Source organism: Thalassotalea sp. Y01 (assembly GCF_012932945.1).
In the GTDB taxonomy this organism is placed as follows: domain Bacteria; phylum Pseudomonadota; class Gammaproteobacteria; order Enterobacterales; family Alteromonadaceae; genus Thalassotalea_A.
The window spans coordinates 1-57,671 of the sequence record NZ_JABBXG010000014.1; the positions used below are offsets into that span (position 1 = coordinate 1).

The 57,671-nt window shown below is 43.5% G+C and carries 49 protein-coding genes; 20 read left to right on the plus strand and 29 right to left on the minus strand.

What is annotated here, in order from left to right; translation table 11 throughout:
- Positions 1–106 precede the first annotated feature (106 nt).
- Positions 107–493: a VOC family protein gene (locus tag HII16_RS15840; protein ID WP_169129203.1), complete on the minus strand. Its 387-nt coding sequence runs from the start codon at positions 491–493 to the stop codon at positions 107–109.
- Positions 494–609: 116 nt separating this feature from the next.
- Entirely contained in the window at positions 610–1,155 is a 546-nt protein-coding gene (locus HII16_RS15845; protein WP_169131701.1) for a hypothetical protein, read from the minus strand.
- Positions 1,156–1,390: 235 nt separating this feature from the next.
- Here HII16_RS15845 and HII16_RS15850 point away from each other — a divergent pair, with 235 nt between their 5' ends.
- A complete protein-coding gene (locus tag HII16_RS15850; protein WP_169131703.1) occupies positions 1,391–2,356 on the plus strand; it encodes an integron integrase in 966 nt (321 codons plus the stop codon).
- A 1-nt stretch (position 2,357) separates the two neighbouring features.
- On the opposite strand, the gene HII16_RS15855 is transcribed toward HII16_RS15850, so the two are convergent.
- From HII16_RS15855 to HII16_RS15865, 3 genes are all read right to left on the minus strand, one after another.
- Positions 2,358–2,804 (minus strand): YaiI/YqxD family protein, encoded by a 447-nt coding sequence (locus HII16_RS15855; protein ID WP_169131705.1) that lies wholly within the window; start codon positions 2,802–2,804, stop codon positions 2,358–2,360.
- 50 nt (positions 2,805–2,854) lie between these two features.
- Positions 2,855–4,213: a bifunctional UDP-N-acetylglucosamine diphosphorylase/glucosamine-1-phosphate N-acetyltransferase GlmU gene (gene glmU, locus HII16_RS15860; RefSeq protein WP_169131707.1), complete on the minus strand. Its 1,359-nt coding sequence runs from the start codon at positions 4,211–4,213 to the stop codon at positions 2,855–2,857.
- A 63-nt stretch (positions 4,214–4,276) separates the two neighbouring features.
- A complete protein-coding gene (locus HII16_RS15865; RefSeq protein ID WP_169131709.1) occupies positions 4,277–5,125 on the minus strand; it encodes a choice-of-anchor H family protein in 849 nt (282 codons plus the stop codon).
- Between the two features lie 264 nt (positions 5,126–5,389).
- On the opposite strand from HII16_RS15865, the gene HII16_RS15870 reads away from it, so the two are divergent.
- The 7 genes from HII16_RS15870 (at position 5,390) to HII16_RS15900 (ending at position 17,857) form a co-directional block, all read left to right on the plus strand.
- Positions 5,390–5,671 (plus strand): PepSY domain-containing protein, encoded by a 282-nt coding sequence (locus HII16_RS15870; RefSeq protein WP_135438654.1) that lies wholly within the window; start codon positions 5,390–5,392, stop codon positions 5,669–5,671.
- A gap of 3 nt (positions 5,672–5,674) precedes the next feature.
- Positions 5,675–6,376 (plus strand): response regulator transcription factor, encoded by a 702-nt coding sequence (locus HII16_RS15875; protein WP_169131711.1) that lies wholly within the window; start codon positions 5,675–5,677, stop codon positions 6,374–6,376.
- The gene (locus tag HII16_RS15880) at positions 6,369–7,697 is read left to right on the plus strand and encodes a sensor histidine kinase (RefSeq protein WP_169131713.1); all 1,329 of its coding nucleotides are present in this window, start codon (positions 6,369–6,371) and stop codon (positions 7,695–7,697) included. Before HII16_RS15875 ends, HII16_RS15880 begins: the two co-directional genes overlap by 8 nt.
- Before the next feature lie 183 nt (positions 7,698–7,880).
- The gene (locus HII16_RS15885) at positions 7,881–9,530 is read left to right on the plus strand and encodes a DUF3300 domain-containing protein (protein ID WP_169131715.1); all 1,650 of its coding nucleotides are present in this window, start codon (positions 7,881–7,883) and stop codon (positions 9,528–9,530) included.
- Positions 9,531–9,907: 377 nt separating this feature from the next.
- Positions 9,908–12,781 carry a TonB-dependent receptor gene (locus HII16_RS15890; RefSeq protein WP_169131717.1) on the plus strand — a complete coding sequence of 958 codons (2,874 nt, stop codon included), beginning with the start codon at positions 9,908–9,910 and terminating at the stop codon, positions 12,779–12,781.
- 45 nt (positions 12,782–12,826) lie between these two features.
- A complete protein-coding gene (gene pulA / locus HII16_RS15895) occupies positions 12,827–17,149 on the plus strand; it encodes a pullulanase-type alpha-1,6-glucosidase (protein ID WP_169131719.1) in 4,323 nt (1,440 codons plus the stop codon).
- Positions 17,150–17,461: 312 nt separating this feature from the next.
- Positions 17,462–17,857: a 2Fe-2S iron-sulfur cluster-binding protein gene (locus HII16_RS15900; RefSeq protein WP_169131721.1), complete on the plus strand. Its 396-nt coding sequence runs from the start codon at positions 17,462–17,464 to the stop codon at positions 17,855–17,857.
- Between the two features lie 96 nt (positions 17,858–17,953).
- On the opposite strand, the gene HII16_RS15905 is transcribed toward HII16_RS15900, so the two are convergent.
- From HII16_RS15905 to rpmH, 19 genes are all read right to left on the minus strand, one after another.
- A complete protein-coding gene (locus HII16_RS15905; protein WP_135438661.1) occupies positions 17,954–18,379 on the minus strand; it encodes a F0F1 ATP synthase subunit epsilon in 426 nt (141 codons plus the stop codon).
- A gap of 30 nt (positions 18,380–18,409) precedes the next feature.
- Positions 18,410–19,795 carry a F0F1 ATP synthase subunit beta gene (gene atpD, locus HII16_RS15910; protein WP_169131723.1) on the minus strand — a complete coding sequence of 462 codons (1,386 nt, stop codon included), beginning with the start codon at positions 19,793–19,795 and terminating at the stop codon, positions 18,410–18,412.
- 34 nt (positions 19,796–19,829) lie between these two features.
- Positions 19,830–20,690 (minus strand): F0F1 ATP synthase subunit gamma, encoded by an 861-nt coding sequence (gene atpG / locus HII16_RS15915; protein ID WP_135438663.1) that lies wholly within the window; start codon positions 20,688–20,690, stop codon positions 19,830–19,832.
- 25 nt (positions 20,691–20,715) lie between these two features.
- Complete coding sequence (gene atpA / locus HII16_RS15920) at positions 20,716–22,257, minus strand: F0F1 ATP synthase subunit alpha (protein ID WP_169131725.1); 1,542 nt, start codon at positions 22,255–22,257, stop codon at positions 20,716–20,718.
- A gap of 14 nt (positions 22,258–22,271) precedes the next feature.
- Positions 22,272–22,805 (minus strand): F0F1 ATP synthase subunit delta, encoded by a 534-nt coding sequence (atpH, locus tag HII16_RS15925; RefSeq protein ID WP_169131727.1) that lies wholly within the window; start codon positions 22,803–22,805, stop codon positions 22,272–22,274.
- 14 nt (positions 22,806–22,819) lie between these two features.
- Complete coding sequence (gene atpF / locus HII16_RS15930; RefSeq protein ID WP_135438666.1) at positions 22,820–23,290, minus strand: F0F1 ATP synthase subunit B; 471 nt, start codon at positions 23,288–23,290, stop codon at positions 22,820–22,822.
- 48 nt (positions 23,291–23,338) lie between these two features.
- Positions 23,339–23,560: a F0F1 ATP synthase subunit C gene (atpE, locus tag HII16_RS15935; RefSeq protein WP_135438667.1), complete on the minus strand. Its 222-nt coding sequence runs from the start codon at positions 23,558–23,560 to the stop codon at positions 23,339–23,341.
- Between the two features lie 294 nt (positions 23,561–23,854).
- On the minus strand, positions 23,855–24,682 hold the full coding sequence (atpB, locus tag HII16_RS15940) for a F0F1 ATP synthase subunit A (RefSeq protein ID WP_169131729.1): 828 nt from the start codon (positions 24,680–24,682) through the stop codon (positions 23,855–23,857).
- A gap of 12 nt (positions 24,683–24,694) precedes the next feature.
- Entirely contained in the window at positions 24,695–25,093 is a 399-nt protein-coding gene (locus HII16_RS15945; RefSeq protein ID WP_169131731.1) for an ATP synthase subunit I, read from the minus strand.
- A 205-nt stretch (positions 25,094–25,298) separates the two neighbouring features.
- Positions 25,299–26,183 carry a ParB/RepB/Spo0J family partition protein gene (locus HII16_RS15950; RefSeq protein ID WP_169131733.1) on the minus strand — a complete coding sequence of 295 codons (885 nt, stop codon included), beginning with the start codon at positions 26,181–26,183 and terminating at the stop codon, positions 25,299–25,301.
- Between the two features lie 18 nt (positions 26,184–26,201).
- A complete protein-coding gene (locus tag HII16_RS15955; protein WP_169131735.1) occupies positions 26,202–26,984 on the minus strand; it encodes a ParA family protein in 783 nt (260 codons plus the stop codon).
- A gap of 116 nt (positions 26,985–27,100) precedes the next feature.
- On the minus strand, positions 27,101–27,724 hold the full coding sequence (gene rsmG, locus HII16_RS15960; protein WP_169131738.1) for a 16S rRNA (guanine(527)-N(7))-methyltransferase RsmG: 624 nt from the start codon (positions 27,722–27,724) through the stop codon (positions 27,101–27,103).
- A gap of 203 nt (positions 27,725–27,927) precedes the next feature.
- The gene (gene mnmG, locus HII16_RS15965; protein WP_169131740.1) at positions 27,928–29,817 is read right to left on the minus strand and encodes a tRNA uridine-5-carboxymethylaminomethyl(34) synthesis enzyme MnmG; all 1,890 of its coding nucleotides are present in this window, start codon (positions 29,815–29,817) and stop codon (positions 27,928–27,930) included.
- A gap of 405 nt (positions 29,818–30,222) precedes the next feature.
- The gene (locus HII16_RS15970; RefSeq protein ID WP_169131742.1) at positions 30,223–30,666 is read right to left on the minus strand and encodes a flavodoxin domain-containing protein; all 444 of its coding nucleotides are present in this window, start codon (positions 30,664–30,666) and stop codon (positions 30,223–30,225) included.
- Positions 30,667–30,874: 208 nt separating this feature from the next.
- A complete protein-coding gene (gene mnmE, locus HII16_RS15975; RefSeq protein ID WP_211183541.1) occupies positions 30,875–32,254 on the minus strand; it encodes a tRNA uridine-5-carboxymethylaminomethyl(34) synthesis GTPase MnmE in 1,380 nt (459 codons plus the stop codon).
- 218 nt (positions 32,255–32,472) lie between these two features.
- Positions 32,473–34,140: a membrane protein insertase YidC gene (gene yidC / locus HII16_RS15980; RefSeq protein WP_135438676.1), complete on the minus strand. Its 1,668-nt coding sequence runs from the start codon at positions 34,138–34,140 to the stop codon at positions 32,473–32,475.
- Positions 34,141–34,146: 6 nt separating this feature from the next.
- On the minus strand, positions 34,147–34,395 hold the full coding sequence (gene yidD / locus HII16_RS15985; protein ID WP_135438677.1) for a membrane protein insertion efficiency factor YidD: 249 nt from the start codon (positions 34,393–34,395) through the stop codon (positions 34,147–34,149).
- Entirely contained in the window at positions 34,356–34,718 is a 363-nt protein-coding gene (gene rnpA / locus HII16_RS15990) for a ribonuclease P protein component (protein ID WP_135438678.1), read from the minus strand. The genes yidD and rnpA overlap by 40 nt, the downstream gene beginning before the upstream one ends.
- 33 nt (positions 34,719–34,751) lie before the next feature.
- A complete protein-coding gene (rpmH, locus tag HII16_RS15995) occupies positions 34,752–34,886 on the minus strand; it encodes a 50S ribosomal protein L34 (protein WP_135438679.1) in 135 nt (44 codons plus the stop codon).
- A gap of 664 nt (positions 34,887–35,550) precedes the next feature.
- On the opposite strand from rpmH, the gene dnaA reads away from it, so the two are divergent.
- The 6 genes from dnaA to glyS all read left to right on the plus strand — a co-directional run bounded on the left by dnaA (position 35,551) and on the right by glyS (position 44,825).
- Positions 35,551–36,918: a chromosomal replication initiator protein DnaA gene (gene dnaA, locus HII16_RS16000; protein WP_135438680.1), complete on the plus strand. Its 1,368-nt coding sequence runs from the start codon at positions 35,551–35,553 to the stop codon at positions 36,916–36,918.
- Positions 36,919–36,933: 15 nt separating this feature from the next.
- Positions 36,934–38,037, plus strand: a complete 1,104-nt coding sequence (dnaN, locus tag HII16_RS16005) for a DNA polymerase III subunit beta (protein ID WP_169131744.1) — start codon at positions 36,934–36,936, stop codon at positions 38,035–38,037.
- A 6-nt stretch (positions 38,038–38,043) separates the two neighbouring features.
- Positions 38,044–39,144, plus strand: coding sequence for a DNA replication/repair protein RecF (gene recF, locus HII16_RS16010; RefSeq protein ID WP_169131746.1), 1,101 nt, complete (start codon positions 38,044–38,046; stop codon positions 39,142–39,144).
- Positions 39,137–41,575: a DNA topoisomerase (ATP-hydrolyzing) subunit B gene (gene gyrB, locus HII16_RS16015; RefSeq protein WP_169131748.1), complete on the plus strand. Its 2,439-nt coding sequence runs from the start codon at positions 39,137–39,139 to the stop codon at positions 41,573–41,575. Before recF ends, gyrB begins: the two co-directional genes overlap by 8 nt.
- 259 nt (positions 41,576–41,834) lie before the next feature.
- Positions 41,835–42,758 carry a glycine--tRNA ligase subunit alpha gene (glyQ, locus tag HII16_RS16020; RefSeq protein WP_169131750.1) on the plus strand — a complete coding sequence of 308 codons (924 nt, stop codon included), beginning with the start codon at positions 41,835–41,837 and terminating at the stop codon, positions 42,756–42,758.
- Positions 42,759–44,825: a glycine--tRNA ligase subunit beta gene (glyS, locus tag HII16_RS16025; protein WP_169131752.1), complete on the plus strand. Its 2,067-nt coding sequence runs from the start codon at positions 42,759–42,761 to the stop codon at positions 44,823–44,825.
- A gap of 167 nt (positions 44,826–44,992) precedes the next feature.
- On the opposite strand, the gene tusA is transcribed toward glyS, so the two are convergent.
- Positions 44,993–45,238 (minus strand): sulfurtransferase TusA, encoded by a 246-nt coding sequence (gene tusA / locus HII16_RS16030; RefSeq protein ID WP_135438686.1) that lies wholly within the window; start codon positions 45,236–45,238, stop codon positions 44,993–44,995.
- A 111-nt stretch (positions 45,239–45,349) separates the two neighbouring features.
- On the opposite strand from tusA, the gene HII16_RS16035 reads away from it, so the two are divergent.
- The 4 genes from HII16_RS16035 to HII16_RS16050 all read left to right on the plus strand — a co-directional run bounded on the left by HII16_RS16035 (position 45,350) and on the right by HII16_RS16050 (position 50,821).
- Positions 45,350–47,266, plus strand: a complete 1,917-nt coding sequence (locus HII16_RS16035) for a transglycosylase SLT domain-containing protein (RefSeq protein ID WP_169131754.1) — start codon at positions 45,350–45,352, stop codon at positions 47,264–47,266.
- Between the two features lie 54 nt (positions 47,267–47,320).
- Positions 47,321–48,640, plus strand: a complete 1,320-nt coding sequence (pepQ, locus tag HII16_RS16040) for a Xaa-Pro dipeptidase (protein ID WP_169131756.1) — start codon at positions 47,321–47,323, stop codon at positions 48,638–48,640.
- A 7-nt stretch (positions 48,641–48,647) separates the two neighbouring features.
- The gene (locus tag HII16_RS16045; RefSeq protein ID WP_169131758.1) at positions 48,648–49,289 is read left to right on the plus strand and encodes a YigZ family protein; all 642 of its coding nucleotides are present in this window, start codon (positions 48,648–48,650) and stop codon (positions 49,287–49,289) included.
- A gap of 80 nt (positions 49,290–49,369) precedes the next feature.
- Positions 49,370–50,821, plus strand: coding sequence for a TrkH family potassium uptake protein (locus HII16_RS16050; RefSeq protein WP_169131760.1), 1,452 nt, complete (start codon positions 49,370–49,372; stop codon positions 50,819–50,821).
- A 72-nt stretch (positions 50,822–50,893) separates the two neighbouring features.
- Here HII16_RS16050 and trkA read toward each other — a convergent pair whose 3' ends face one another.
- Genes trkA through def form a run of 4 tightly spaced genes read right to left on the minus strand, consistent with a single transcriptional unit; the run spans position 50,894 to position 55,111 of the window.
- Positions 50,894–52,276, minus strand: a complete 1,383-nt coding sequence (trkA, locus tag HII16_RS16055; protein WP_169131762.1) for a Trk system potassium transporter TrkA — start codon at positions 52,274–52,276, stop codon at positions 50,894–50,896.
- Between the two features lie 35 nt (positions 52,277–52,311).
- Positions 52,312–53,604, minus strand: coding sequence for a 16S rRNA (cytosine(967)-C(5))-methyltransferase RsmB (gene rsmB / locus HII16_RS16060; protein WP_169131764.1), 1,293 nt, complete (start codon positions 53,602–53,604; stop codon positions 52,312–52,314).
- On the minus strand, positions 53,597–54,571 hold the full coding sequence (gene fmt / locus HII16_RS16065; RefSeq protein WP_169131766.1) for a methionyl-tRNA formyltransferase: 975 nt from the start codon (positions 54,569–54,571) through the stop codon (positions 53,597–53,599). The genes rsmB and fmt overlap by 8 nt, the downstream gene beginning before the upstream one ends.
- A 27-nt stretch (positions 54,572–54,598) precedes the next feature.
- Positions 54,599–55,111 carry a peptide deformylase gene (gene def / locus HII16_RS16070; RefSeq protein WP_169131768.1) on the minus strand — a complete coding sequence of 171 codons (513 nt, stop codon included), beginning with the start codon at positions 55,109–55,111 and terminating at the stop codon, positions 54,599–54,601.
- 157 nt (positions 55,112–55,268) lie between these two features.
- Between def and HII16_RS16075 the strand changes: the two genes are divergently transcribed.
- Entirely contained in the window at positions 55,269–56,366 is a 1,098-nt protein-coding gene (locus HII16_RS16075) for a LysM domain-containing protein (RefSeq protein WP_169131770.1), read from the plus strand.
- Between the two features lie 147 nt (positions 56,367–56,513).
- On the plus strand, positions 56,514–57,653 hold the full coding sequence (dprA, locus tag HII16_RS16080) for a DNA-processing protein DprA (protein WP_169131772.1): 1,140 nt from the start codon (positions 56,514–56,516) through the stop codon (positions 57,651–57,653).
- Positions 57,654–57,671 lie beyond the last annotated feature (18 nt).

Here is a 57,671-nt window from a genome sequence, read left to right on the forward strand (position 1 = left end):
TAACGCTTTGCTAAGCGGCAATTAAATAATTGGCTAAAATTAGCGAGGAACGAGCAAAAGCCAACTGTTTTTTGTCCGTTTGAGCAACTTGTTAAGTTGCGCACCCCTAATCTACTACAGCCATTCCTGGCGTGTAATATGTAATTTCAAAACGAATACCGTCAGGATCTTTCATAAACAAAGCGACTGCATCTCCCCTATGTTGTGTTTCAGGAACCAAAAAACCAGACTCTTTCATCTGTTTTTGTACATCAATTACAAATTCAGGTGAAGGCGCGCAGAAACCTATATGGTTCATGCCTGCTCCATACCTTTCATATTCACTTGTACCAGCTTTAGCTTGGTCAAATTGAAAGAAAAAACCTTCCCCATCTGTCCACACATAATCCCGTAACTTTTCAAATCCTATTAAAGATAATAATTTATCGTAATACGGCATACTTTCTTCTAATGATGTAACCAAAAAAGTTAAATGATCAATCTTAAGCGGCATATTATCTCCATAGCAACTTAACGTCCTAATAATGGGCAAAAAATTGTTGGCTAAAATGTTGAGGAACGAAAACAGCCAACTGTTTTTTGTCCTTATTTATTAGCTTGTTAGGCATACTATGCACCATGATACGACATGATTGCTACTAAATTTGTTGGTTTGGAAGTGTTGATTGTTAAAACCCATTGCTCCAGAAAAACACTGCCTTGATACAAGGTATAAGAAGTAGTTGTTAGACTGCCTGATTTTGAAACCAACTCTTTTTTATAAGTAAACCCGCTGCCAACAGGAGGAAGCCATGACTCCATGCTTGCCTGAATTGTATCGGGTTCACCTTGATGTACGTAAACGGAACAAAGATTGTTTTCTAGTAGAGCTAAGCCAAAATGTCCTTCATCATTTTCTAGGAGCCAAGCTTTGCCACTATTGCCTTTTAAATAATTTTGTGCAATTTCAGTTGGAGCTACGTTAAACCCTTTTCTTTGAGCTGACTCTTCAAGTGCAGATAAGCTATGACGACCAACAACACATGTTCCCATAAACAATTGAATAGGTGTTGCGCCACGTAACGATTTTCCTTCATCTTCAACTTTTGGAGTTGTTTTACAGCCACCAATTGAGATGATTAGAATTGCAATAATGTATGATTTAACTCGATTCATTTCCGTATGCCTAACAGTTTATTAGATGGCAAAATTCCATGTTTGCACGGGGGATAATTCCATCTATGTTTTAAAAGTAACACTTTACCTTTAATACTGCCTTTGTTTCAACATGTTAGGAGGGCGATTTCTTTCACCTTGGTGAAAGGTGGAAATTTTCCATGTTTCACGCATTTGTCGTTTTTTTCTAGTTGTCGCTATACTTTTAATTAAATTTATTAATCAGGTATCAAGGATGAAATCTGCTTTCTTAAAGCAAGTGTCTCGCCATATGTGGGCACGTCGCTATTCAAAAAAAACCATTGAAGCTTATCTGTATTGGATCCGTGGCTTTATTATTTTTCATGGTATGCAACACCCACGCGATCTGCATGACGTTGAAGTTGAACGGTTCTTGTCTTATTTGTCAAACACCCGCCATGTGGCACCACGCACGCAAGCAATCGCCCTTAATGCTTTGGTGTATTTGTATAAGGAAATCGTCGAAAAACCGTTAACATTAGACTTAAATTTTAATCGTTCCAGCAATCAATCAAAATTACCTACGGTATTAACAAGGCAAGAAGTCGTGGCGTTTTTTCGGGCGCTTTCACCACGCTATAGTCTGCATTGCCAGTTATTGTATGGCAGTGGCTTGCGGCTAATGGAGTTGGTTCGACTCAGAGTTCAAGACATCGACTTTGATTACTATTCGGTACAGGTATGGAATGGTAAAGGCGGTAAACATCGCCGAGTAACCCTTGCTAAAGAGTTGGTACGGCCACTAAAACAACAAATTGAAGCGGTGCGATTGAAGTTTAATTTGGACCAAAACAATATCGGCTTTGCTGGTGTCTGGTTGCCGCATGCCTTAGCACGCAAGTACCCAAAGGCAGCCAAAGAGTTTCGCTGGCAGTTTTTATTTCCGTCAACTAGGTTGAGCACCGATCCTGAACAAGGGGTTTTGCGCCGTCATCATATCGATGCCAGCGGTATTCAAAAGGCGGTTAAGGCAGCGGCCAGCAATGCCGCATTGGAGAAAATGTTGACATGTCATACTCTTCGCCACTCGTTTGCCACCCATTTATTAGAACGTGGAGCAGACATCCGTACGGTGCAAGAGCAACTCGGTCACAGCGATGTGCGAACCACACAGATATATACCCATGTCATCGATAGAGGCGCCAGGGGTGTGTTGAGCCCGTTATCGGATTTACTTTAAATTAGCATTGTCGCTGCAAATAGCGATCGAGATGATCGGCAAAGGCCTTTTTGTCACTGGCATTTAGCGGCGGTGGTCCTGAAGTTTGCACACCACTGGCACGCATGGTGTCCAAAAAGTCGCGAATATTAAGACGCGATTTGATGTTGGCCTTGGTAAATAATTCGCCTCGAGGGCTAAGGACGTTAGCTCCTTTATCGATCACTTCATCGGCCAGCGGGATGTCACTGGTGATCACCAAATCATTGGCTTGTACCCGTTTAACAATTTCGTCATCAGCGACATCAAAGCCAGCACTGACCTGCACGCTGGAGATGTATTTTGATGGTGGTGTTTTCAAATAATGATTGGCCAACAAAGTCAGCTGTATTTGTCGTCGGTCAGCGGCGCGAAATAATATCTCTTTAATCGCTACCGGGCAGGCATCAGCATCAACCCAAATCGCCATATCTGGCTCCTTAAAAAAGACCAGCAATTGCCGGTCTTTATACGCTATTACTATTTTTTAGTCGGGCGTGGCCAACTTTGAATATTACGCTGCTTGGCACGGGCAACAGCCAAGGCATCATCTTCAACGTCTTTGGCAATGGTCGAACCGGCGCCAGTGGTTGCCATTTCACCTATGGTTACTGGCGCCACAAGTGACGCATTTGAACCAATAAAGGCACCATCTTTAATGATGGTTTTTGATTTATTTACGCCATCGTAATTACAGGTGATGGTACCGGCACCAATATTGACATTTTTACCAACCTCGGTATCACCAAGATAGGTTAGGTGACCGGCTTTCGAGCCTCCGCCCATGATGGTTTTCTTCATTTCAACAAAATTGCCAACATGAGAGTCAGGCTTCATTTCGCTACCTGGGCGAATGCGTGCAAATGGCCCCACTGAACAGCCTTCACCAATAACCGCATTCTCGACAATGGTGTTTGGTTTGATCACCGCACCTTGTTTAATATGAGCGTTAATGATGATGCTATTAGCACCAATTTTTACATTGTCAGCTAGGGTAACATTGCCTTCGAAGATACAGTTTACATCGATATCGACTTCGGTGCCGACACTCAAGGTACCACGCACATCAATGCGGCTTGGGTCGCGCAAACTGGCACCGGCTATCATCAACGCTTCGGCCTGACGGGCTTGATAGGCACGCTCTAAATTCGCCAATTGCACACGGTTATTAGCACCTTCTACCTCAATTTCAGTGTCTGGGTGCGCCGTTGCAATGCTTTTGCCTTCAGAATGCGCCATGGCAATGATGTCGGTTAGGTAGTATTCACCCTGGGCGTTGTCGTTCGACAAATTACCTAACCAGCGTTTTAAGTCGCCGCCATTAGCAAGCAAGATACCAGTGTTACATTCATCAATAAGTAATTGCTCAGGGTTAGCGTCTTTTTGTTCAACAATGCCAACCACCTCGCCATTTAGGCGAACAATACGACCATAGCCGGTTGGGTTGTTAAGCTTAACGGTCAATAGCCCCATGCCATCATCTGGTTTCGCAGCAATCAATTTCTCTAAGGTAGAGACCTTAGTTAATGGTACGTCACCGTACAATACCAAAACGTCTTCGTCGTCTTTAACAAATGGTGATGCCATATCAACCGCATGACCGGTTCCAAGCTGATCAGCTTGTTCAACAAAGGTCAAATCATCGCCATTCACTTGCGCTTTTAACACCTCACCGCCAAAACCATATACAAGGTAAATATTATCGGCGTTTACCGCTCGGGCTGAGTCAATAACGTGCTCGACCATGGATTGATGCGCTACTTTGTGCAGCACTTTTGGAAGTGAAGAGCGCATGCGGGTACCTTTACCCGCAGCAAGGATAACGACTGAAAGTGACATTGATTGATCCGTTTATTGTTATATCTGTTTCTTATTTTACTCTGAGGTTGCGTCAAATTCTAATTAATTGTTATTACCGCGACTAATTAGTAGAGAAAACAACGATAACAGCACCATTATGCCCATACTGCCACCGTCATCATGATGGTCGTGATGATGATCATGGTAGTCGTCATATTCATCGTATTCGTAACTTTCTAATGGTAAGGCATACAGGCTGTCGCTATCGTCACTGCTGTAGCTCGCCACTAAATAACCATGTTCACTGTCATACAACTCAATTAAGATATCGTAATAATCTGGGTAATAGCCTTCATCAAGTTCGGTATACACTTCGTAGGCATCTTCGCTATCGCTGCCAATAATAATAAAGTCATCGGTGGTGTAATAATGCTCCCATGGTCCATTACTTTCACGAATAAACATCACCGCATATACGCCTACCGCCATATTTTCAGGGCCCGAGGTAAGGTCAGCATCAAAGATCACCGAAAAGCTTTGGTAGTAGCCATCGTAGTCATAGTCATCAAATAACTCACTATAGGCATCGTAAATGGTAAAGCTGTTGTAATGGTTTACTTGGCTGCTGCGAATCACCACCTTGTTGCTATCAACCAGGTTACCGCTTTGGCTGTCGCTATTAAGCGCTGCCGGTTGACGCATCAATGGGGCGGGTAGGTTTTGCCTATTCTTTTTCGCCTTGATCAGCGTTTTACGCACCTCGGCATTCATGGTATTGGCAAATCCAGACACCGAATGTTGCTGCGCAGGCTTAGTGTGTTCGGTTTCGTTGGCCACCGCTTTATTGACCACCAGCAGCACATTGATGGCGACTAACAACATCATCAGCTTAAGTAGGGTGAAAAAGAACGTTTCCGTGACATTCAAATTTTTTGGTGTTTTAAAAAGCATATCAGCCTCTTTTTTGTTTTCCGGGGTTTTAAGTTCATTAAACACACTTGTCACTTAACCGAATCTGAACACAAAACTGACATTTTATTCAGCTAACGTTCAGCTTTATTGGCCTAGGCTAAGCTCATTTAATGCCGGTCATAAAAGGCTTTTGAATCCAAAGGTTTATTTAAGTCCTTGCATCTTTTACACTTGAAACCAATGGTCAGTGAAATCACCACTGAGCAAACAAGTGAACCACGAAGATTGAAAAGGTGTAGATTGATGAAATTTTTGCTGTTGAGTTTGGTGTTGTTGGCGGTTAATGCCATGGCGATCACGCCAGCGGCTGCCAAGAACAAAAACGCTCATCATTTTGTTTTGGTTAACAACAATAAAGTGACGTCAAAACAGCAAGCCGCCAACATGGTGAAAAAACGCTATGGTGGCAAAGTACTGGGCGTGCAAAGCGTCAAGGGCAGAGCCTACCGAGTTAAATTACTCACCAATGACGGTCATGTAATTTACGTTACGGTGGATGCCAAAACCGGAAAAATCTCAAGGTGATCAATGCGTTTACTGTTAGTTGAAGACGATCAACAATTACAACAACAATTAGCGGAACATTTGCAAGGCGCAGGCTTTAGTGTTGATGTTGCCGACGATGGTAAAGTGGGCTTATTTCAAGCCTGTGAATACCCTTATGATGCTGCCATTATTGATGTTGGTTTACCGTTTATTGACGGTATCACGCTGATTCAAACCTTGCGTAAGCAACAAATTAACTTTCCTATATTAATACTTACCGCCCGAGATCATTGGCAAGACCGTGTTGCCGGCTTAGATGCGGGCGCCGATGACTATCTTGCTAAACCGTTTGTGTTAGAAGAGTTATTGGCCAGGTTAAATGCACTGATTCGTCGCAGTGTTGGTCAAGCCAGTCCGGTCATCAATAATGGTCCGTTGGCGATCAACACCAAATCACAACAAGTTAGCGTTAATCAAGACACGGTTAATTTAAGTAGCAGCGAATATCGTTTACTTGAGTATTTGTTTCTGCACATTGGTGAGGTGAGCTCCAAAGCCGAACTGACCGAACATATATACAACGAAGACTTTGATCTGGATTCCAACGTCATCGAGGTGTTTATTCGCCGCTTGCGTAAAAAGCTCGACCCAGATAACCAATATGGCTTTATCGAAACCATGCGTGGTCAAGGATATAAGTTGGTTAACCTAGATACTAACGACAGCAAGGGCAGCAATGGCTAACGCTAGCAGCTATTTTGCCTCGTTATCGTCGCGCATCTTATTATCAGCGGTATTGCTGGTTTTGGTGATGGTGCCAAGTTTGGCGCTATTGCTCAACAGTGTGGTCGAACAACAACTGCAACAAGCCAGTGACGATGAGATGGTGGCTTTAAACTATGGCATTCTCGCCGTCGCTGAAGTCGATAATCAACAACTGTTTATGCCCGACCAACTGCCGGATCCAAACTTTAATTTGGCCGACTCCGGCCAATACGCGGTGATAAGCCAAGGTCAGAATATTTTATGGCAATCGCAATCGATGTTAGCAGGCGATATGCCCAGCGCATTGCCAACGCCGCCATTAGGCAACTCTGAATTTAGCCAATTGATGTTTAAAGACAGCAACTATCGCAGTCACAGTTTTACCGTCAGTTTTGTCAGTGATGAGCAAGAATTTCAATTAACCGTGCATATCTTTAAAGACCTAACGCCATTGCAGCAACGCTTAGCGGTGTTTCAGCAAAAGCTGTTTTTATGGGGCACGGTGACCTTAGCGGTATTGTTACTGCTGCAATTTGTTTATTTAAAATGGACTCTATCGCCGGTGCGCCGTTTGCGACGCGAAGTGATCAAAGTTGAAAAAGGTGAGCAAAATCAATTGAATGGTGACTATCCAACCGAGTTACAGCAAGTCGCCGAACAGCTTAATGGCTTGATTAAAAGCTTACACCATCAGCAAAAGCGCTTTGCTAATGCATTATCCGATCTGGCCCATAGCTTAAAAACCCCATTGGCGGTATTGGCCACCAACGACAAACTTGATGCCAGTGTCAATCGGCAGTTATCGTCGATGGCAGATATTATCGAACATCAGTTAAAACGTGCGCAAAGTAGCGGCCAAATTGGTTGGCACGTTAGTGTCAATATCAGTGAAACCGTTGAAAAGCTGGTGCGTACTATGAATAAAATCTACGCCGATAAAGAGCTGCAAATTGAACAACACCTAGACAGCAACGCCAGCTTTAAAGGTGATCAACGTGATCTTATGGAAATGCTGGGCAATTTACTGGATAACGCCTGCAAAGCCGCCAATAAAAACGTGCGCATTTCGCTAAGCCAAGGCTCAGGCACAATCATCGCCTTTGAAGATGATGGCGTAGGTATTGCCCCTGAACAACAGCAGGCGATATTAAAACGTGGTGTTAGAGCCGACAGTTATGACAGCGGTCATGGTATTGGCCTTGCCATTGTTCGCGATCTTATCGACAGCTATGGTGGCACACTGCACATCAGCGATAGCGAACAACTTGCCGGCGCCAAATTTGAGATACATCTGCCATAAACAGCTCGTCCGGTAAATCGATATTATCAACAGTCATCCCTCTGCCAATATTGGCATTTATTGTTAAAAATCCTCTATTTAGTCGCGAAACTGAACGTTTTTAGCCTGCTTTGTTCAGATTACGTTCAGCTTGCTGTTTTTATAATGACTATCAAATATCAAAAATAGCCGAGGCGAACGACAATGAAACGTTTACTCAACTCATATTTGCCCATACTATTTCTTAGCCTGATTGTGATGGCCAGCCCATTGCGTGCGATTGAGCAAAGTGCAGACTATAAACCGTACACCGGTGCTGAGCTGGAACAAATGCTAGCACCTATCGCATTGTATCCAGATTCGGTATTAACCCATATTCTGGTGGCCTCGACGTATCCTATCGAAGTGATTCAAGCCGAACGTTATGTCAGAGAAAACCCCAATGCCAGTCAACAACAATTGATTGAGCAGGGCGAGAAAATGCAATGGGATCCAAGCGTCATTGCGTTAATGCCATTTGCTGACATTTTAAAGAAAATGAGCGAAGAGCTAACCTGGACCGAGCAATTAGGTAATGCCTTTTTAGCCTCGGAAGAACAAGTGTTGGCGGCGGTACAGCGGTTACGCAAAAAAGCCCTTAATGCCGGTACTTTTGATGACATGGAAAACATGCAAATCAGCCAAGAGCAACAAAACATTGTTATTCAACCGGTGCAAAAAGAAATCGTCTATGTGCCTTATTATGATACCCGGGTGGTTTACGGCCATTGGTACTGGCCTGATTACCCACCGGTTTATTGGTCACATCATGCACGTCATTACGTGCATCACTACACACCATTTTACTATTACCCAGCGGTACATATTTCAGATGGTTGGTTTATTTTCGGCTTTAGCTGGAACTATCATCACGTGGTGGTACACAATCATCATCACCATTCTTATTACTATCGCCACTATCACAAAAGCCATCATGGTAAAGGTCACCATAACAAGCACAAGTCTAGCTCCAGCCATGGCAAATACGCCAAAGGCCATAACAAGCACAAGTCCAGCTCGAGCCATGGCAATTACGCGAAAGGCCATAATAAACACAGTAGTAGTCAAGGTAATTACGCTAAAAGCAATGGAGGTTATAAAGGCACCAGCAACGGCAAAGGGGATTATCAACGCTGGCAGCATAACAGTAAAAATCGCCGCGGTGTTGCCTATCAAAATCAGCGGGTTGCAACCAAGTATGGGGTAAAACGTCCAGGCAAAGCCGAGCTTAAAAATCAGTTGCATGTAGCCAACGGTGAACGTTATCGCGGTGTCTCAAATAACGCCAATGCGACAAAAAACATTGCAACCAATAACGTGAAAAATGGAACTAATAAGGGTAAACGCAATCCTAGCAAAGAGTACCAACAATTTTATGACAAGGTTCGAAAAGACCGAGCAACGCAGCAAGTCAGGACCAAACAAAGTCAACGCCATAAGCTTGATCAGCAAAGCAAAGGGTTAAATAGCAATCGAGATCACAATACGGTTTATGGCAAAGCCAGTGGCAATAAATCAACAACTTATAACAACAGATTGACGAATTCCCACCGACAGTCCGGGGAAAGACAAAGCGATAAAGCGCGCGGTGGGATTCGTCCTCCTAACACCAGCAACAACTACACCAACAATAAAGCCAAGCTGAATAACAAAGGCAGTGTTTATACCTCACAGCAAAAACGCAGTATTGCTCGCAATGAGCATGCTGCCCCTAAAACGGGCAAAAGCTACAGCAGTAAAAAAAGCAGCAGTCGCAGTTTTAAATCATCGGCGCCAAAACGCTCGGCACCTAAGTCATCGAACAAACGCCGTTAAGGCAACAAATTGCAACCCGCCATTTTTACTGTTTTGCATACGTATTCATAAACAGCAAAAATGGCGAGCATTGCAGCCAATGCCGATATTTTCAAAACTCGCCGCCAAGCCAGACAGCCCATTTTTGTTGCCCTACCATTCATATTTAAAACAAAACCTCGTAAATTCGTAAAACATAGCAGCAATTTTGCATACTTTTGCCGCATATAGGTTATTTATGAATACGTATGCATTGACTATTTATTACCCCCTTGAGTTTTTATATTAACAAAATCTCAACATCCGTTTGTTATGGGTGATGAGCCTATAAAACACAAAAAAACGGCATGGAAGCGCCTAAAAAAATAACTAAACGGACAATTTCTTGGGGATAGAATATGTTTAAGCTAAACAGAGTCTCGCGCGCGCTTTTCGCCAGCGGTTTGTTAGCTTGTTCTGGGCAATTACTTGCCGAACAAGCACAACCGACGGAAGAAGAAAATCAGCAAGACGAGATAGAAGTGATCGAAGTCACCGGCTTCAAAAGTTCACTTATCAAATCAATCAATCAAAAACGCTTTGCCGATACCGTGTCAGAACAAATTTCTGCCGATGACCTAGGTGGTTTACCTGATGTGTCTATGGCCGATGCATTAACCCGTTTACCGGGTGTTGCAGCCGTTCGTACTGGTGGTCAGGCTGCAGAAATTAATATTCGTGGTTTGGGTGGCGGATTCGTATCATCAACCTTAAATGGCCGTGAGCAGGTATCTACCTCTGGCAGCCGTTCTATCGAATTTGACCAATACCCGTCAGAGCTTATCTCACAAGCGGCGGTCTATAAATCATCGAAAGCCTCGCTTATTGAAGGTGGTGTAGCTGGTACGGTTGAGCTAAAAACCGCCAGCCCATTATCAAATGAAAAAGATCATACCTTTAACGTTAACGCACGTGGTATGTACAACGACCGTGCCAATGAAGTCGAAGATGCCGAAGAATACGGTCATCGTTTCAGCTTCTCTTATCAGGGTAAATTTGCTGATGACACCTTGGGTCTATCCCTTGGTTACGCCCGCTTATTCCAACCAAGTGTAGCAACTCAGTTTATTGGTTTTGCTTACAGTGCCGATCGAGATGTCGATTATGTTGCAGGCGACATGGAAGGCCCAGATGATGCGCCAGAAAACGAATACCTAAGTGAAGGTTTCGAACTGCAACACTTAGGTGGTGAAGAAACCCGTGACGGTTATGTTGGTGCGATTGAATGGCAACCAAATGATACCTTTACCTTACGCGCGGATGCGTTTATTTCGAAGTTCGATTCTGAGTCTTTTGCCCGTGGTTACCGTGTTAAATTTGATGGCGAGACCGCCAGCATTGCTAATCCGAATATTTACGACAACTTAATGATCGGTGGCACCTTTAACCGCAAAAGCAAAGCCAATGACACCCGTGTTGAAATCGTCAACGATGACAACCAAGACTTTGATGAAGTACAAAGCTACGGTGTGAATATGGCATGGCAGCTAACCGATAACTTTAGCGCCAGCCTAGACGTGAGCTACTCTTATGCCGAAAGCGAATTTAGAAACGGCTTGTTGTGGGCATTGGTTGCCGAAGACGCAAACGCCGAAACACCATTGCTTGATCCAAATGTGTCGATCTCTTATATGCTAAATGGCAGTGACTTACCCGATGTCGGTTTCAGTCAAGCTGAAGCGTTTACCGACATCAATCGTGTTATGGTCAGCAAGTATGGTATCTACCCATATGAAAACGAAGATGAGCTAGACGCCTACCGCCTTGATTTTGAATACACCTTGGATAATGACTACATTGCCTCGGTTGAATTTGGCGTGCGTTATTCCGATCGCGAATACAGCTCAGATCGCAGCGTATTTGAATACGGTGCCGATAATAACTTTTCAAGCAACGAGCCACCACTGCGTTTAACCGAAGATATGGTTGATGTTGTTGACTGGCAAGGTGAGTTTTCGTATTTCCCAAGCTATTTGGCTATTGATTTAGATAAAGCACTTAACGCTTGGTTTGGTAATGACATTCCACAACCTGTGCAAACCTGGGGTACCAACTCAGCTGGCGAGATTGATAACTCAAGCTCGTGGTCGGTATTGCAAAGTGGTGAAGTGTACGAAGAAATCTTTGCCGCTTATGTGATGTTAAATCTTGATATGGAAATGTTTAATATTCCGGTAACCGGTAATATTGGTATCCGTATGGTTGATACCGACCAAAGTGCGACCGCACTTGAAAACGTCGGTGGCGCACTTGAAGGTGGCGCACAAAACATTATGGATGAAGTGGGCTTGGTTAACTCTAACTATGCCTCTAAAGTAGTTGGCATCGACTATACCGATTACCTACCATCATTAAACCTTAACTTCCAAATCACTGACGATTCACAAATCCGTTTTGCAGCGGCAAAAGTAATGTCGCGCGCGCCAATTAACCGATTGGCGTCAGATCGCAGCACCAACATCAGTGACCAAGGTGAGATTTCTGGGTCAAGTAACAACAGCCCATATTTGAAGCCGTTTTATGCCGATCAGTACGATATCTCTTACGAGAAATACTTTACTGATACTGATGGTGCCTTAGCCATTGCCTTGTTTTACAAAGACATTGAATCGTTTGTGCAAAACATCGGTATTCCCGATTATAACTTTAAAGAAAATGGCTTTTACGTTCCCGATACCATCGAGAATGAAACCACCGGAGAAGTATCAGAAGTTGACCCTGTAGGTATTTATACCACCGCAGTTAACAATGACGAAGGTGGTGACATCAAAGGTATCGAGATTGCCTACACCCAAGTGTTGAGCTTCTTACCGGATTTTTGGTCAGGTTTAGGCTTTAACATCAGTTATTCCCACACCGAAAGCTCGGTTGAACTACAAACCGACTTATCTGGTGGTTCCATGGACCAGTCCTTACCTGGCTTGTCTGAAAACCTGTTTACTTCGACCGTGTTTTACGAATACGAAGGTTTCGAAACACGCCTTAGCGTGCGTTATCGTGACGAATTTGTATCAGAGCAGTGGGGTGTAAATGAGCAAACCGCGAACTTTGATGAAGAAACCGTGATCGATTATCAGGCGTCATACAACATCAACGATAACTTCGGTGTGTTATTCCAGGTAAATAACCTGACTGACGAACCAACGCAAAGTTATTTCGGTAACAGAAAGTTCTCAGGTACGACACAGTACTTTGGTCGCCAATTTTACTTGGGGGGTACTTACTCGTTCTAAACCACGAGTACTTGCCAAGTAATAATGGAAAAAGGAATAAATATAATGAAAACGACAACTTATTCAGCAAAATTGCTTTTTGTCGCCTTACTGTCACTGTTTCTTAGCGCCTGTGATGTCGACAGCGAAGTAGATTCTGGTGAAGTTTTACTGACCTGTGATGTACCTCAGGTACCTAACGCAGATTACAGCGCTTGTGTTGATCCAGAGCCGATTCAGTGTCCGGCACCAACGGTACCGGATGCGCTAAACGAAGAATGTGTTGTGGGTGTTGACCCTGACGCGCCATTGCCAGTGTACTTCCCAGCGGAAAACGAAGCGATTATTTACTATAACCGCAGTGCGTTGGGCGCGACCAATGAAGCGGGTGACCCATCTTATGATGGCTACCGTCTGCACACTTGGAACAGTGATTTTTGTGACGCATACGCGCCACCACACGACACCAGTGACTGGGCAAACGGTCATCAAATTAGCGGAATCGATCCAACTTACGGTGCTTATTGGGTATTAAACCTTAAAGATGGTTACAGCGATTGCGGTAACTTCATCATCCACGTTGGTACCGACGATGCGGGTAAAGCGATGGGGAGTGGCGATTTCCAAATGCCATTACATCAAGATGACGAAACCTATACTCGCATGAACTTTACCTTTGATGGTGTGCCGTCGGTATTTGAATACCCTGTGGTTAGCCTAGGTAAGCAACCGGTGAAAGCGAAAGACTTTGCCGCGCATTGGTTAGATGCCAATACCCTGGTTTGGAATATCGACAACCCATTAGCCGATACAATTACCAGTGTTAAATTGCATCATTCAGCCAATGCTGGCATCGAAGCCGATGAAAACGACATGTTTAATGGTGAAACCATTGAGCTAAGCGCTATTGCATTAGATGATGATCAACGTGCTATATCACCACGTGTTGCTGATTGGTCAGCGTATATGGGTGACTGGAGCGTTGCCGATGCAAAACAAGTGGTTAAAGGCCAATTAGTTGTGGTTGGTTACGACGCCGATGGTGCGACAGTTGCTGCCAGTAACGTGCAAGCTGATAAAGTATTAGATGCGCTATATACCGCTGCTGAAAACGACGCTGATGAAGCGATGTTAGGTGCGTATTACAGCGATGGCATGATTAACGTCGCGCTTTGGGCACCAACCGCACAGCAGGTTACGTTGAAGGTGTTTGACGCCGCCAAAATGGAAATCGGCAGCTACCCGATGAGCGAGAACACTGACTCAGGTGTTTGGTCGTACAGTGCTGACATGGCACACGATAGAGCCTTTTATCAGTTTGAAGTGATGGTTTATCATCCGCAAAATCAACAAATAGAAACTTTATTGGTGACCGACCCGTATTCAGTGGGCTTATCGACCAATGGCGATTACTCGCAATTTGTTAATCTAGCCGATGCCGATTTAATGCCTGAAGGCTGGAACGAACACCTCATTCCGGAAGTGGTTGATGCCGAAGATGCGGTAATCTATGAAGCGCATATCCGTGACTTTAGCGCCATGGATGAAACCGTATCAACCGAAAACCGCGGTAAATACCTGGCCTTTACAGAGTCAGAGTCTGCGCCAGTTATGCACTTAAAATCGCTTGCTGACAGTGGCTTAACCCACTTACATTTATTGCCAGCAAACGATATTGCCTCAATCAATGAAGACAGCGACAGCATAGTTAATATCAACGATACCGTTGGTAAACTATGTGAGATGAAATCAGACGCTCCGGTTTGTGGTGTTGAAGATGACAACGCCACGCTGTTATCTGTATTGCAAGGTTACAGTCCGTACACTAACGACGCGGCGAAGCTAATCGACATATTACGTGAGTTCGATAGTTTTAACTGGGGCTACGATCCAAAGCATTTTAATGTACCTGATGGTGTATACGCCAGCGACAGCGATGGTGCAGCACGTATTTTAGAAATGCGTTCGATGATCAAATCGGTACACGATTTGGGATTACGTGTGGTGCTAGATGTGGTCTATAACCACACCAACTCAGCCGGTCTGTGGGACAACTCAGTATTAGATAAGATCGTCCCGGGTTATTATCACAGCCGTGATTTGATGTCCGGTGCAGTTGTGCAATCAACCTGTTGTAACGATACCGCGCTTGAACATCGCATGATGGACAAGTTGATGGTCGACTCACTATTGGTGTGGACCGAGCATTATAAATATGACGGTTTCCGTTTTGACATCATGAGCCATGGTTCAAAACAACAAATGCTTAGCGCCCGTGACGCGGTTCGCGCCATTGACGCCGACAACTATTTCTATGGTGAAGGCTGGCAAAAAGACGATCGTGGTTTTCAGCAAGCTGAGCAATTTGCCATGGCTGGCACCGAAATTTCGACCTTTAACGATCGTATCCGTGAAGGTATCCGTACCGGTGAGATTTTCTCTAACAAAGCAGGCGAAGATGGCCCATTCATCAAGCAAGACATCGTTAAGCTTGGTATGGCCGGTTCACTTGCCGACTATGTATTGAAAAGCTACAACGGTGTTGATGCAACAGGCAGTGCTTATAGCCCATCGATGTATGCCTTAGATCCAGCCGATGTGGTCAACTACATCTCAAAACACGATAACGAATCGTTGTGGGATCAATTGCAATTTGTGTTGCCATTCACCATGAGCATGGACGAACGTGTGCGAGCGCAAAATGTATCGCAATCGATAGTTATGTTGTCGCAAGGTGTACCATTCTTACAAATGGGCGGCGACATGTTGCGCTCTAAATCACTAGATCGTAATACCTACGATGCCGGTGATTGGTATAACCGCGTTGACTTTTCAATGACCAGCAATAACTTCAATATGGGTTTACCTCTTGATAAAGGTGGTCGTGATGACGATACATTAGTCGCGTTGGCGGCAAACCCTATGGCGCACGTTGGCTATGATGAAATCAGCTTTGCCAGCAATGTGTTTCAAGAGTTTTTGCAAATTCGTCAATCGTCTAAGCTGTTCCGTTTAACCAGCGCTGAAGACATTGTTAACCGTGTTGGTTTTCACAATATCGGTAAGCGTCAAACCCAAGGTTTGATTGTCATGAGTATTGATGACGGTACCGGTTTAGCCGATATCGATGCCATGCATGACGCCATTGTTGTTGTGGTTAACACCTCAGATATGGAGCTATCACACACGGTTAGCACCGCATCTGGCTTTAGTTTGCACCCTGTGCAACAAGCATCAGTTGATGCCACAGTGGCCAGCGCCAGCTTTAGTGAAGGAGAAGGTGAAGGTACCTTTACTGTTCCAGCATTGAGCACAGCGGTATTTGTTAAAGCGCAAGGCGAAGCACAAGGTGCGGGTCTATCAGCATTTGCAACAGCAGGTGCGCCAGATGTCGTGCCATTTGGTGATACTACGGTATTACTGCGCGGTGACATGAATGGCTGGGGTGAAAGCGATGCCCTTAACTACGTAGGTAATGGTGTTTATCAAGTAAGCGTTGATTTAGCCGCTGGTGAGTACTACTTCAAGATAGCCTCGGCTGACTGGTCAACAGTAAACATGGGTGCTAACGCCGGCGAAGGTGAAGTACTAATTGACGTAGATGAAGCCTTAGTACAAGGCAGCAACGATAACTTCGTTATCAACATCAGCGAAGAGTCGACCTACATCTTCGAAGTTGACGCTAGCAACCTTAACGCACCAATTCTTAATGTGCGCCATGAAAACCCATTCCACGGCACCACAGTGTTTGTGCGTGGCGACATGAACGGCTGGAGCGAAGACAACCCACTAGTTTACATTGGCGATGGTAAGTTTGCCGCCACCATTACCGTGAGTGTAGGTACTCTTAACTTCAAGATTGCCTCAGGTGATTGGTCAACGGTTAACATGGGCGCGCCTTTTGATGATACTGAAGTGCTTGAGCGTGAAGAGCAATTACTTGTACCAGGCTCTAACGACAACCTTAATATGACCTTCGCTGAAGGCGATTACACCTTTATCTTTGATGCCTCGAATACTGCTGAGCCAACGCTTACGGTATACAGCGCCAAGATGTTTGGTGACACCACGGTATTTATTCGTGGTGGCATGAACGGTTGGGGTGAAACCGATGCGTTAACCTATCAAGGTGATAGCGTCTACAGTGCCACCATTGCATTGGATGCGACAAGCTACGAGTTTAAAGTTGCTTCAGCTGACTGGTCAACGGTAAACCTTGGTGCAACCTCTGGTGATGACGCTGAAGTGATGGTAGCAGTCGATGAAGCCTTGGTTCAAGACTCGCAGTCTAACTTCACCATTAACGTTGAAGAAGCCGGTGACTACCTGTTCACAGTAACAGGTCCAGACCCACTAAATTCAACCTTAACGGTTACCAAAGTAATGTAACTCTTTTTCAAGGGGTCAGACCCCTTGAAAATACGTTCTCCCTGTTAAAGCGCCTTATTCCCTGGAATAAAGCGCTTTTTTTTGCACAGGGACGTGTTAATCCTCCTGAGCCATGGATAGTAGATAGGGAGGGTTTTGTACAAGGATGTTCTTATACTCGGAAGGCAAGGACAGCTTGAGAAGGTGTATGGTTACTAGATGTATTTATCCATACAAGCCATTGATGATGGATAGAAAAGGAATGACTGAATGGAATACAATGCCGTTATTCAGGGTTCAAGTGATCTGACCCCTTGAAAAAGGTTAAGCGATGTGCTGTTTTTAACCAGTTTAGCGCAGGGTAATTACTTATACTGGGGCAAAGTCAGTGATAAGGACCAATTAATGGGCCAAGTAACCTATATAGAGCCGTGCGGTACCGTGCACGAAGTCAATGTTGAAAATGGCAAGAGCCTACTTGATGCTGCGTTTGATAATGAAATTTACGCGATGCCGGGTGTCTGTGGCGGTGATGCGGCGTGCGCTACCTGTCATTGTGTGGTTGAGCAAGAGTGGTTCGATAAACTTGATGAAATGAGCGAAGATGAATACTACATGCTGCAATCGCAAGCTGAAGAAGAGGTCACCGCAACGTCTCGCCTTGCCTGCCAAATAAAGATGCGTGATGAACTCGACGGCATTATCTTAATGATTGCGGCGGGGAATTAAAACGAGTTTGCACTCGCGATAAGTTTTTCTCATTGTAATTAACCATAAATAATAAAAAAGGCGCCTATTGGCGCCTTTTTTCAATGAAGTAATTACTTACTTCCTATGTTTGTTCGCTTCCTGGATAACACGTAATTGCGCTACCGCTCTGGCTAGCTCTGCAGCAACTTCTGCGTAATCTACGTCAGCAGATGCGCTTGCAATGTGCTCTTCAGCACGACGCTTGGCTTCTAAAGCAGCTTGTTCGTCTAGGTCGCCACCACGCATAGCCACATCGGCTAAAACGGTAACTGAACCTGGTTGAACTTCCAACATACCGCCTGAAAGGTAAATTACCTCTTCGGTGCCATGTTGTTTAACAATACGCGCCATACCTGGTTTAAGTGCTGTTAGTAAAGGTGCGTGACCAGGCATAATACCTAGCTCACCTTCGCTACCAGAAATTTGTAATGATTCAATGCGACCAGAGAATAAGCTCTCTTCTGCACTTACTACATCCAAATGTGTGGTCATGGCTGACATATTAGTCTCCTGTGCCTACTTTAGGCCAAATTACATGCTTTTCGCTTTTTCAGCAGCTTCTTCGATTGAACCAACCATGTAGAACGCTTGTTCTGGTAGGTCATCGTAGTCACCCGCTAGGATGCCTTTGAAGCCTGAAATAGTGTCTTTAAGAGAAACGTACTTACCTGGAGAACCAGTGAATACCTCAGCAACGAAGAATGGCTGAGATAAGAAACGTTCAACTTTACGTGCACGGGCAACAGTTTGCTTATCTTCTTCAGAAAGCTCGTCCATACCCAAGATAGCGATGATATCTTTAAGCTCTTTGTAACGTTGTAGAGTAGACTGTACGCCACGTGCTACATCGTAGTGCTCATTACCAACAACTAGTGGGTCAAGCTGACGAGAAGTAGAATCTAGTGGATCGATTGCAGGGTAGATACCTTGCGCAGCGATGTCACGAGAAAGTACAACAGTTGCATCCAAGTGAGCGAAAGTAGTCGCTGGACTAGGGTCAGTCAAGTCATCCGCAGGTACATATACCGCTTGGATTGACGTGATTGAACCAGTCTTAGTTGACGTAATACGCTCCTGTAGAACACCCATCTCTTCTGCAAGAGTTGGCTGGTAACCTACCGCTGATGGCATACGACCTAGAAGTGCCGATACCTCAGTACCCGCTAGGGTATAACGGTAAATATTATCTACGAAGAAAAGTACGTCACGACCTTCGTCACGGAATTTCTCAGCCATAGTAAGACCAGTCATCGCTACACGAAGACGGTTTCCTGGAGGCTCGTTCATCTGACCGTAAACTAGCGCTACTTTATCAAGTACGTTAGATTCGCTCATTTCATGGTAGAAATCGTTACCTTCACGAGTACGCTCACCAACACCAGCGAATACTGAGTAACCACTGTGCTCGATTGCGATGTTACGGATAAGTTCCATCATGTTAACGGTTTTACCAACACCAGCACCACCGAATAGACCAACTTTACCACCCTTAGCGAATGGACATACAAGGTCGATTACTTTGATACCAGTTTCTAGTAATTCGTTTGAAGCCGCTTGCTCTTCATATGAAGGAGCTTCACGGTGAATCGTCCAGCGCTCGTCAGTTGCGATATCGCCAGCTTCATCAATCGGCGAACCCAATACATCCATGATACGACCAAGAGTCGCAGTACCAACTGGTACCTGGATAGGGTTGCCACTATTTTCTACATTCAGACCACGACGCAAACCGTCAGATGAACCCATAGCGATAGTACGTACTACGCCACCGCCAAGCTGTTGTTGTACTTCAAGTACACGACCAGCTAGGTCACCTTCAGTGATGTTTAATGCGTCATATACCTGAGGTACAGCATTTTGTGGAAACTCAACGTCCACAACTGCGCCAATTACTGACACTATTTTACCTGCACTCATGTTTATTCCTCTAAACTTAAATTAATCTCTTTACCTATACCGCAGCAGCACCAGCAACGATTTCACCCAATTCTTGAGTAATCGCCGCTTGACGCGCCTTGTTGTATACCAATTGTAAATCGTCGATTAGGCTACCAGCATTATCTGTAGCAGCTTTCATCGCGACCATACGAGCAGCTTGCTCAGACGCTAGGTTTTCAACCACGCCTTGGTACACTTGAGATTCGATATAACGAACCAGTAATTGATCAAGCAATGCTTGAGCATCTGGTTCGTATATGTAATCCCAACGATGTGCGATAGTGTCATCTTCTGACTTAGGTAAAGGTAACAATTGATCGATTGTCGGCTTCTGGCTCATTGTGTTTTCAAACTTGTTGTACACAACGAACAATCTGTCGATTTCACCGTTGTCATAGGCATCCAACATAACCTTAACTGAACCGATTAAATCAGTTACAGAAGGGTTGTCGCCTAAACCGGATTTTTGTGCTGTAACGTTAGCGCCAAAGCTACCAAAGAATGCTGCGGCTTTAGAACCGATTAATGCAAACTCAACTTCAGCGCCTTGTTCTTGCCATTTGGCAGAGTCTTTTAAGACCTGTTTGAACAAGTTAACGTTTAGACCACCACAAAGACCGCGGTCGGTAGAAATTACGATATAGCCTACACGCTTAGCATCACGCGCTTCCATATATGGATGGCGATATTCTAAGTTACCAAGCGCGATGTGACCGATCACGTTTCTGATTTTTTCAGCGTAAGGACGAGTAGCTGCCATCGTATCTTGCGTTTTACGCATTTTAGATGCAGCAACCATTTCCATTGCGCTGGTGATCTTCTGTGTATTTTTTACACTTCCGATCTTGTCTTTAATTTCTTTACCGACGGCCATGACTATTGTCTCCGAAAACTGTTAATTACCAGGTTTGAGTCGACTTGAACGTGTCAAGCATCTTCGCTAAACCTGCTTCGATATCTTTATCGTAGTTACCAGTTTCGTTGATGGTAGCCATTAGCTCAGCATGTTCGTTGTTAGCGTAGCTAAGTAGAGCTGCTTCAAAATCACCAATCTTGCTGATTTCGATGTCAGTTAAATAACCTTTTTCCGCTGAGAACAATGAAACAGACGTTTCAGCCACTGAAAGTGGGCTGTATTGTTTTTGCTTCATTAGTTCGGTAACACGCTGACCATGCTCAAGTTGTGCACGAGTTGCGTCATCAAGATCTGATGCGAACTGAGCGAACGCTGCTAATTCTGCGTATTGAGCAAGTGCTAGACGAATACCACCACCAAGCTTCTTGATGATCTTAGTTTGAGCTGCACCACCAACACGTGATACCGAGATACCTGCGTTTACAGCAGGACGGATACCAGCGTTGAATAGGTTAGACTCAAGGAAGATCTGACCATCGGTGATTGAAATTACGTTTGTAGGAACGAACGCAGATACATCACCAGCTTGTGTTTCGATGATAGGAAGAGCAGTTAGTGAACCTGTCTTACCTTTTACTTCACCGTTAGTGAACTTCTCTACATACTCTTCGTTTACACGAGCAGCACGCTCTAGTAGACGCGAGTGAAGATAGAAAACATCACCAGGGTATGCTTCACGACCTGGCGGTCGACGAAGTAGAAGTGAGATTTGACGGTAAGCAACAGCTTGCTTAGACAAATCATCATATATGATTAGGGCATCTTCACCGCGGTCGCGGAAGTATTCACCCATAGTACAACCAGAATATGGTGCTAGGTATTGTAGTGCAGCAGCTTCAGAAGCTGAGGCAACAACAACGATAGTGTTTTCAAGTGCACCGTGCTCTTCTAGAGAACGTACTACGTTAGCAACAGTTGATGCTTTTTGACCAACAGCTACGTAGATTGACTTGATACCAGTATCTTTCTGGTTGATGATTGCATCAAGTGCGATCGCAGATTTACCAACCTGACGGTCACCGATGATTAGCTCACGCTGACCACGACCGATTGGAATCATTGAGTCAATTGACTTGATACCAGTTTGAACTGGTTGGTCAACAGACTTACGGTCGATAACACCAGGCGCTACCACTTCAACAGGAGAGAAACCATCGTTATCGATAGGACCCTTACCGTCAATTGGCTCACCAAGAGTGTTAACAACACGGCCTAATAGACCGCGACCTACTGGTACTTCTAATATACGGCCAGTACCTTTTACTTTTACGCCTTCAGCAAGATCCGCGTAAGGACCCATTACTACCGCACCTACCGAATCACGGTCAAGGTTTAACGCGATAGCATAACGGTTGCCAGGAAGTTCGATCATCTCACCTTGCATTACATCTGCAAGGCCGTGAATGCGAATGATACCGTCTGTTACAGAAACGATGGTACCTTCGTTACGAGCTTCACTAACAACGTCAAATTGATCAATACGATTTTTGATCAACTCAGCGATTTCAGTGGAATTCAATTGCATGCTCATTTCCCCGATTAGGATTGCATTGTGTTAGCCAAACGATCCAGTTTACCACGAACCGAACCATCAATTACCATATCACCAGCCTTGATAATAAGGCCTGACACGACGTTGGCATCAACTGTGCAATTTAGCTTAACTTTACGAGCCAAACGCTTTTCAAGCGCGGCGCTTAATGTAGTTACTTGTTCTGCGCTAAGTTCTACCGCAGACGCCACATCTACAGATACCTCTTGCTCAAATTCTGCTTTTAATTCAGCGAATTGAGCAACTACCTGTGGTAGCACCAACAAACGTCCGTTTTCAGCCATTACTTTAATAAAGTTTTGACCTTTGTCGTTTAGCTGTTCGCCACAAACGTTTAGGAACAGGTCAGTTGCCTGGTCCACACCCATACCACCAGATAAGTAGGTAGTGATGGTTTCGTTTTGGCTTACTTCAGATGCAAATACTAGCATCTCTAACCAAGCATCAACTGCTTGAGCTTCAACGGCAAAATCGAACGCTGCTTTAGCGTAAGGACGAGCAATTGTAGTCAATTCAGACATAGCTCAATCCTCTCTTAAAGTTCAGCAACTAGTTTGTCTAAGATGTCGCTGTGCGCAGCGGCATCGATAGAGCGTTCAAGAATTTTCTCTGCACCTGCAACAGCAAGAGTAGCTACTTGTTGACGTAGCTCTTCGCGTGCACGGTTACGCTCTGATTCTATTTCTGCTTGACCTGAAGTGATGATTTTATCACGTTCAGCTTGGGCTTTCTCAGCAGCTTCATCCATCATTTGAGCTTCACGTTTTTTCGCAGCGTCGATGATTTCAGCAGCTTGAGCTTTTGCTTCTTTAAGTTGTGCTGCAGCTTTCTCTTGAGCAAGCTCAAGGTCTTTTGCAGCACGGTCAGAAGCAGCTAGGCCATCAGCAATAGTCTTTTGACGGTCTTCGATAGCAGCCATAATTGGCGGCCATACGAATTTCATACAAAAGATAACAAATACGATAAATGCAATTGATTCACCGATTAAGGTAGCATTCATGTTCATATTCGTCTCTCCTATTATCTAATTAATTCGCAAGGGTTAAGTGTTGTCTTATGCACCAACAGCGAATAGTAGATATAGACCGATACCAACACCGATCATAGCGATCGCATCGATTAGACCAGCAACGATGAACATTTTTACTTGAAGCTGTGGAGCTAGTTCAGGTTGACGAGCAGCAGATTCTAGGAACTTGCCACCTAGTAGACCGAAACCAATCGCAGTACCTAGTGCACCCATACCGATTAGTAGAGCAACAGCAATATATAACATGTGTATCTCCAGTTATTTTATAGTTAGTTAAAGTTAAAAATTAAAAATTTAAGTATTTAATAAAATTAAATTTGTTTTCTGAGCATCCCTGCTCTTTTTACCCTTCGGGTTGGCTCCTAAACCTTAAGAGCCGTTTATAAAATCCGTTTTTATTCGTATGTCAGGCTTCCTGCCTTACCCCCCGAAGGGGTCGAATACGTTTAACTAATCAGTCGAGATTAGTATTCGAAGCATCCATGCTCCTCACCCCGTTGGGGCTCGCTATCCTAGCGGTGTTAATTTGTTCCCGACTAATTAATGATCTTCATGCGCCAAGCTCAAGTACACGATAGTCAACATCATGAAAATGAACGCTTGAAGAGGAATTACTAATAAGTGGAACGCTGCCCACAAGAAGTGAACTGGCAATTGGAACAAACCAATTGTGGCGATCAAGATGAAGATCAGCTCACCGGCATATAGGTTACCGAACAAACGCAGTGCCAGTGATACTGGACGAGCGATTAGGGTAACGGATTCCAGAATGAAGTTAACTGGAATGAATGCCCAATGGTTAAATGGTTGTAAAGTAAGTTCTTTAGCGAAGCCACCGAAACCTTTAATTTTGATTGAGTAGAAAATGATTAAGGCAAATACACCAATAGATAATGCAAATGTCATGTTCATATCTGTGGTAGGTACCGATTTGATGTAAACATCATGTGGGTCCATACCAAAACCGTACTGGCCAATTAAACCCGCAATCGTAGGAATCCAGTCAACGGGTACCCAGTCCATCGCGTTCATTAGGAGAACCCATACGAAGATGGTCAATGAAAGTGGGGCAATCAGTGCATTTTTACCATGGAAAGTTTCTTTGACGCTCGAGTCGACAAAGCCAATTACCATTTCTACGGCACATTGAAGTTTACCAGGAACGCCTGTTGTTGCCTTTTTAGCAACTGAGCGAAAAGTGAGTAGAAATATCAAACCAAGAACAATTGACCAACCCAATGTGTCAACATGCAAGGTCCAAAAACCTGCATCAGCACATGCTTTGTTAAAAGCAACGCCACTGTCTGTCATACACATTTGCGCGTTCGTCAAATGGTGATTGATATAAGAGCCTGTATCTGCAGCCATCTTCTATCCTAATTATTGTTGGTTAAAGTTAAAAATTTTATAAACCACGGCTGTCAAAAACGGTGCAACCATGGTCAAGGAAAATGTCACAAAAAATGGTAACAGCGCTAAATCGAGAAATTTAAAACACAATGCAAATAAAATTGCTGTTAACACCATTTTCAGTTTTACGCCTGAGTAAAACGAGTCGACGACCTGTTTTGCTTGGCGTGCTCCGGCATATCTAAATGCCTTAAGAGCAAATACAAAATTAGGGATAATACTCACTGCACCACCGGCCATTGCCGCGTAAGCAGGAGAAAATCCCCAATTAAAATAAACTGTTATCGTACTTAGGAGCGTTACTATCAACTGTATAAACAATTGTGTAAATGCGTATTTTTTACCCGGTTTTGTTAAAATATTAGTCACCGGTAACTCCCAAGAAACTGCACACAAAAGCTACACTTTTTAGCTATTGATTTTTTTATAGTCAAACGCGTGCGCAAGTATACTGATTTACAGCATTTTTGCAACTTTTCCCGCTATTCCTTTTGCACAATTTAGCGAATTTAAAATAAGCGTAAATGGCTTGTTAAATTTACGGTGACCGGTTGTTTGATTAGCTTTTAAACAACTATTTTATCTTCGACAAAATACCATCAAGCTCAGCTAAAGAGGCGTAAGATATAACCATTTGCCCTTTGCCTTTTTTGTTGTGCTTGATAGCGACCGGTGATCCGATACGCTCCGCTAAACTTTCTTCAAGTTTTATGGTGTCAGGGTCTTTAACCATTGTCGGTTTTTCAACCTCTGGTTGTTGGACTTTTTTCACCAGTTTTTCGGTATCGCGAACCGTTAATTCTTTCGCGGCAACCGTGCGAGCGGTAGTCGTTTGTAAATCACCATCGAGGGCGAGTAGGGCGCGAGCGTGGCCCATTTCAATATCGCCATTTTCAAGGAAGGTTTTAACCTCGCTATTGAGGCTATTTAGACGAAGTAGATTGGTTACTGTGGTGCGAGACTTACCAACAGCGCTAGCTACTTCTTGATGGGTGAGTTCAAATTCGTGTAACAGGCGTTCTAAGGCGACGGCTTCTTCCATCGCATTAAGATCTTCACGTTGGATGTTTTCAATAAGGGCGATAGCGACCGCCGACTCATCTGGTACATCCTTAATCAAACACGGAACCATATCGATTTCTGCCAATTGGGCAGCGCGCCAACGGCGTTCACCGGCGATGATTTCGTATTTGTCTTGAGCAACCGGGCGAACCACGATTGGCTGAATAATACCTTGCGCTTTGATTGAACTCGATAATTCTTCTAAAGCGTCTTCGGACATATCTTTACGCGGCTGATACTTACCAGGCTGTAAAGATTCAATTGGCAGTTTTTGTAAATCGCTTTGCTCAGCTACAACCTCGACACCGTCATTCGCTGACTCTGGTTGTTTTCTAGGTGCTGCTGTTAGCAGGGCATCTAAACCTCTACCCAAACCACGACGTTTTGAACTGCTCATTGTTATCCTTTATCTCAATTACTCAACCGGCGCCGGTTGTGTATGTCGTTTTAATACTTCACCGGCTAACGCTAAGTAAGCTTTTGCACCGGTTGCTGATTTATCGTAATACATGGCTGGAGTACCAAATGAGGGTGCCTCAGCCAAACGCACGTTACGAGGAATAACGGTGCGATAGACTTTGTCGCCAAAATGACGTTTAAGTTGTTCGGAAACGTCATTGGCAAGGCGATTGCGCGGATCATACATGGTGCGCAGAATGCCTTCAATGTGCAAATCAGAGTTTACCACTTGTGCCATTTTGGCGATGGTGTCCATCAAAGCGGTTAACCCTTCAAGGGCATAATATTCACATTGCATCGGTACCAATACCGAATCGGCTGCGCCCATGGCATTAACGGTAAGCATGTTTAGCGATGGTGGGCAGTCAATGATGATAAAATCATAATCATTAAGGAATGGCGCCAGTGAATTACGCAGACGCAGTTCGCGGGCAAACACTTCCATCAGTTTGATTTCTGCTGCGGTAACATCGGTATTGGCCGCGATAAGATCATAACCACCTGTGGTCTCTGTACAGATCACTTCTGGCAGTGGTTTTTCATCAATTAATAACTCATAGCTGGTGGCATGGACGTCATATTTATCGACACCACTACCCATGGTGGCATTTCCTTGAGGATCGAGATCGATCAGCAAGACCTTGCGCTTGGTAGCTGCAAGAGACGCTGCTAAATTGACAGACGTTGTGGTTTTGCCAACACCACCTTTTTGGTTGGCAACTGCAATGGTTCTAGCCACGTTTTCCCCGAATAAAAACAGAAATAATTATTAACGACGTTATTGTTGATATTTTAAACTGTTAAGTATTCTAACTTAACAAATTTTTTTGCACTTGTGGTCAACTTTTTTTGCTTTTAACGCAATTTTAACTCTATCAAGTGCCTTTCCCCTTGAAGCTCAGGGACTTGCAGGGTGACACTGTTAACCAGTTCGATATCCTCAGGCATTAATTCTATTTCCTGTTGCGGATATACACCCTTTAACGCATAAAATCGGCCATCATCGCTGACCAAGTGCTTGCACCATGACAACATATCTTGCAGCGACGCAAATGCGCGCGATAACACGCCATCAAATTTAGGTTCTGGTTGGTACGCTTCGACTCGTGATTGCACTGGCGTTACGTTTTCCAGTTTCAATTGATACACCACCTGTTTTAAGAAAGTGATGCGTTTACCCAAACTGTCGAGTAACACAAATTGCTTTTGCGGGTAAAGAATTGCCAACGGAATACCTGGTAAACCTGGTCCGGTACCAACATCAATAAAACGTTCACCGTTTAGGTGTGGGCCGTTAACCAATGAATCAAGAATATGTTTAACCAACATCTCTCTTGGATCACGTACCGATGTTAAGTTGTAAGCCTTATTCCATTTATCCAATAACTCGACATAACCAACCAATTTAGCAATTTGTTGATCAGTAACTTGCAAGTCAGTTTTGTTCAGCAAAGACGTTAAGTCAGCGGTTAAATCCATGACAAGGCCTCAAACGTGGAAAGATATGTTGCGCTCAAATTTAGCGCTCTAGTTTATATCTAACGACCGTGAGAATAAAGATTTAATGGTGTTTGATAACAATTTTTGGGGATTTTCAGGTTAAGTTAGAAACACTTTATGACGGAACCAGGTCCCGGCTTTCGCCGGGATGACGGAATGCAAGTTTAGAGTTTAGTGAACAACTAAGCGCTCTTGCGCAGTAAACCGTGCTTTTTCAAATACACCAGCAATAACGAAACCGCGGCTGGGGTAATACCAGAAATGCGTGAAGCCTTGCCCAAGGTTTCTGGTTTTGCATCGGCTAATTTGGCGACAACCTCGTTTGATAAACCAGAAATCTTACCGTAATCAAAGTCTGTTGGTATCAAGGTGTTTTCATGGCGTTTTTTCTTTTCGATCTCATCCTGTTGACGATCAATATAACCTTGATACTTGGTTTGAATCTCTACTTGCTCTGCCGCTTGGGTATCCGCTAATGCTGGACCCAACTCTTCGATGGCCATCAGATCTTGATAGCGAGTTTCAGGACGACGCAAAAGATCTTCTAGATTGGCTTCACGTGAAATCGGGTTTTTCAACATTGGATTTAATTTTTCCAATGCCGGATGGTCTTTGTGCACCCAAGTCGTTTTCAGACGTTGACGTTCTTGTTCGATGTTTTCCAACTTGTCACAAAAGCGTGCCCAACGTTCATCACCAACAAGGCCCAATTCACGGCCTTTTTCGGTAAGACGGATATCAGCGTTGTCTTCGCGCAATAACAAACGATATTCGGCGCGAGAGGTAAACATACGATACGGTTCTTTGGTACCCAAGGTAGAAAGATCATCGATCAACACACCGGTGTACGCTTGTTCACGACCTGGCGTCCAACCGTCTTTGTCTTGAGCTCGACAGGCTGCGTTCATACCGGCGATTAAGCCTTGAGCGCCAGCTTCTTCATAACCGGTCGTACCGTTGATTTGACCAGCAAAGAATAAGTTTTCAACGAATTTACTTTCTAAGGTTTGCTGCAAATCACGAGGATCAAAGAAATCATACTCAATGGCGTAACCTGGTCGGGTGATAGCCGCGTTTTCAAAACCTTTAATCGAGCGCACCAAATCCATCTGCACATCAAATGGCAGACTGGTTGAAATACCATTCGGGTAGATTTCATGGGTGGTTAAGCCTTCAGGCTCAACAAAAATTTGATGAGAGTCTTTGTCACTAAAACGAGTAATTTTGTCTTCAATTGACGGACAGTATCGAGGACCTACACCTTCAATCACACCGGTGTACATTGGCGATCGATCCAATCCATCACGAATGATCTGATGTGTTTGTTCATTGGTGTGGGTGATGTAACACGAAATCTGCTGTGGATGATGCTCTGTTTTGCCCATAAATGAGAACGTCGGTACCGGTGCATCGCCAGCTTGCTCCTGCATTACAGAGAAGTCGAGTGTACGAGCATCTAGGCGCGGTGGTGTACCGGTTTTTAAACGATCGATCCTAAACGGCATATCTCTTAGTCGATCCGCCAAGGTTTGTGATGCTGGATCACCGGCGCGGCCACCTTGATAGTTATTCAAGCCAATATGAATCTGGCCTGCAAGGAAAGTACCGACCGTTAGCACCACGGTTTTACCTTTAAACTTCAAGCCCATTTCAGTATTGACACCACCGATACGATCACCATCCATGATCAAATCAGTACAAGCTTGCTGGAAAATAGTTAAATTTTCTTGATTTTCTAAGTAGTTACGTACATAGGCTTTGTATAAAAGACGATCCGCTTGAGCACGTGTGGCACGTACAGCAGGACCTTTAGAAGAATTTAATGTACGAAACTGGATCCCACTGTGATCAATGGCCTCAGCCATCAAACCACCTAGAGCGTCTATTTCTTTAACCAGGTGACCTTTACCGATCCCACCAATGGCTGGATTACAGGACATTGCACCTAGGGTATCAATATTATGTGTCAGTAGCAGTGTTTTGCAGCCCATGCGCGCAGCAGCAAGGCTTGCCTCGGTACCTGCATGTCCACCACCTACAACAATCACATCAAAATTATCTTGATACCACATTAAATAAACGCCTCACTTGGATCTTTTCAAAAGGGTGGTAATTGTACCGTTATTTATGCGTTAGGGAAATGATCAATATGTTAAAAAGATCATCTATTCGATCGGCAATGCGATCTTAAATATATATAAAGATCTTTATATAGATCTTATTATTATTACTTATTAGTGATCGCATTTTCAGTGGATAAGTGCTTTTTTACTATATAGAACATGATTTTAGAGTGGATCAATTGCTGTGATCAATACTTGATCAACCTTGTTAAAACCTTTGATCAAAAGGGCTGTTTATCCACAAGCTGATCGAGACTTAAATTTGATCACTGAATAATAATAGAAAATTAATATGTTTTACCCAGCTTTATCCACAATAGCTTATTTTTAGATCGTAAATTGTGCATAAGTACTTTATAACTGATCACTTATTGATCGCATAAATTGATCTGCAGCCAATTCTGGATCATCAATATTGATCATGTCGATCGTAAATATTTCATTAATCGCTTTAGCATTTTTATTTAACATCATGTTATATAACGATTTTCCGGCTTGGCAAAAGGTGTCGTAGCTGGTATCACCAACAGCGATCACTAAAAAAGGTAGATCATCAAAGTTAATATCACTACCGTTTAGATCGTGTATAAAATTTTCGATGTTTTCAGGGAAATCACCGGCACCATGGGTCGAAGTACATAAAAGCCATTTCTGATTTTTTTTTTCTATTTGCTCAAAAATTGGCTGAAAATGGATATTTGTTTGGTGGCCAAGCTCTTCTAAGACAGTTTGTGCTGCCTCAGCAATGTATTCTGTATTGCCTAACATTGAGCCGACGATAATTTGAAATGATGCCATTGTTGTCCCTTTAAAACTTAATTTAGAAACGAATCACTGTCACCCAACCATGCCTTTTGCTGGGATCTCCTTCAGGTTTTAGGTGGCTTCGTTAAAGGCACACTATCAAGCAAGGAGGTCCCAGCCTACGCTGGGATGACTTGGTGTAAATTTAATAGAAACTGTTATTCGAAATCGTGGTATTAACCACAATTTCTGGTTAAACGTATTATTTACCTATACAAAATGATGAGAATATCTGTCCTAGTAGGTCATCTGAGGTAAATTCACCGGTAATTTCATTGAGGTGTTGCTGACATATGCGCAGCTCTTCGGCAAGTATTTCTCCGGCAACAAAGGAATGCAGCTGTTCGCGTCCGGTGAGTAAATGCTGTTCGGCCATTTGCAACGCATTAATATGACGGCGGCGCGCCATAAAGGTACCTTCAGTAGAGCCTTGATAACCCATAATCTGTTTTAAATGATCTTTTAGGGCGTCAATGCCATCGCCTGTTTTAGCTGATAAAGTGATGGTTTCATTGTCATGTTCAATGCTAAAACCGGTTTCGGCGCCACTAATATCGGCTTTGTTTTTAACAACACTTAAGCCGAGATCGTCTGGTAAGCGCTCGAAAAACTCAGGCCAGAATTGCTGAGGGTCGTTACTTTCACCTTTACCGGATTCAATCATCAGCAGCACTCTGTCTGCTTGTTGTATTTCCTTCCAGGCACGTTCTATACCTATTTGCTCAACCTTGTCTGGAGAATCACGCAGACCCGCTGTATCGATAATATGTAGTGGCATACCATCAATATGAATTTGTTCTGATAGCACGTCACGAGTTGTACCTTCAATGTCGGTAACAATGGCTGTGTCTTTACCGCTTAACGCATTAAGTAAGCTGGATTTACCGGCATTAGGGCGACCGGCGATAACCACACGCATACCTTCGCGAATAATGGCGCCTTGTTGTGCTTGTTTCAATACATCGGCAACTTTAACGATGATTTGGTTTAGATCATCACTGACCTTATCATCGGCAAGGAAATCTATTTCTTCTTCGGGAAAATCGATGGCGGCTTCGACATACATTCGTAAATGTATGACTTCATCAACCAACTGATGAACCAGCTTTGAAAAGTCACCTTGCAATGAATGCAGGGCGGCACGAGCAGCTTGCTCTGAGCTTGAATTGATCAGGTCGGCTATGGCCTCAGCTTGGGTTAGATCCAACTTATCATTGATAAATGCTTGCTCTGAAAACTCACCTGGTCTGGCCATGCGAATCGCATCAAGGCTGATCACATGATTGAGCAACATATCGAGAATGACTGGACCGCCATGGCCTTGTAGTTCGAGCACGTCTTCGCCAGTAAACGAGTTAGGACCTTTAAAAAATAGCGCAATACCTTGATCAATAACCTCACCTTGTTGGTCATAAAAAGGCAGATATTCGGCCGTACGAACTTGCGGTACTTTGTTCAAAATTTGTTGTGCGGCGACGGTCGCTAAAGGACCGGAAACGCGAATGATACCAACACCGCCTCGACCAGGCGCGGTAGCTTGTGCTGCGATTGTTTCGGTATTACTGATTATTTGCTCAGACATAAAAGGTGTAAATAAGGCTATTTATGTGTTGGATTATAAACGATTAAGTCGTGTGGTAACCACAAATGCACAAATATTATTTACAACGGCCTGAATGGGTTTGCTTATATATCAGCCATTAGCAGAGCTTAAGTGCTAGCTATCTGCCTGCGTTATTAATCATCAGCCATAAAAAAAGACCTGACTTAGCAGGTCTTTTTCAATCTATCAGCAAATAATTATTTCGCTTTGCCTTTTAATTTGGCTTGTTCTTCGGCTTTCTCAATAGACTTGAATATTATCAGCATCTGGATAATGGTGATGACGTTAGACACCAACCAGTAAAGTACTAGACCTGATGGGAACCATAAGAAGAAGAAAGTAAAGAATACCGGCATCCATTGCATCATTTTTTGTTGCATAGGGTCGGTGGTCATTGCTGGCTGCAACTTCTGCATTAGGAACATTGAAGCACCCATTAGAATAGGCAGAATGTAGTATGGGTCTTTCGACGATAAGTCGGTGATCCATAGTGCAAATTCAGCATGACGTAATTCTACAGATTCCATGAATACCCAATACAAGGCTAGGAATATCGGCATTTGCAGTATTAATGGTAAACAACCACCGGCAGGGTTTACTTTTTCCTTACGGTAAAGCTCCATCATCGATTGCGACATCTTTTGACGGTCGTCACCATAGCGTTCTTTTAACGCCGCCATTTTCGGCTGGATCTTACGCATCTTAGCCATTGATGTGTATTGTGTTTTGGTCAATGGATACATTAATGTCTTAACCACGATGGTGATCATGATGATCGCCACACCCCAGTTAACAACAATTTCTTGAATCGCTAACAACAACCAGAATAGCGGTTGTGAGATCATCCATAAAAAGCCGTAATCTACGGTTAAATCTAAACCTTCGGCGATTTTCTCAAGTTTTTCCTGATCTTTTGGACCAACATAAAAGGTCGAGGTTAACGTTTCGGTTGCACCCGCTGCGACTGTGGTTACCGGCGCTTTAAAACCAATAACCGCTTGGCCATTGTTGGCTAAGTAACGGGTATATAGTTGGTTGGTCGCCTGGCTTTCAGGTACCCAAGCCGATACGAAGTAATGTTGTAGCATACCAACCCAGCCACCTTTGGTGGTTTCTTTTAGGTTAGCGTCTTCAATATCGTCAAAGTCGTATTTTTCATAACGGCTTTCTGTGGTTGAGTAAGCCGCACCACGATAGGTTGGCATCATCATTGATGAATCGCTATCAACGTAACTTGATTGCTTAAGTTGTGCATATAGTTGCACAGACGCTGTGGTTTGCGTTTGGTTATTTACTTGGTAATTAACCGCAACATCGTAAGCGCCTTTTTTGAATTCAAATGACTTGGTTACGTTAATACCGTCTTTATTAAAGGTAAGGTCTACTTTTAATGAGTCACTACCTTCAGCTAAGCTATATTCTGTCGCCGAGGTGTTATAAATTGGACGACCGCTGGCACTGGCATCAGGACCTTGCGCACCAATCAAACCACTTTGCGCAACATAGGTAAAACCTTGCTCCGTCAAAATTGGCATTGCGATACCACTATCTTGCTCGGTTTCGTACGCTAGCAAGTTGGCCGCAATAATGTCACCACCTTGGGTATCAATTTTAAATTCCAAAACATCGGTGGTTACAGTGATAACACCGCCAGCGCTTGTTGTTTGGGTATTTACGTCTACTTCGCTAGCAGTATCTGATGATGCAGGAACAAATTCCTCACCAGAGTTAGCGTTATTTTGAGGCACATCCTGACTTTCTTGAGTCGGTTGTTGTACTGGTGCATTATCTACTTGCCATTGTTGAAACAGCAAAAAGCTGACCACCAACAAGCCGACAAAGAGCAAACCGCGTTGTGATTCCATAATGTGTTAATTCTCTTGTTTCGATTTTGGAACGGGATCTTCACCACCCGCACTTAGCGGATGACATTTTAATATACGTTTCGTTGCTAACCAACTGCCTTTTACTACACCAAAGCGGCTCACTGCCTCTATCGCATAATGCGAACAAGACGGATTAAATCGACAATTGTTGCCCAACATTGGACTCAGCCAGCGTTGGTAGGCAATGATGGGAGCTATAACGAGCTTTTGTGCCGCTGTTTTATTTTCCGCCATACCTTTTCCAGTTGTTGATTAATCATCGTGTTATCAAGCTGATCAATACCCGACTTTACCATAACAACCATATCTACGGCAGGTAATTTGTGCTGATTTTTGCGAAAACTTTCCCGAACTAGACGTTTTACTCGATTGCGTTGAACAGCGAGTTTTACCCGTTTTTTAGCAATAGCCATGCCTAAACGAGGTTTATCTAAGGTATTTGAGGTAACAAGGATAGTGAAATGGCTTGAGCCAAATCTAGAAGGATTGTCAAAGACTGATTTGAATTGACCAGGAGTCAACAGACGTGACTCCCGATTAAATTCATAGTGACCCATGTGGGTAACTTCCTTATATGTTAGATATAAGGATTACGAGCTAAGCTTAGCGCGACCTTTTGCACGACGACGTGCAATTACTGCACGGCCGTTTTTAGTTGCCATGCGAGCACGGAAACCGTGAGTACGCTTACGCTTTAGTACTGAAGGTTGAAAAGTTCTTTTCATGATACTTTTTCCTGTTTGTCCGTTTGGTTTGTTAGCTACCGTAAACAAACGTTTTCGGAGCACAGTGTTAAAAATTGAGGGCGAATTCTAAATATAAAGGGCGATAAAGTCAACGGTTAAAAACAATTAATTGTAGAAAAGATCTCCGTTGTGCTTAAAAAGGATCCTTTATCGGATCTGAATTGATCGCGATCTGTTGTAAATGCGATCATAATCGCTTAAATGCGTTAAAAACAAGCCCTAATGTCGTAAAAATACGCTGTCGTCCACAGTTTTATAACAATTGTCGATCTTAAGGTTGATAACTTTACTGCAAACGCCTGATCAGAGATAGCCAAATCTGCTAGATTTTAAGGCCGATATAGTAAAATAAATTATTAATAAAGTGATTATAAATCAATGGTTTGAATATTTTATTGCGAACCAAGATAAATTAATGTTTTTACCGTATTGCACTTGTGGATAACTCAGGTGATAATGGCTGCAGTATTAAAACATAATAATGAAAGATCGTTTCCAGCCTTCTTGTATATCATTCAGTCGACTGAGCTTTAGCGGTTAATAAAATGCGCACTATTAAAGACAAAATCGTCGATTGTTATCCTATACCTGTTGCTTTCCTTTTTTAAGAGTGGAAATTATGATCACTGACAGGAGTTTATGAGTGGAACATTCACTCTGGCAAAGTTGTTTGTCAGTTCTTGAAGAAGAATTGCCTGCGCAACAATTTAGTATGTGGATTCGTCCATTGCAATGCGTTGTAGACAATAACACCATGACCTTATACGCACCGAATCGCTTTGTGCTCGATTGGGTTCGCGAGAAATACCTGACACGCATTACTCAGTTAGTCGCTTTAGCTGGCAATAATCCGCCAGAAGTGCGCTTTGATGTTGGTAGCAAACCAATGCAAACCACATCTGTAGCGAATGAAGTGGCGCAAAATTTTGCCGCCAGTAGTCAGCCCGAAGCGACTGTCAGCAACCAACAGGTTGAGCCGAATATTCCTAAAACGACCAATGTTCGTGACAAATATACCTTTGATAACTTTGTTGAAGGTAAGTCGAACCAACTTGCTCGTGCGGCAGCGTCGCAAGTAGCCGATAATCCCGGTCAAGCATACAACCCACTATTTATATACGGTGGCACCGGCCTTGGTAAGACTCACTTGTTGCATGCGGTCGGTAATGGCATCTTACGCAATAAGCCCAATGCCAAAATAGCCTATATGCATTCCGAACGTTTTGTTCAGGATATGGTAAAAGCTCTGCAAAACAACGAGATTGAAAAGTTTAAGCAATATTATCGTGGTGTCGATGCACTATTGATCGATGATATTCAGTTTTTTGCCAATAAAGAGCGTACTCAAGAAGAGTTTTTTCATACCTTTAATGCCCTACTTGAGGGCAATCAACAAATCATTCTTACCAGTGACCGATATCCAAAAGAAATTTCGGGTGTTGAAGATCGACTGAAATCACGTTTCGGTTGGGGTCTTACGTTGGCCATTGAGCCACCTGAACTGGAAACCCGCGTTGCCATCTTAAAACGCAAAGCACAAGAAAGTAATATTAACCTGGCTGATGAAGTGGCGTTCTTTATTGCCAAGCGTTTGCGTTCTAATGTTCGAGAGTTAGAAGGGGCATTAAACCGGGTTATTGCCAACGCCAACTTTACAGGTCGACCGATTACCATCGATTTTGTCCGTGAAGCATTGCGTGATTTGTTGGCACTGCAGGATAAATTGGTTACTGTAGATAATATTCAGCGCACGGTTGCTGAGTATTACAAGATTAAAGTGGCGGATATTTTATCGAAACGTCGTAATCGTTCGGTTGCACGTCCGCGACAAATCGCGATGGCCTTAGCGAAAGAGTTGACTAACCATAGCTTGCCAGAAATTGGTGATGCATTTGGTGGTCGCGACCATACAACAGTATTACATGCTTGTCGTAAGGTAAAACAATTACGCGAAGAGACTCACGATATTAAAGAAGACTACGCGAATCTAATAAGAACACTATCATCGTAACAGGGTATAAAAACAATGAAATTTTCGTTAGCTAGGGACGTACTTTTAAAACCATTACTTTTGGTGTCTGGCGCTGTAGAGCGTAAAAGCACTTTACCTATATTAGGTAATATCTTGCTAGAGGTAAGTGGGCAATCACTTACTATGGTGGCCACTGATTTAGAGCTTGAGATGGTTTCAAGCACTGAAATTGACAACCAAGGCTCAGATGGAAAAATCACCGTACCAGCACGTAAATTATTGGATATATGTAAGAGTATGCCAGATTCGGCGCAGATCGAATTTAGCTTAAATGGCGAGACCATAAACATGGTCTCTGGTCGTTCACGATACTCTTTAGCGACCCTGCCAGCGACGGACTTTCCAAACATTGAATCTTGGCAGGGAGATGTTGAATTCTCTTTGCATAAATCGCAACTGTTACGATTGATAGAAAGTACTCATTTTTCGATGGCTAACCAAGACGTCCGTTATTACCTGAACGGTATGTCGATAGAAACAGAAAATAATGAAATTCGTTCGGTAGCCACAGACGGTCATCGTTTGGCAATTTGTAAAATTGTAAATGATAATTTGTCTCTACCTGCACGCCAGGTCATTGTACCGCGTAAAGGTATTTTAGAGATTATCCGTTTACTTGACCCGGTAGATGAAGATGTACAGATTTTCTTAGGCAGCAATCATATTCGAATTATCGATACCGACTTTTCGTTTACTAGTAAATTAGTCGATGGTCGCTTCCCTGATTACCGCCGCGTATTGCCACGCAATGGCGATAAAGTGTTAATTACACCTAAAGATGATTTGCGCCAAGTGTTGTCTCGCGCGTCAATTTTGTCGAATGAAAAGTTTAAAGGGGTACGCCTCAACTTTTCCGCTAACGAATTAAAAATTACTGCCAATAACCCAGAGCAAGAATCCGCGGAAGAATATCTGGAAATTGATTTTCCATATGAAGCGCTTGAGGTTGGTTTTAACGTCAGTTATATCCTTGATGTACTCAGTGCCATTAAAGATGACAACGTTAAATTCACTTTATCGGATGCCAACTCTAGTGTGGTTGTTGAAGGAGATCAAACTGCTGAAGCATTGTATGTGATCATGCCAATGCGCTTGTAATTGGTAATGAGTATACAGAGTTTAACGGTAAATCAGTTTCGAAATTTAGACTACGCCAACATCAATTTTGCGCCATCGCTAAATTTGATTGTTGGCGATAATGGTTCTGGTAAAAGCAGTTTATTAGAGAGTGTCTTTTTTCTTGGTCACGGTAAGTCGTTTCGTACCAATAAAATTGAAAATTTAATCCAGAGCGAAAAAGACCATTTTGTGGTCAGTGCCAAAGATGACCAAAATCATCAATTGGGCGTGCAAAGAGGCAAGCAGGGCGAAATACAAATTCGCATTAATGGCGACAGTAAGTTTCGTCTTTCCGATTTGGCCAAGCATGTCGCGGTGCAAGTGATTACACCAGAAACATTTCGTTTGTTTTTTGGTGGTCCCAAAGAGCGTCGTAAGTTTGTTGATTTAGGATTGTTTCACGTGGAACATTCATTTGTGGGTGTTTGGCGCGAGTTTAAAAAAGTATTATTACAACGCAATGCTTGTTTAAGACAGCGCATTGTTGGACAACAGTTGGACTATTATAACCAGCTGTTTTGTCAGCAATCTGAGATCATTGCTAAAGTTCGCAGTGACTATATTGAACGCTTGGCAAACGAATTAAACAAATGGCTCGCGATTATCATGCCTGATTTGGCGGATAACATTGCCTTGCAATATCAACGTGGTTGGAGCAAATCAAGACAACTACACGAGTTATTAGCAGAGCACAATGAGCGGGAAATTAAATACGGTTATAGCTTGTTTGGCGCACATAAGTTTGATGTGCAATTTAGTTTCAATAGGCAACCAGTAGAGCAGGTATTGTCTCGAGGACAACAAAAGTTGTTCCTAATGGCACTAACTATAGCTCAAGCAAACCTGATTTTTGAAAGTCAGCAAATCGCGCCAATCATACTTATTGATGACATTGGTGCGGAGCTTGACCAACATTCTCGGGCGGTATTAGCGAAAGCAATTGGCAAATTGACCTGCCAACTTTTTATTACCGCGATTGAAAAAAATGCCCTGGAGGCCATGCTTCCAGAGCAACAAAATTATAAAATGTTTCACGTGAAACATGGCGTAGTAACGGAAATAACGCAAGGCGAAAAACATGAGTGAAGAAAATAATTATGATTCGTCCAGTATTAAGGTCTTAAAAGGCCTAGATGCTGTACGTAAAAGACCAGGCATGTACATCGGTGATACCGATGATGGTACTGGTTTGCACCATATGGTTTTTGAGGTTCTTGATAACTCAATCGATGAAGCCTTAGCCGATCATTGTAAAGATATCATTGTTACCATTCACGGTGACGGTTCTGTATCTGTTAAAGATGATGGTCGTGGTATTCCTACTGATATTCACCCAGAAGAGGGTGTATCGGCAGCAGAGGTTATCTTAACCGTCTTGCATGCTGGTGGTAAATTTGGTGGTGAAGATTCGGGCTATAAAGTATCTGGTGGTTTGCACGGTGTTGGTGTTTCGGTTGTAAACGCCTTGAGTGAAAAGCTAGAACTGACCATTCGCCGTGCCGGTAAAGTTCATGAGCAAACTTATGCCATGGGTGAACCTCAAGCACCGTTAAAAGAAGTTGGTGAAACGGACAAATCGGGAACTACCGTACGTTTTTGGCCAAGCAGCGAAACCTTTTCTGATACCTTGTTTCACTACGACATTTTAGCCAAACGTATTCGTGAATTATCGTTCTTGAATTCAGGTGTATCAATTAAGCTAATTGATGAGCGTGATGGTCGTGAAGATCACTTCTTTTATGAAGGTGGTATCCAGGCATTCGTTGATTACCTAAATACCAATAAAACCCCGGTTAACCAAGAAATCTTCTACTTCGATCTTGAACGTGAAGACGGTATTGTTGTTGAAGTTGCGATGCAATGGAATGATGGTTTCCAGGAAAACATTTTCTGTTTTACCAATAACATTCCACAGCGCGATGGTGGTACCCACTTAAGTGGTTTCAGAACCGCGTTGACACGTACCTTAAATAGCTACATGACCAAAGAAGGCTTGAACAAGAAAGCCAAAGGTGGCGGTGAAACCAATGCCTCGGGTGATGACGCGCGTGAAGGTTTAACCGCGGTTATTTCTGTTAAAGTGCCTGATCCTAAGTTCTCTTCACAAACCAAAGATAAACTTGTATCGAGTGAAGTTAAGACCGCAGTTGAACAAGCTATGGGTGAAAAATTAGGTGAATACCTACTTGAAAATCCAGGTACTGCGAGAACCATTATCATGAAGATTATCGATGCGGCACGTGCACGTGAAGCTGCGCGTAAAGCTCGTGAAATGACCCGTCGTAAAGGTGTGTTAGATATCGCCGGTTTACCAGGTAAATTGGCTGACTGTCAGGAGAAAGACCCAGCACTTTCTGAACTATACATAGTGGAGGGTGACTCTGCGGGCGGTTCAGCCAAGCAGGGTCGTAATCGTAAGAATCAGGCAATTTTACCGTTAAAAGGTAAGATTCTTAACGTTGAAAAAGCACGCTTTGACAAGATGATATCTTCTGCGGAAGTAGGCACTCTGATCACCGCACTTGGTTGTGGTATCGGCCGTGACGAATATGATCCAGACAAAACCCGTTATCATTCTATCGTTATCATGACCGATGCTGATGTCGATGGCTCGCACATTCGTACCTTGCTATTGACCTTCTTCTACCGTCAAATGCCAGAAATCATTGAACGTGGTTACATGTATATTGCGCAACCGCCGCTATACAAAGTTAAGAAAGGTAAGCAAGAACGTTATCTAAAAGATGATGACCAAAAAGAGCAATACTTTACGACTTTGGCTCTAGAGAATGCGTCTATTCACGTTAATGAAAGTGCTCCAGCGTTATCTGGTATTGCCTTAGAAAGCTTGTTTAATCAATATCGCGATACGATGGCAATCATTAACCGTGTTTCACGTCAAATCCCAGAAGATGTATTACTGCAGTTATTACAGGCTGACAAAATCATCAATGGCGAGTTTAGCGAAGAAGCCAAAGTAGAATCTTGGACCACAGATTTCGTCAATCTTTTACAAGAGAATGGTGATAGCGGTTCGATTTATTCGGCAACGGTTGCTCACGATCAAGAACGTAATATTTACTACCCATCGATTAACGTTCGTATGCACGGCATAGACACGATTTATAACCTTGGTTATGACTTTATCCATTCTTCTGAATTTAAAGCCATTATGGAGCTTAACGAAGCGATTAACGGTTTGATGGAAGAGGGTGCTTACGTTAAACGTGGTGAGAAGATTCAACCCGTGAATTCTTTCGAGCAAGCACGCGCATGGTTATTAAAAGAGTCTGAACGTGGTCAATATATCCAACGCTATAAAGGTTTGGGTGAGATGAACCCAGAACAGCTTTGGGAAACGACTATGGACCCTGAAACACGTCGTATGTTACAGGTGACTATCGAAGATGCTGTCGCTGCCGATCAGTTGTTCAATACCTTAATGGGTGATCACGTTGAACCACGTCGCGACTTCATCGAGACCAACGCTCTTAATGTAGCTAACTTGGATGTCTAGTTTCGCTGTTTAGCATACAAAATATGACAATATAAAAACCCGGCTTATGCCGGGTTTCTTTTTAGTCACTCAAGGCTTTGTTGATAGCTTGCTTTAACTGCGCAGTGCAGGTGACAACAAGTAATCGTCACGAGTGCTATTATTAATCAGCAAAATCACCTGCTAAATCCTTTACTTAATTGTAATTACCGCTAGTCGATTTAGTAAACAATCGCTATAATTAGCGCCATTTCTGTCAATTAAACTAATACTGGTATTCATGAGCACATACGATATCAAAACATTTCAGGGTCTGATTCTGCAATTACAGGATTATTGGGCCAAACAGGGCTGTGTTATTGTTCAGCCACTCGACTTGGAAGTAGGGGCTGGTACCTTTCATCCAATGACCTTTTTACGTTCTATTGGTCCTGAGCCAATGAGCAGTGCTTATGTGCAACCATGCCGCCGTCCTACCGATGGTCGCTATGGTGAAAACCCAAATCGCTTGCAGCACTATTATCAGTTCCAGGTTGTATTAAAACCATCGCCAAAAAATATTCAGGAATTGTACCTCAATTCTTTAAAGCAATTAGGTATAGATACCCTTGTTCATGATGTCCGTTTTGTTGAAGACAACTGGGAATCACCGACTTTAGGTGCTTGGGGTTTAGGTTGGGAAATCTGGCTGAACGGCATGGAAATTACCCAGTTTACTTATTTTCAACAAGTTGGTGGACTCGAGTGCGCGCCAGTAACCGGTGAAATTACCTATGGTTTAGAGCGCTTGGCGATGTACATTCAAAACGTCGACAGCATTTATGACCTAGTTTGGACTGATGGCCCTATGGGCAAAATTTACTATCGTGATGTGTTTCACCAGAACGAAGTAGAGCAATCGACCTATAACTTTGAACACGCAAACGTTGATGCACTATTTAATCAATTTGACGTGTGTGAGCAAGAAAGCCAAAAATTGATTGAACTTGGTTTGCCATTACCAGCCTATGAGCAAGTGATGAAAGCCTCACATGCTTTTAACTTATTAGATGCACGTCATGCGATCTCTGTGACAGAACGTCAACGCTATATTTTGCGCGTGCGCACCTTGGCAAAAGCCTGTGCACAAGCATATTACGCAGCACGAGAAGAACTAGGATTCCCGCTTTGTAAGCAAACAGAGCAACAAGGCGAGGAGAAGTAAATGAGCAAAGATACATTATTAGTTGAATTAGGTACCGAAGAATTACCACCAAAAGCGCTAAAGGGTTTAGCACAGGCATTTTTCGATTCTATTACTGAACAATTGCAAAGCGCAGGTCTTGGCTATGTTGAAGCGAAATGGTTTGCGACGCCACGCCGACTTGCTGTGCAAGTGACCGAGCTTGAACAACAACAGCAAGACAAGGTTGTTGAAAAACGCGGCCCTGCGGTTAATGTTGCCTTTGACGCCGACGGCAATGCCACTAAAGCTGCTCAAGGTTGGGCACGTTCAAACGGTATTACCGTTGAACAAGCCGAACGTTTGGTTACCGATAAAGGTGAGTGGCTATTGCACAAAGCAACCCAGCAGGGTAAGTCGATTGCTGAATTGCTTGAAGGTATGGTTAGCACCGCTGTCAATAAGCTACCTATTCCAAAACCAATGCGTTGGGGTAGCAGTCGTATTCAATTTATCCGTCCAGTACACACCATTACCATGATGTTTGGCGCTGATGTTATCTCAGGCAACATTCTAGGTGTAGCCTCTGACAACCAGTTACTGGGTCACCGCTTTCATTTTGAAGGTATGGTCACACTTGATCACGCAAATAACTATGAACAAGCGTTAAAATCTGCATACGTTATCGCCGACTACGAAACTCGTCGTAGTCAAATTGTTGATGATGTTAATGCCGCAGCTACTGAGCTAAACGGTAAAGCATTATTAGACGATGAGTTGGTTGACGAAGTCGCATCTATTAATGAATGGCCATCAATTTTGGTTGGTAGCTTTGATGAAGACTTCTTACAAGTTCCTGCGGAACCGCTAATTTACTCAATGAAAGATCACCAAAAGTACTTCCCTGTTGAAGACAGCAATGGTGCGCTACTAAACAAATTTATCTTTGTTACCAACATTGAGTCAAAACAACCTGAACAAGTGATTCATGGTAATGAAAAGGTTATTCGTCCACGTTTAGCCGATGCGGAATTCTTCTTTAAAACCGATAAAAAGCACAGCTTAGAATCGCGTTTACAAAGCTTGTCGACTGTATTGTTCCAAAAACAACTTGGTACATTGAAAGACAAGTCAGAGCGTATAGCCACTTTAGCTAAATTTGTTGCCGAAAGCCTATCGGAAAATGCCGATAACGCCTATCGCGCCGGCCTATTAAGTAAAACAGACTTAATGAGTGAAATGGTACTCGAGTTCCCACAAGTACAAGGTACTATGGGTAAATACTACGCTCAGCACGATGGTGAGCCTGCTGACGTAGCGCAAGCTCTTGAAGATCAGTATCGTCCGCGTTTTGCTGGTGACAGTTTGCCTGAAGCTAACGTAGGCGCCGCTGTCGCGATTGCTGATAAAGTTGATAGCTTAGTCGGTATCTTTGGTATTAATCAGCCACCTAAAGGCGATAAAGACCCGTTTGCATTGCGTCGCGCAGCGATAGGTTTAATTCGTATTATTATCGAAAAGCTATTGCCATTAGATATTGCTGATTTAATCAACGTAAGCATTGATTCATACGGCGATAAGCTGACTAATGACAATACCGCTGCTGATGTGATTGATTTCATCATGGGGCGCTTCCGTGCCTATTATCAAGAGCAGGGTATTAAAGTAGATGTTATTCAAGCGGTATTAGCGAAAACACCAACAGCGCCACTAGACTTTGATCAGCGTGTTAAAGCGGTTAGTTATTTCCGTGAACTTGAGCAAGCACAAGCGTTGGCTGCGGCCAATAAACGTGTCGGTAATATATTGGCTAAATTCGATGGTGAGCTGTACAACGAGTTTGATAACGCCTTGGCAACGGAACCACAAGAGATTGCCCTAGCCGAGACCTTTGCAGCCTTGCAGGGTGAATTGCAGCCGTTATTTGCTAATCGTGACTATCAGCAGGCATTAACTAAATTAGCTGGCCTTAGAGGCGTTATTGATGAGTTCTTTGATAACGTGATGGTGATGGCGGATGATGAAAAAGTAAAAACCAACCGTTTGACCTTATTGAATCAAATCCGTAACAGTTTCTTTAATGTTGCCGATATATCGGTTCTGCAGTAAATTATTTTACCCATAAAAAAAAGCGGCTTAAAAGCCGCTTTTTTTTATGTTTTGAACTTTAAATTCGACTAACTTATTCATTACCTTGAACATTGCTAAATTCGCATGGTCTATCTACTAGATAGCGGTCAAAACAGCCTTGGCAAAATTGCGACGAAATGCGTTGCTTAGCGCTTTCTAATAAGGTATTTATAAGTATTATTAGCCGTATCCTTGGCCACTAAGTCGTGCTCCATAAATTCACAGAAACTTGGGATATCTCTTGTTGTTGATGGGTCATCAGCAAGGATTAACAAAGTTTCGCCGACATTGATTTTACGAATATTCATTCGTACCATCATCACCGGTTCTGGACATCTTAGGCCAATAGCATCCAAGGTATGATCAGCCTGTTCAAATATAGTGTCTGACATCGAGTAATAACTTAATAAGATTGTAACAACAGCAGTTATTTTAATGATCCCTGATTAAAATGAAAGGTGTTGCGCAAAAAATAGCCTTGTAACCTGGGAAGCCGTTTATTTATGTCGTTAATCAAGCCCATTACCGTTTTAGTTTCATTGTCTTTTGTTTTTTCAGCATCAGCGAAAAAGACCACCCCTATCGAAGACCAGCGCGACGTATATTTGCAAGCCTCGGCAAAAAAGTGGAATGTAAAATCTGATGCCTATCGCAGTAAAGTTGCAGAGCTGCAGGATTACCCGTTATTACCGTATTTCCAATTGGATCAATTGCAACGCAATATGACCGTTCGTAATAAACAGCCAATCAGTGAATTCTTAGCAACATATCAAGGTACACCGGTCGATTGGCCGTTACGTAAAGCTTGGCTTAAACAATTAATTCGTTCCGATAAGAAACAGCTTTTTGTCGATTACTATCAGCCAACCAGTAATAAAGACCTAACTTGCCATTACCATAATTATCGACTCGAACTTGGCGCTAATAAAGACGATGTGCTGAGCGAGGTGACAGCAATATGGCTGACGGGCAAATCGTTGCCTAAAAGTTGTGACCCGTTACTGGCCGAATGGACCAAAGCAGGTTATCGCAGTAACGAACTTATTTGGCAACGTATTCTGCTTGCCAACAAAAAACGCAGTCACATATTAGTGAAGTATTTAGGTAAGCAGTTACCAGACAGCGAACAATACCTATGGACGTTGTGGCGAGATATTCGTACAACCCCTGCAAAGGTCGCAAACCTTGATAAGTTTAACCAATTTAGCAAACAAGAAACTCAAGTGATCGTTTATGGTATTAAGCGCTTAGCATTTAAAGATGAGATGCTGGCCTTATCTGTGTATGAAAAAATCGATGCCCAAGGTAGGTTAACGCCATTACATCGCGAGCAAGTTCTTACTTCCCTTGTACCGGCAATCGCTCGTTCTGATGATCCTATTGCCATAAGTTGGTATGAAAACTTACAGCGCCAGTATGTGCAAGACAGTGCCATTCAATACAAGGTCGCCAAATTTATAGAAAATAAGGATTACCAAGGGGTATTAACTGAACTACAAACCCTAACCGGTGATCAGCAAAAAGACAGGCAGTGGATGTATTGGCAAGCACGCAGTTATGACTTGCTCGGTAATACCGACAAGGCGCAAAGCATCTACAATGAATTGGCTAAAGCACGCAGTTTCTATGGCTTCTTAGCAGCCGCCCATGTTGGTGATAAAAGTGTTTTAAATCATAAGCCTATTACTATGTCCGGGGATAATATTGCCGAGCTAAAACAGTCCGATGCGGGTTTAAGAGCGATGGAGTTGTACCATCTTAAGCGTTTAGGTGATGCTCGCCGTGAGTGGAGTTACTGGATGCGCCAGCTAACCGAAGAGCAACGCTCTATGGCGGCAAAAATGGCATTTGAACAGGGCTGGTACGACCGAGCCATTTTTACTCTGACCAATAATGTTGGCCTAAACGATCTTGATGTTCGTTTTCCAATGCCGATGTCTGAGTTGTTTGGCGATAAATCCGCTAAACATCAAATCAGCCTCGCTTGGGCTTATGCGATTGCCCGTAAAGAGAGTATCTTTATGAGCGATGCCACCTCGTCAGCAGGTGCGTTAGGGTTAATGCAAGTACTGCCAGGTACGGCACGTTACTTAACCGGCAATAAATCATTAAAACGTTCGCAACTGTTACAAGCAGAAACCAATGTCGATATTGGTTTTAAGTATCTTAAATATCTGCTCGATAAATTTGATAACAATATTGTTCTCGCCACTGCCGCTTATAATGCTGGCCCAGGTAAGGTGAATCGTTGGTTGAAAAAAGCACCCAACATGACCATGGAGAAATGGATCGAAACCATACCTTATAAAGAGACTCGTAATTACGTAAAAAGTGTTATGGCGTTTACCGAAATATATATGCAAAAGCTGGGGCAGGAGCGTTCGCCGTTTGTTGATATTCTTGACAGGCAAATTCACTAGCGCCAGCTTGATGTGCTATTATCGCTGGCAAATTTACAAGACAAGACAATTGTTATGACTGAACTGCAACAACACTTTGCGGCGCATATTGAAGAATTGCAACGCCGTACCGCGACGATTCTGCAACGCCAAGGTTTAGATTCTTTGTGTATTCACGCGGGTAAAACCTTGGGTGTATTTATGGATGATATGTATTATCCATTCAAAACCAACCCACATTTCAAAGCGTGGTTGCCAATAACGGACACCGCTAATTGTTGGTTAATCGTCAATGGTCAAGATAAGCCGGTGTTGGCTTTTTATCAACCGACAGACTTTTGGCACAAGGTAACGAAGCTGGAAGACAGCTATTGGACTGATTTCTTTGATATCAAACTTATTGCCAAACCTGATCAAGTGATTGATATCTTGCCGGCAGATAAAAGCCGAACCGCCTATATTGGTGCCCATGGCGAGGTTGCTAATGATTATGGCTTTGCAACACAAAACCCTGATGCAGTCATTAATTACTTCCACTATCATCGAGCCTATAAAACCGACTACGATTTAGCATGCTTGCGTCAGGCCAATAAAATCGCTGTTAAAGGTCATAATGCTGCCAAACAAGCGTTTATGGCCAATGCCTCTGAGTTTGAGATTCAACTTGCCTATTTAACGGCGACAGATCAGGGCGAAAATGAAATGCCTTATGGCAATATCATTGCCTTGAATGAAAACGCGGCGATTTTGCATTACACCGTTTTGGAAAAACAGGCACCAGCCGAGCACTTGTCTTTCTTAATAGATGCCGGAGCCAGCTTTAACGGTTACGCCGCGGATATCACTCGTACTTATGCCAAGCAACAAAATGAATTCGCTGAATTAATACAGGCTGTTGATATGATGCAGCAAAACTTAGTATCAGCACTTAAACCTGGTAGCAGCTACGTCGATTTGCACATTGCAAATCACTATCAGTTAGCCAAGGTATTAAAGCAGTTTGATATTGTTCGCATGGATAGCGAAGCCATGGTTGCTGAAGGTGTAACTCGCGCATTTTACCCACATGGCCTTGGTCATCACCTGGGGTTACAAGTGCATGATATGGGTGGTTTTATGGCCAACGAGCAAGGTGACTTAGTCAGTGCACCCGAGGCACATCCATTCTTACGTACTACTCGTGGTATTGAGAGTAAGCAAGTGTTTACTATCGAGCCTGGCCTTTATTTTATTAATGAGTTTTTGCAAGGCTTGCAACAATCCAAGCATGCCAGCCAGATAAACTGGGATAAAATCGCCACCTTAAAACCGTTTGGCGGCATTCGTATCGAAGACAATGTTATCGTTCATGACGATGGTATTGAAAACATGACGCGTGATCTTGGTTTAGCTTAAACACAATATGAGCGAAACCAACATAACGGCTAAAGCGACGCCGTATTTGGTACCTGCAGAACCTTTGGTGTTTGAGACCGAGGTTCTGCGCAGTCGTTTTATTTGTGCTATTGCGCGTTGTAACAGCGCCGAAAGTGCGAAAGCGTTTATCGACAGTAAGCGCCAGCAATTTCCAGATGCCTCACATAACTGTTATGCGTTTATGCACAGTCGACCTGAAATAAGTACCGCCTATGGCTTTAGTGACGATGGTGAGCCAACAGGTTGCGCCGGAAAACCCATGTTAGCGGTGCTACAAGGCAGTGATATTGGTGAAATCTGCGCCGTTGTTACTCGTTACTTTGGTGGCACCAAGTTAGGTACCGGTGGCATGCAACGGGCCTATGCAAACGCGGTTAGACAAGCCATTAATGTATTAGCAACCGAGTTGGTTATCCCTAGTGATACGGTGACATTGCAATGCGATTATGGTCAGTTAAAAGACATCGAGCATGTCTTAATTGCTTTTGACGGTGAGATCCTTAGCAAAGACTATGGTGTTAATATTTCCCTTAGCGTCGCTATCCCCATTTCAGCCATTGATGCTTGTTGTCAGCGCATTGTTGAGATCACCGCTGGACGGGTGATTCCCAATAAGCCTTTGCTCTAAACTGAAAATAATTTAGATAGCTAAGGCCTAATGATTCAGGTTATGCTATACCTAGAATAAAAATAAACCCTGATAAATTAATGCAATACCGTAATATTATCCGGATCATCGGCATTCTGGTTATGATCCTCAGCTTTACCATGTTACCGCCGGCACTGATCTCTTTGATCTACGGCGATGGTGGTGGTGTTGCATTTATTACCTCATTTCTATTGTGTGTTGGCGCCGGTTTTCTCGGTTGGTATCCCAACCGTAGTGAAAAAGGTGACCTAAGAGCCCGCGAAGGCTTTTTAATCGTCGTCTTGTTCTGGACCGTACTGGCCAGCTTCTCTTCTGTGCCGTTAATGCTAACCGAACAACCGAACTTATCGGTTACCGATGCCTTCTTCGAATCGTTTTCAGGTCTTACCACAACCGGCGCAACCATACTGACTAAAATAGAGGGATTACCTCATGCAGTACTTTGGTATCGTCAGCAACTGCAATGGCTAGGTGGTATGGGTATCATCGTATTAGCCGTTGCCGTATTACCTATGCTAGGTGTTGGTGGTATGCAGTTGTATCGTGCCGAAACGCCTGGTCCAGTTAAAGACTCTAAAATGACGCCACGTATTGCCGATACGGCAAAACATCTGTGGTATATCTATTTATCGTTAACCATCGCTTGTGCATTAAGTTATTGGGCAGCAGGAATGACGCCATTTGATGCCATTTCACATTCGTTCTCGACGATAGCGATTGGTGGCTTTTCGACTCACGATGCATCGATGGGATATTTTGACAGCCCATTGATCAATGTGATTTGTGTGGTGTTCTTACTGATTGCTGGTGTTAACTTTGCCTTGCACTTTACCGCCTGGAACAGCAAAAGCATTCGCTCTTATTTTTACGATCCTGAATTTAAAGCGTTTATGTCGATTCAAATGGTATTAACGCTCGTATGCTTCTTTAGCTTGTTGGCCTATGGTGTGACGGCAAATTTTGAAGAGGCATTTGATGATGCGTTATTCCAAGCGGTGTCGATAAGCACTACCGCAGGATTCGCGACCACCGATTTTTCTGCCTGGCCAGCGATGTTGCCGATATTACTTATTTTTTCCAGCTTTATTGGTGGTTGTGCCGGTTCAACCGGGGGCGGCATGAAAGTGATGCGTATCATTTTGCTATACCTACAAGGTATTCGTGAATTGAGCCGTCTGATTCACCCGAAAGCGATCATCACCATAAAACTTGGCCGCAAAGCATTACCGGACAAAGTCGTTGATGCAATTTGGGGCTTCTTTGCGGCGTATGCGGTGATCTTCATTATTTGTATGGTGTTGATCATGGCGTCAGGCATCGATGAAATGACTGCCTTTACCGCGGTTGCAGCCTGTTTAAATAACTTGGGCCCAGGTTTAGGTGAAGTGGCGGCGAACTTTTCTTCAGTCAATGACTTTAGTAAATGGGTGCTGATCATTGCCATGCTATTTGGTCGTTTGGAAATATTTACCCTTTTGGTGTTATTCATGCCATCGTTCTGGCGTAATTAATCCATTTGGCTATATAGCAGAATGAATAAACAATGGACATGAAAAAGGCGGTTGATACCGCCTTTTTTATATTTAGAAGAAAATCGCTGAAACTGAGAACAGCTTTTCGATATGACTGATATATTTCTTATCGACTAAGAATAGGATGACGTGATCATCGGCCTGAATCACCGTGGTCGAGTGGGCAATAAGTACTTCTTCGCCACGCACAATCGAACCTATGGTTGCACCAGGTGGTAACTTAATATCTTGAATTTCCCGACCTATAACTTTTGACGATTGCTCGTCCCCATGGGCAACGATTTCAACCGACTCAGCGGCACCACGGCGTAAGCTATAAGCGTTAACGACACCACCTTTACGTACATGGGTTAGCAGTGCCGATATGGTGGCTTGTTGTGGTGATACCGCAATATCGATATCAAGAATGTTGTCATGGATAATGTCGTGATAGGCATTACGTTGGATTAAGGCGATGGTTTTGCGTGCGCCACAGCCTTTAGCCACCATGGAGGACATAATATTGGCTTCATCATCATTGGTAACGGCAATAAACACATCGATTTGATCTATGTGCTCTTCAATCAGCAGTTCACGATCGGATGAGTCACCATTAAACACTAACGCATTATCAAGCTCGTTTGATAAATACTCTGCTCGTTGTGGGTTGCGTTCAATAAGTTTTACCTGATGTTTTTTTTCGAGAATTCTCGCAAGACCAGCACCAATATGACCACCGCCGGCAATCATAATGCGTTTATATGCAGGTTCTAATTTTTGTAGTTCGTTCATCACCGCACGAATATGTCGAGTCGCAGCAATAAAGAAAACCTCATCGTCGGCCTCGATAACCGTGGTACCCAATGGTCGAATTGGCTTGCCTTTACGATAAATTGCCGCCACACGGGTATCAATATTAGGAATATGATCACGTAACGTCGATAGGGCATGACCGACTAATAGGCCACCATAATAAGCACGAATACCAACCAGAGATACTTTAGCGCTAGCAAATTCTCGTACTTGCAATGCACCGGGGTAATCGATAAGACGAGCTATATCACGGGTCACCAATTGTTCTGGTGCGATAATGTGATCGACAGGTATATCCTGATTATGAAATAAACGTTTTTTATATTTAAGAATATGCTCTGAACGGATACGGGCAATTTTTACTGGGGTACTAAAAATCGAGAAGGCAATTTGGCAAGCCAGCATATTGGTGGCGTCGTCACTGGTCACCGCAATGACCATATCCGCATCTTCGGCGCCGGCTTTTTCAAGGATATCAGGATGGCTACCGTGACCAGTAACAACCTGTAAATCCATCTTGTCTTGCAGTTCTCTGAGTTTTTCTGAGTCAACATCAACTAAGGTGATATCGTTGTTCTCACCAACCAGGTTTTCTGCCAGGGTGCCGCCAACTTGACCGGCACCTAAAATGATTATCTTCATTTTCCGTTATTTTTTATTGTTATTTGCACTGCTTGCTAAACGTTAGCACTTTTTTGTAGTTTCGCATAATAAAAGCCGTCCATTGACTCGTTTCCAGGCAATATTTGCCAATCTTGGCTTGCATTGGCACGAGTTAGGTTAAGCAAAGTCGCATCTTGGTTTTCTTTAACAAATCTTTGTATTTGTTCTTTATTTTCTTCAGGAAGAATGGAACATGTAGCATAAACCATGATGCCGCCAGGCTTAAGGATAGCCCATATGGCATCAAGTATTTGTCTTTGTAGCACAACCAGAGCGTCTATATCGGATGCTCGACGCAACCATTTAATATCAGGGTTTTTACGTATAACACCGGTTCCTGAACAAGGCGCATCAATTAAAATTTTGTCAAACATTTCACCGTCGAACCAATCGCTGGTATCGGCGGCATCGCCACATAACACCTTGGCTGTTAATCCTAAACGTTGCAGGTTTTCTTTAACGCGGGTTAAACGTTCTGCTTCTATGTCGATAGCGGTAACGTCAATTTCCGCGCTACGCTCTAATATATGACAGGTCTTGCCACCCGGTGCGGCGCAGCAATCAAGTACTTTATCGCCGCTTTCTGCGGAAAGTAATATCGCAGCCATTTGTGCAGCGCCATCTTGTACTGAGACCCAACCGTCATGAAAATGTGGCAGACGAGTGACATCAACCGCTTGGCTTAATAACAGACCATGGCTATCTGGATCTTCGCTAGCGACACCAATTTCTGCTGCCGCCAATAGCGTTTTGTAATCTGCTACTGTGGTTTTTTGTCGGTTAACCCGCAGCCACATAGATGGTCGCTGCAGGTTTGCCGTGACAATTTGTTGCCAGTCTTGCGGATAGCCTTGTTGAATTTTTTTCAAAAACCAAGAAGGGTGGTTATAACGTACAGCATCGGGCAACGTGTCATCGCTGTCAGGTTGACGTTGATAAGAGCGCAATACCGCATTGACCATGCCTTTTAAATGACGACTTTTCAAAGGGCCTGTGGCTGCAACAGTTTCTGCTACAGCGGCGTGATCCGGAATACGGGTATATTTGATTTGATAAATACCAACCAACAGGAGAAAGTGACCCACTCGTTGCTTGCCTTTTAATGGTTTATCAACAAATCGGCGCACATGGTGTTCAAGCTCTGGTAAATAACGTAACACGCCATAACATAGCTCTTGCAATAAGCCTTTGTCTTTAGGCGACTCGACCAAGCCTTGTTGCTTAGGCAATTCATCACTTAAACTTCGACCTTTATCGACAACGGCATAGACACACTTTGCTGCCAGTGCGCGCAAATTTTTAGACATCGGCGCGTCCTGTGATTGGTTGACCGCTAACAAACCAGTCACCACGCCCATTTAAGATGTCGGCAACTTGCATGGCTTTTTTGCCGGGTAATTGTAAGCTGGTTAATTGCAACTCGCCGTCACCTGTAGCGACACGAATACCCTGTTTGTTAACCTCTATTATGGTGCCTGCGGTAGCGTTTGATTGATTGGTAACAGGTGTTGCTTGCCACACTTTAATGCGATGCTGGTTTTTACCATCGCTGTAGACAAACTGCGCAAACGGCCACGGTTGATAAGCGCGAATCTTTTTGTCCAATACCGCCGCTGGTAATGACCAGTCGATTATGGCCTCTTCTTTAGTGAGCTTTGCTGCGTAGTTGGCCAAACTGTTATCTTGTGGCTGCGCATGATGTGTGCCTTCCGCCATTTGCGCCATCACATCAAGTAAGGCTTTTGGCCCTAATTCGGCTAATTTTTCATATAAACTGGCACTGGTATCGGCACTGGTAATAGGGCAACTGGCTTTTAATAGCATGTCACCAGTATCTAAACCAATATCCATTTGCATTATTGTCACACCGGTTTCGGCATCGCCCATTTCTAACGAACGTTGAATCGGTGCCGCACCGCGCCAACGCGGCAACAATGAGCCATGAACGTTGACACAACCCAATCGCGGTGCATCAAGGATGACTTTCGGTAACAACAAACCATAGGCAACAACGACCATAACGTCAGCGTTATAGCTAGCTAATTGTTGTTGATCGTCTTGTTGTTTAAAGTTTAGTGGTTGTTCTATGCGAATATGGTGTTGCTGTGCCAATTGTTTAACCGCACAAGCGGTTAATTTTTTACCGCGGCCAGCAGGTTTATCCGGCGGACAATACACGGCGACCACATTATGTTGTGAGTCGATTAGTGCCTGTAGATGTTTGGCAGCGAAATCCGGCGTACCGGCAAAGATAATATTCAGTGGTTTAGACAAAGAGTTACCCTCAGAATGTCGATTGAATTAGGCGCGATTTTCCAGACGAGCTGCTTTTTCTAGCTTTGCTTTGATACGCTGGCGTTTTAACGGCGACAGGTAATCAATAAACAGCACACCTTTCAAATGATCCAGTTCGTGCTGAATACAAATAGCCAACAGTTCTGATGCATCAAGCTCGAATGCTTCGCCATCTTTATTGATGGCGTTAACGGTTACTTCAGTATTGCGCTCAACTTTTGCGTAGCTACCGGGTACCGATAAGCAACCTTCTTCATTGATCATAATATCGCCACTGTGTTCAGTGATTTGTGGATTAATCAAAACAATAGGCTCTGATTTATCTTCACTGACATCAATCACAACAATACGTTGGTGAATATCTACTTGGGTTGCCGCCAAACCTACGCCGTTTTCGGCGTACATGGTTTCGAACATATCGTCGATAATTTGGCGAGTTTCGTCAGTTACTTCTGCAACCGGTTCTGCTATGGTTCTTAGACGCTCATCAGGGAAGCGTAATACATTTAAAACTGTCATATATTTTTAAAAAATTAGCGATAATTTCGATACAATGGTATGTTGGTACTAATTTTAGCCATTATTCTCTATGAATAATAGGGCTTTATCGTTACTCTCGCGAATATTAACGTTACAATAACTCTAACGACAAATTGCTCGAAACGGATCCGACAGCATGATGAAAAAAATACTAATAACCATTGTTTGTCTGTTTACCTCGCTACTCGCCCTTGCTGACGAGTTGCAAATAAAAGACGATGCACCGAAAAACTACGTAGTAAAGAAGGGGGATACCCTTTGGGATATCTCTGCGATGTACCTCAGTGAACCATGGCTGTGGCCTAAGCTGTGGCGCATGAATCCAGAAATCGTTAACCCACATTTAATTTATCCTGGAGATGAGTTGCGCTTGGTGTTTGATGCCGATGGCAACCCGATGTTGGTTAAAGGCAAGCCAACTTTAAAATGGTCACCAAAGATTCGTAAAACCTTAAAAGAGCAAAACCCGGTAACCTATTTACCATTTGAAGTGGTTGCGCCTTATCTAGATTACGCAGCTGTAATGACTGGCGAAGACTTTGATAAAGCGCCATATGTACTGGGCGGTGATGAAAAATACAAATCCAATATGGAAGGTGCTTTATTGTATGTAAAAGGTGAGGTTGCAACAGAGCAACACTACGCCATTTACAAAAAAGGCGAGCAGGTTATCGATCCTGAAAGCGGTAAGCCGTTAGGTTATCATGCGATTTTGATTGGTACCGCCGAAGGCGTCCGTAAAGGCAGTCTGGAAGAGAAAAAGCCATCGACCTTATATTTGCAATCATCAAATCAGGAAATTCGAGCTGGTGCCATCATAGTGCCGGTCAACGAGGGGCAATTGTATCCAGCATTTTATGCGATGCAGGCAGCAGAAGGTAAAGATATCGATGCCCGTATGATTCGTTCTCGCAATATGGTGCGCGAATTCGGTAAGTTTGAAGTGGTGCTATTAAACAAGGGCGCTAACGAAAACATCGAAATGGGTGATGTATATGCCATTAATCGACAAAGCCCTGACGTTATCGAAACCAAAGATGGTCCGATTTACGAAGAAGATGCATCAAGCTGGTATCGATTAACCCGACCAAATGACAGCGATCGTCGTGTTGAAATGCCAAAAGAGCGTATTGGTCATTTAATGGTATTCAAAGTGCTTGATAACACCAGCTATGCCATTGTTTTGGGTACGTCTAAGTCGGTACGAATCGATGACACGGTGAATGCACCTTAACTGCCAAGGCAGTTTCCGAAACATCGATTTTTAACTAAACTAAAAAGAGCGCTAATGGAATTAGCGCTCTTTTTGGTTGTGTTTCGACTTTTGTTTTATATGAAAGACAATATAAAACTAACAGATCTATGATTTCAAAGGATATGAATGATGACTTCTGCTCACACCACGCTCGTGTCGTATCTGCGCTTGCGCCTCGTACCGCGTCTTGCCAATAACATAAAAATTAAATTACTGCGCCAATTTGGATTGGATGGACTACTGCAGTTGGACGCTAGCGCCCTGAGTAGCATGGGCTTTAGCTACACACAACGCCAAGCCATGCTATACCCAGCTATAGAACGCATTGAGCAGATTATCGAGTTAGCTGTCAAACATCGAATGAGCATAATTGGTTATCTGGATAAGCGTTATCCGCAACAGCTTAAACACATCGAAAATGCACCAATTGTGTTGTTTGTACAAGGCAATATAAAGTTATTAAACCTGCCGCAATTGGCTATGGTTGGCTCACGAAGTGCCACGCTCGGCGCACGTAATCATTGTCATCAGTTTGCTGCCGAATTAAGCCGTTATTGTGTGATTACGTCAGGTCTGGCGATAGGTATCGATGCTGCTGCTCATTGCGGCGCATTGGATGCCAACGGTTATACCTTAGCTGTGGTGGCAACTGGTCTAGATAGTGTGTATCCGACACGACACCGGGCGCTAGCCAAGCGTATACTCGACCAACAAGGAACCATCATCAGTGAATGCCTGCCGGGTAGCAAACCCTTTGCTGGTGCGTTTCCGCGTCGTAACCGCATTGTCACCGGTATGAGCCTTGGTGTGTTCGTCATTGAAGCGACTTTAAAGAGTGGCTCATTAATCTCAGCGCGCCTGGCGCTAGAGCAAAACAGAGAGGTGTTTGCTATGCCGGGCGCGATCAGTAATCCGCAAACACAAGGTTGTCATTACTTACTCAAACAAGGCGCACTGTTAGTCGATAACAGTGCCGATATCGTCGACGTGTTAGATCTAAAGCCGCTCCCCGGTCGTATCAATATAGAGCAACAATTATTGGCAAAAACAGGCCTCAAAAAATTACAAAAAAAGTGTTCACAGGACTTGTTTCTCGATCCATTGTTGCGTAGTGTGGATTATGAAGCTGTTACAACCGTGGACATAATAGCTTCTCGAAGTAAGCTTCCCATAGAGGAAGTATTAACTCGATTGATGACGCTAGAGCTAAGAGGTCTGGTAACCGCGGTACCAGGTGGCTACATCAAATTGCAACATAGGGTTTAACCTTATTACGCAATTCAC

What these genes read in the sequence shown, in the direction of transcription:
- HII16_RS15840 (WP_169129203.1), bottom strand. Translation starts at nt 493, where the DNA reads ATGCCGCTTAAGATTGATCATTTAACTTTTTTGGTTACATCATTAGAA.
- HII16_RS15845 (WP_169131701.1), bottom strand. Translation starts at nt 1,155, where the DNA reads ATGAATCGAGTTAAATCATACATTATTGCAATTCTAATCATCTCAATT.
- HII16_RS15850 (WP_169131703.1), top strand. Translation starts at nt 1,391, where the DNA reads ATGAAATCTGCTTTCTTAAAGCAAGTGTCTCGCCATATGTGGGCACGT.
- HII16_RS15855 (WP_169131705.1), bottom strand. Translation starts at nt 2,804, where the DNA reads ATGGCGATTTGGGTTGATGCTGATGCCTGCCCGGTAGCGATTAAAGAG.
- glmU (WP_169131707.1), bottom strand. Translation starts at nt 4,213, where the DNA reads ATGTCACTTTCAGTCGTTATCCTTGCTGCGGGTAAAGGTACCCGCATG.
- HII16_RS15865 (WP_169131709.1), bottom strand. Translation starts at nt 5,125, where the DNA reads ATGCTTTTTAAAACACCAAAAAATTTGAATGTCACGGAAACGTTCTTT.
- HII16_RS15870 (WP_135438654.1), top strand. Translation starts at nt 5,390, where the DNA reads ATGAAATTTTTGCTGTTGAGTTTGGTGTTGTTGGCGGTTAATGCCATG.
- HII16_RS15875 (WP_169131711.1), top strand. Translation starts at nt 5,675, where the DNA reads ATGCGTTTACTGTTAGTTGAAGACGATCAACAATTACAACAACAATTA.
- HII16_RS15880 (WP_169131713.1), top strand. Translation starts at nt 6,369, where the DNA reads ATGGCTAACGCTAGCAGCTATTTTGCCTCGTTATCGTCGCGCATCTTA.
- HII16_RS15885 (WP_169131715.1), top strand. Translation starts at nt 7,881, where the DNA reads ATGAAACGTTTACTCAACTCATATTTGCCCATACTATTTCTTAGCCTG.
- HII16_RS15890 (WP_169131717.1), top strand. Translation starts at nt 9,908, where the DNA reads ATGTTTAAGCTAAACAGAGTCTCGCGCGCGCTTTTCGCCAGCGGTTTG.
- pulA (WP_169131719.1), top strand. Translation starts at nt 12,827, where the DNA reads ATGAAAACGACAACTTATTCAGCAAAATTGCTTTTTGTCGCCTTACTG.
- HII16_RS15905 (WP_135438661.1), bottom strand. Translation starts at nt 18,379, where the DNA reads ATGTCAGCCATGACCACACATTTGGATGTAGTAAGTGCAGAAGAGAGC.
- atpD (WP_169131723.1), bottom strand. Translation starts at nt 19,795, where the DNA reads ATGAGTGCAGGTAAAATAGTGTCAGTAATTGGCGCAGTTGTGGACGTT.
- atpG (WP_135438663.1), bottom strand. Translation starts at nt 20,690, where the DNA reads ATGGCCGTCGGTAAAGAAATTAAAGACAAGATCGGAAGTGTAAAAAAT.
- atpA (WP_169131725.1), bottom strand. Translation starts at nt 22,257, where the DNA reads ATGCAATTGAATTCCACTGAAATCGCTGAGTTGATCAAAAATCGTATT.
- atpH (WP_169131727.1), bottom strand. Translation starts at nt 22,805, where the DNA reads ATGTCTGAATTGACTACAATTGCTCGTCCTTACGCTAAAGCAGCGTTC.
- atpF (WP_135438666.1), bottom strand. Translation starts at nt 23,290, where the DNA reads ATGAACATGAATGCTACCTTAATCGGTGAATCAATTGCATTTATCGTA.
- atpE (WP_135438667.1), bottom strand. Translation starts at nt 23,560, where the DNA reads ATGTTATATATTGCTGTTGCTCTACTAATCGGTATGGGTGCACTAGGT.
- atpB (WP_169131729.1), bottom strand. Translation starts at nt 24,682, where the DNA reads ATGGCTGCAGATACAGGCTCTTATATCAATCACCATTTGACGAACGCG.
- HII16_RS15950 (WP_169131733.1), bottom strand. Translation starts at nt 26,183, where the DNA reads ATGAGCAGTTCAAAACGTCGTGGTTTGGGTAGAGGTTTAGATGCCCTG.
- rsmG (WP_169131738.1), bottom strand. Translation starts at nt 27,724, where the DNA reads ATGGATTTAACCGCTGACTTAACGTCTTTGCTGAACAAAACTGACTTG.
- mnmG (WP_169131740.1), bottom strand. Translation starts at nt 29,817, where the DNA reads ATGTGGTATCAAGATAATTTTGATGTGATTGTTGTAGGTGGTGGACAT.
- HII16_RS15970 (WP_169131742.1), bottom strand. Translation starts at nt 30,666, where the DNA reads ATGGCATCATTTCAAATTATCGTCGGCTCAATGTTAGGCAATACAGAA.
- mnmE (WP_211183541.1), bottom strand. Translation starts at nt 32,254, where the DNA reads ATGTCTGAGCAAATAATCAGTAATACCGAAACAATCGCAGCACAAGCT.
- yidC (WP_135438676.1), bottom strand. Translation starts at nt 34,140, where the DNA reads ATGGAATCACAACGCGGTTTGCTCTTTGTCGGCTTGTTGGTGGTCAGC.
- yidD (WP_135438677.1), bottom strand. Translation starts at nt 34,395, where the DNA reads ATGGCGGAAAATAAAACAGCGGCACAAAAGCTCGTTATAGCTCCCATC.
- rnpA (WP_135438678.1), bottom strand. Translation starts at nt 34,718, where the DNA reads ATGGGTCACTATGAATTTAATCGGGAGTCACGTCTGTTGACTCCTGGT.
- rpmH (WP_135438679.1), bottom strand. Translation starts at nt 34,886, where the DNA reads ATGAAAAGAACTTTTCAACCTTCAGTACTAAAGCGTAAGCGTACTCAC.
- dnaN (WP_169131744.1), top strand. Translation starts at nt 36,934, where the DNA reads ATGAAATTTTCGTTAGCTAGGGACGTACTTTTAAAACCATTACTTTTG.
- recF (WP_169131746.1), top strand. Translation starts at nt 38,044, where the DNA reads ATGAGTATACAGAGTTTAACGGTAAATCAGTTTCGAAATTTAGACTAC.
- gyrB (WP_169131748.1), top strand. Translation starts at nt 39,137, where the DNA reads ATGAGTGAAGAAAATAATTATGATTCGTCCAGTATTAAGGTCTTAAAA.
- glyQ (WP_169131750.1), top strand. Translation starts at nt 41,835, where the DNA reads ATGAGCACATACGATATCAAAACATTTCAGGGTCTGATTCTGCAATTA.
- glyS (WP_169131752.1), top strand. Translation starts at nt 42,759, where the DNA reads ATGAGCAAAGATACATTATTAGTTGAATTAGGTACCGAAGAATTACCA.
- tusA (WP_135438686.1), bottom strand. Translation starts at nt 45,238, where the DNA reads ATGTCAGACACTATATTTGAACAGGCTGATCATACCTTGGATGCTATT.
- HII16_RS16035 (WP_169131754.1), top strand. Translation starts at nt 45,350, where the DNA reads ATGTCGTTAATCAAGCCCATTACCGTTTTAGTTTCATTGTCTTTTGTT.
- pepQ (WP_169131756.1), top strand. Translation starts at nt 47,321, where the DNA reads ATGACTGAACTGCAACAACACTTTGCGGCGCATATTGAAGAATTGCAA.
- HII16_RS16045 (WP_169131758.1), top strand. Translation starts at nt 48,648, where the DNA reads ATGAGCGAAACCAACATAACGGCTAAAGCGACGCCGTATTTGGTACCT.
- HII16_RS16050 (WP_169131760.1), top strand. Translation starts at nt 49,370, where the DNA reads ATGCAATACCGTAATATTATCCGGATCATCGGCATTCTGGTTATGATC.
- trkA (WP_169131762.1), bottom strand. Translation starts at nt 52,276, where the DNA reads ATGAAGATAATCATTTTAGGTGCCGGTCAAGTTGGCGGCACCCTGGCA.
- rsmB (WP_169131764.1), bottom strand. Translation starts at nt 53,604, where the DNA reads ATGTCTAAAAATTTGCGCGCACTGGCAGCAAAGTGTGTCTATGCCGTT.
- def (WP_169131768.1), bottom strand. Translation starts at nt 55,111, where the DNA reads ATGACAGTTTTAAATGTATTACGCTTCCCTGATGAGCGTCTAAGAACC.
- HII16_RS16075 (WP_169131770.1), top strand. Translation starts at nt 55,269, where the DNA reads ATGATGAAAAAAATACTAATAACCATTGTTTGTCTGTTTACCTCGCTA.
- dprA (WP_169131772.1), top strand. Translation starts at nt 56,514, where the DNA reads ATGATGACTTCTGCTCACACCACGCTCGTGTCGTATCTGCGCTTGCGC.